Origin of the sequence: Pantoea sp. EKM101V, from assembly GCF_011800325.1 — a bacterium.
Taxonomy (GTDB): domain Bacteria; phylum Pseudomonadota; class Gammaproteobacteria; order Enterobacterales; family Enterobacteriaceae; genus Pantoea; species Pantoea anthophila.
In genome coordinates, this window is record NZ_JAALFP010000008.1 from 1 (window position 1) to 57,671 (window position 57,671).

Here is a 57,671-nt window from a genome sequence, read left to right on the forward strand (position 1 = left end):
CGGCGGCTCAGTCTCCTGAACCTTCAACCCGTTTCCCGTTGCCGGTGTGCCGTGTCGATGGAGGCGCATTATAGGGAGCGGTTCAGATAGCGCAAGTGCAAATTAAGACTTTTTTTCCGTTCGTCTGAAATTTGCACAAAAGCGCCCTTTTATGCCTGTTTAATGCGCGCTGGCAGTGCGGCCAGGCTATCGATGACCCAGTCAGCGGCGGCTTCCCCTTCCGCGGTCACCGGTTTACCGCTACGTACCAGGACTTTGGTACCGACACCGGCAGCCTGCCCTGCCAGCATATCCTCCAGCTTGTCGCCCACCATATAAGAAGCTGCCATATCAATATTCAGCTCTTGCTGAGCCATCACAAGCATACCCGGCTGAGGTTTACGGCAGTCGCAGGCCTGACGATACTCTGCAACGGCGGCGTCGGGGTGGTGCGGGCAGAAATAGATGCCGTCCAGATCAACGTCGCGATCGGCCAGCGACCAGTCCATCCATTCGGTGAGCTGCATAAAGGTGTCTTCAGTAAACATACCGCGCGCGATGCCAGACTGATTGGTCACGACCACCAGCGCATACCCCATCGCCTTCAGTTGCTGCAGCGCTTCAATGGTGCCGTCAATAAACTGAAAGTTATCGATCTCATGGACATAGCCATTATCGACATTAAGGGTGCCATCACGATCAAGAAAAATAGCGGGGACTTTATTCGCCACGTAGAAACTCCTGCTGTAAAAATTGCCGATCAGTATCGCATGATTGCTGTGAAAGGGAGAATGTCAGATTGAATCACTTCCATTGATTCAGACGTCTGGATGCCTTACCATCCATCCAGCTTTTACCCTTAATAAAAGCAACGAGGCTTCCCACACCACGGACAACGCAACACGATAATAAATAACCTAATGATTAAACTCGAAAATATCACCAAAGTGTTCCAGCAGGGTACGCGCACCATTTCGGCGTTGAAGGACGTCAGCCTGCACGTGCCTGCCGGACAGATTTATGGCGTTATCGGTGCTTCCGGTGCCGGTAAAAGTACGCTGATTCGGTGCGTTAACCTGCTGGAACGTCCGACATCAGGCCGTGTGCTGGTCGACGGTGCTGACCTGACCGCACTCAGCGAGCGTCAGCTGACTCAGGCCCGTCGTCAGATTGGCATGATCTTCCAGCACTTCAACCTGATGACCTCCCGGACCGTCGCGGGCAATGTCTCCCTGCCGCTGGAGCTGGGAAATCTCTCCCGTGAACAGATCAACGCTCGCGTGACGGAACTGCTGGAACTGGTGGGATTAGCCGATAAGCACGATGCCTGGCCTGCGAACCTGTCGGGTGGACAGAAGCAGCGCGTTGCGATTGCCCGTGCGCTGGCCAGCAATCCAAAAGTGCTGCTGTGTGATGAAGCCACCAGCGCTCTGGACCCGGCGACAACCCGTTCTATTCTGGAGCTGCTGAAGGACATTAACCGCCGGCTTGGCCTGACGATTCTGCTCATCACCCATGAAATGGATGTGGTGAAGCGCATCTGCGACCAGGTGGCTGTCATCAGTCAGGGTGAGCTGATTGAGAAAGATAGCGTCAGTGAGGTCTTCTCGCATCCTAAGACGCCGCTGGCTCAGCAGTTCATTCAGTCTACCCTGCATCTGGATATCCCGGATGATTATCAGCAGCGCCTGTCAGCCACTGCCGCTGAGAACAGCGTGCCCTTGCTGCGACTGGAATTTACCGGCAAATCGGTTGACGCGCCGCTGCTTTCCGAAGCCGCACGGCGTTATAACGTGAATAACAACATTATCAGTGCGCAGATGGATTACGCCGGCGGCGTGAAGTTCGGCATTATGCTGGCCGAAATGCACGGCACTGAAAGCGATACCCGCGAGGCGATAGCCTGGCTGCAGGAGAATCATGTGAAAGTAGAGGTGCTGGGTTATGTCTGAAGCGATGATGTGGTTGCTGGGACGGGGCGTGTGGGAAACGCTGATGATGACCTTTGTCTCCGGCTTTTTTGGTTTTGTACTGGGTCTGCCAGTCGGCGTTCTGCTTTATGTCACCCGTCCGGGACAGATTCTGCAGAATCAGGGGCTCTATCGCGTGCTCTCCGCGCTGGTGAATATCTTCCGCTCCATTCCGTTCATTATCTTACTGGTCTGGATGATTCCTTTTACCCGCGTGATCGTCGGCACCTCCATCGGACTGCAGGCGGCAATCGTCCCGCTGACCGTTGGCGCCGCCCCCTTTATCGCCCGTATGGTGGAAAATGCCCTGCTGGAACTGCCTACCGGCCTGATTGAAGCGTCACGTGCCATGGGTGCCACGCCGATGCAGATCGTTCGCAAGGTGCTGCTGCCGGAAGCGATGCCGGGTCTGGTGAACGCCGCGACGATCACCCTGATTACCCTGGTAGGTTACTCTGCCATGGGCGGCGCGGTCGGTGCCGGTGGTCTGGGTCAGATCGGTTATCAGTATGGTTATATCGGATATAACGCCACCGTGATGAATACGGTATTGGTGTTGTTAGTGGTTTTGGTGTATCTCATTCAGTTCTGTGGCGACCGCATCGTACGTGCTGTGTCCCATAAGTAAGCCAGCAATATCACATTATTAAGGAAAGGATATGTCTTTCAAATTCAAAAAAATTGCCGCTGTGGGTGCACTGATTGGCGCGATTGCGCTGGCAGGATGCGATCAAAAAGAGAAAGATGCGAACCACATCAAAGTGGGCGTGATTGTCGGCGCTGAACAGCAGGTTGCTGAAGCCGCGCAGAAAGTCGCGAAAGAGAAGTATGGTCTGGACGTTGAGCTGGTCACCTTCAACGATTACGTTCTGCCGAATGAGGCACTGAGCAAAGGCGATATCGACGTTAACGCCTTCCAGCACAAACCTTATCTGGATCAGCAGATCAAAGATCGTGGCTACAAACTGGTTTCCGTCGGCAACTCTTTCGTTTACCCGATTGCGGGCTACTCGAAAAAGATCAAATCGCTGGATGAGTTGCAGGATGGCGCTCAGATCGCGATTCCAAACGATCCGACTAACCTGGGACGTTCGCTGCTGCTGCTGCAGAAAGCCGGCCTGATTAAACTGAAAGAGGGCACAGGCCTGCTGCCAACCTCGCTGGATATCACTGAGAATCCAAAGCATCTGAAAATTGTTGAGCTGGAAGCGCCACAGCTGCCCCGCTCACTGGACGATCAGCAGATCGCCCTGGCGGTCATCAATACCACCTATGCCAGCCAGATCGGCCTGACCCCGACTAAAGATGGGATTTTCGTCGAAGATAAAGATTCACCTTATGTGAACCTGATTGTCGCGCGCGAAGATAACAAAGATGCGGAAAACGTGAAGAAGTTCGTTCAGGCTTACCAGTCTGACGAAGTTAACGAAGCCGCCAACAAAGTCTTTAACGGCGGTGCAGTTAAAGGCTGGTAAGTCAGCCGACATTCTCCCCAGGGGCGGCGCTATGCCGCCCTTTCTGTTACAGCCTGCCCTGCCCGACTTGTTATTTATTCCTGTCCTTGTTTCAATAACGCCACTTTTGGAAACCTGAGGATGTTGCCATGCGTTTTTTACCGCTCGGCTTGTTAGCATTGATGCTGACAGGGTGTGTTCATGAGTATCACCCGATAACCAGCGCACCGTCCAGGCCGCAGCACTCCACTGAACCGACCCGCAAACCCGCTGCCCGCCCCGCACCAGTTAAGCTCTACACGGATGCCGCCGATCTGGTCAGCAAACCGTTCCGCGATCTGGGTGAAGTCTCTGCTGAGGATTGCCAGATCAGCAATCAGAACTCGCCCGCTAACATCGCCACGGCCCGTAAACGTCTGCAGATCCGGGCGTCACAGATGAAAGCCAATGCGGTGCTGCTGCACAAGTGTGAAATTGTGACGGGTACGCCAGGGTGCTACCGTCAGGCAGTGTGTCAGGGCTCGGCATTGAAAGTCAGCAATCAATGAGTGAATTCACCTTTGCGCAGATTGGGGTCATCCGCTCGCCGTGGAAAGAGAAGTTTGCCGTGCCGCGTCAGCCAGGGCTGGTGCAGGATGGCGGCGGAGAACTGCACCTGCTGCCCCCGTACAATCAGCCGGAAGCGGTTCGCGGACTGGAAGCGTTCAGTCACCTCTGGCTGCTGTTTGTCTTTCATCAGACGATGGCAGGCGGCTGGCGTCCCACGGTTCGCCCTCCCCGACTGGGCGGCAATGCGCGCATGGGTGTCTTTGCAACCCGTTCAACGTTTCGTCCCAACCCGATTGGCATGTCGCTGGTCGAGCTGAAAGAGATCAGGCTTGAGAAGCAGCAGGTGATCCTGCAGCTTGGCAGTCTGGATCTGGTCGATGGCACCCCCATCGTGGATATCAAACCCTATCTGCCTTTTGCCGAAGCGCTGCCCGAAGCCCGGGCGGGATTTGCCCAGGCAGCACCGGCGGCCACGATGCCGGTGCGCTTCTCCGCGCTGGCGCAGGAGCAGCTGCAACAGCATGCCCGCTATCCCCATCTGGCGCGTTTTATCCGTGACGTGCTGGCGCAGGATCCCCGTCCCGCTTACCGTCAGGGCCAGGCAGAGGAGCGGGAATATGCGGCCTGGCTGATGGATTTTAATGTACGCTGGCGCATTGACGATGCCGGGACAGAAGTGATCGCTATCGACCCGCGTTAAAACCCGCTTTTGAGCCAGTGATCTCACTGGTACACTAGCCGCCAGCAAATTTCTGTCTGTGACTTTCCGATCAACTGGAACCGTAATCAATGCGTACTACTCAATATCTGCTCTCTACTCAGAAAGAGACGCCTTCCGACGCCGAAGTGATCAGCCACCAGCTGATGCTGCGCGCCGGTATGATCCGCAAACTGGCTTCTGGCTTGTACACCTGGTTGCCGACCGGGGTTCGCGTGCTGAAAAAAGTCGAAAATATCGTGCGCGAAGAGATGAACAACGCGGGTGCGGTTGAGATTTTAATGCCGGTCGTGCAGCCTGCCGACCTGTGGCAGGAGAGCGGTCGCTGGGAGGAGTATGGCCCGGAGCTGTTACGTATTGCCGACCGCCACGAACGTCCGTTTGTGCTGGGCCCGACGCATGAAGAGGTGGTCACCGACCTGATCCGTAATGAGCTGAGCTCTTATAAGCAGCTGCCACTGAACCTCTATCAGATCCAGACCAAATTCCGTGACGAAGTGCGTCCGCGCTTTGGCGTGATGCGTTCGCGCGAATTCACCATGAAAGATGCCTACTCTTTCCACGTGTCGCAGGAATCGCTGCAGGAAACCTATGATGCGATGTACCGCGCCTACAGCCAGATCTTCAGCCGTATGGGCCTGGATTTCCGTGCCGTACAGGCCGACACCGGCTCTATTGGTGGCAGTGCATCACACGAGTTCCAGGTGCTGGCCCAGAGCGGTGAAGACGATGTGATCTTCTCAACCGATTCTGATTACGCCGCCAACATCGAGCTGGCCGAAGCCGTCGCACCAGCCGGTGAACGCGCTGCGCCGTCGCAGGCGATGCAGCTGGTTGAGACGCCAGACGCAAAAACCATCGCGGAGCTGGTTGAGCAATTTGGTGTGCCGGTTGAGAAAACCGTGAAAACGCTGATTGTTAAAGGGGCGGAAGAGAGCGGTCATGCGCTGGTTGCCCTGCTGGTTCGTGGCGATCATCAGCTGAACGAAATCAAAGCAGAGAAGTCAGCTATCGTGGCGTCACCGCTGGTCTTCGCGACTGAAGAAGAGATTCGCGCGGCAGTGGGTGCAGGTCCGGGTTCAATCGGGCCGGTCGGCCTGCAGATGCCGATCATCGCAGACCGTACCGTCGCGAAGATGAGTGACTTCAGCGCCGGTGCTAACGTCGATGGTAAGCACTACTTCGGCATTAACTGGGAGCGCGATCTGCCGCTGGCCACCGTTGCGGATATCCGTAACGTGGTTGAAGGCGATCTGAGCCCGGATGGCAAAGGCACACTGCAGATTAAGCGCGGCATCGAAGTGGGTCACATTTTCCAGCTCGGCACGAAATATTCGGACGCGCTGAAAGCCTCTGTTCAGGGCGAAGATGGCCGCAACCAGATAATGAGCATGGGCTGCTACGGTATCGGCATCACCCGTGTTGTCGCTGCGGCGATCGAGCAGAACCATGACGAGCGCGGCATCATCTGGCCGGCGGCACTGGCTCCATTTGAGGTCGCGATTCTGCCCATGAATATGCAGAAATCCTTCCGGGTGAAAGAGCTGGCGGAAGAGCTGTATGCCACGCTGCGCGCGAAAGGCGTCGACGTGATTCTGGATGACCGTAAAGAGCGTCCGGGCGTGATGTTCGCTGATATGGAACTGATCGGTGTGCCACACACCATTGTCATTGGCGATCGCAATCTCGATAATCAGGAGATTGAGTACAAATCACGTCGTGCCGGTGAGAAGCAGATGATTAAGCAGGATGAGATCGTCGATTTCCTGCTGAAGGCGCTGAATAAGTAAGTTCTCAGCGCGGGCTGGAACTCTTCGCGGCCCGCCCCTGAAGCTATAAGCACTCAAACGCCCCGCCTGCGGGGCGTTTTTTATTGCACTCTGCCGCGCATCGCTTTGGTACTGCTGCGGCGCGCTTTTCCTTCCAGTCGTCGCTCTTTTGACGCGCGGGTCGGCCGCGTGGCGCGACGCACTTTTTCGACCGTGCTCAGTTCGCGGATCAGATTGAGCAGCCGTTGCAGCGCGGCTTCGCGATTCATCTCCTGACTGCGGTACTCCTGCGCCTTGATCACCACGACGCCTTCAGCAGTGATCAGATGATGGCTGGCGGTAAGCAGCCGCTCTTTATAGAAGGCAGGCAGTGAAGAGGCGGCAATGTCAAAACGCAGATGGATAGCCGTGCTGGCTTTATTGACATGTTGCCCACCCGCTCCCTGAGCGCGTATCGCCGTCAGCTCAATCTCACTGTCCGGGATCTCAACCGAACGGGACAGCATAATCATCGCTCTCCTCTCCCCTGCTTCATGACCTTTACCTCTGATAACCTGTTCATCAACTTAACCTTTTGTGCGATCCCGCGTTGCGCGGCAGCCAGCGGAATCTGTCACTTTAGCAGTGTTTTACGTGCTGTTCCTGCTTTACACAGGCTGATTTCCTGTAAATGGCTATGGTATAGTCGCCAGTTAATCAGAGTATCTACGCTCTGCCGAGGAGGATCATGTGCAAAATTATTGTGAGTTAGTTCGCCGCAAATATGCCGAAATCGGTAGCGGAGATTTAGGTTACATACCGGATGCGATTGGCTGCGCATTGAAGGCACTTGATGATATTGCCGCAAATAGTGAGCTAAACTCTTCTGTCAGGGAACAGGCGGCCTACGCCGCTGCTAACTTATTGGTGAGCGACTATGTTGATTAATGAAGCGTACCACCCCATCAATTGCGATGATTACGATAACCTGGAACTCGCCTGTCAGAAAAACTGGATGCTGTCACTGGACATGAAAGATGGCGAGCAGCTGAAGGCAAAGGCGAAAGAGATTTTTTCACGTAAGAACGTGGAATATCTGGCTATCGATCTCTCCGGTGAACATCGCGAGTTACGTCTCGACCACATCGCCAGCTTTACCCATCCCGAGCTGGGCACGGTGGTTGTCAGCGCAGAGTAATTCACTCCTTCCGGGCGGGACATCCCCGCCCCTGTCACACTCAGGGCTGCAGCGAACTGTAATACGCCGCCAGATCCGCCATATCGTCATCACTTAATCCCGCAACAAACGCCTTCATGACCTCAGCCTGACCCCCGCTGCGCTCGCCCTTTTTATAAGCCTGCAGCGCATGTTCAAGATACGGGGCGTGCTGCCCGGCCAGACTGGGATAAAGCGGCACGGTCGCCTTGCCTTCCGCGCCATGACAAGCCATACAGCTGCCCGCTTTCTCTGCGCCACGCTGCGCATCGCCGGCGGCCCAGGCCGGTAATACAGCGGCCATCAGGGCGCCGATCAGCCACGTTTTCATTGTTCAGCTCCTGTGCAGGCGGCCCTGTCCCAGACAATCTGCCAGCCCTGCTCATCGCATGCCGCACCCTCCCGGGTGATAAAAAGATCCGGAACACAGACCAGCGTCTGATTATAAAAAATTAGCGGCAGCCGCTCGCGCTGCCATGGAGGAATATGCAGTGCCTGCCAGAGCTTCTTCATCTCCCGTCCCCCTTCCCGCCCCATCAGATGCACCTGGCCCTGCGCGTGAAATCGCACGCTGACCTGCTCGTCGGGCTGCGGATGGCGCAACAGGCTCTGCATCTGGCTGGCACGCAGCGTGCCGAGGCTTTGCGGCAGCGTCAGCGGCTGGCAGCGATCGGGCCACGCCAGCACCGTGTCGCGTAGCGAACTGCGCACCGGCAGCCAGTAGAGCTGCTGCCGGTATCGCCGCAGTTCCGCCTGACCGAATCGCAGACGAGGCTGCGCATCCTCACGACTCGCCATCACCTCATTGCGGATGCGCTGCAGCGCGTCGCGGGAGGGCATCGCTCCGCCCTGTCCGGCGATCCAGCGACGCAGTAAGGCGTTAGCGCGCGGCTCACTCATCGTCATCAGCGGCGGAAAGTGCAGACTGCCATCCGGCTGGACGCGCTCAGCCAGCTCTCCGGCAAGAAGTTCATCCAGCAGCTGCTCCTGCTCACTGCACAGGGCTGCGCTTCGGGCGGTCGCCTCGGCAAAGTGGGGCCAGCGCTGAGAGAGTTCAGGCAGCAGCCGCTGACGCAGAAAGTTACGGTCGTAGCGCAGATCCTGATTACTCTCGTCTTCGATCCACACCAGCTGATGGGCATGAGCATAGGCTTCAAGCGACTGTCGTGACTGATTAAGCAGAGGACGTAACAGCCGATGGGAACCCAGCCTGCGCACTGCGGGCATGGCCGCCAGCCCGGCCGGACCGCTGCCGCGCTTCAGCGCCAGCATAAAGGTTTCACACTGATCGTCGAGATGCTGCGCCGTCAGTAGTTGTTCGCCCGGCTGCAGCGCCGCACCCAGCGCCTGATAACGGGCGGTGCGTGCCGCCGCCTCAATGCCCTTGTCACTGCCGTCAACGGTGACGTGCAGCACGCCACACGTCAGCTGCCACTGTTCGCATATCGCCTGGCAGTGGGCCGCCCAGCGGTCAGCATTCGGGCTGAGTCCGTGGTGAACATGCAGCGCCCGCAGGCGCGACTGAGGATGCTGCTGCTGCCAGTCGCGAAGCTGATGCAGCAGCACGGTGGAGTCAAGTCCGCCGCTGAACGCGACCACCAGGGCAGCGTCCGGTTGCAGCAGTAAGTCAAAAGCGGGCAAAGACATCGCAGAATCCAGAATATCGGGCCACTGAATGTCGCCCGCCGAGCGCGCTAGTTTACGCCTGATAGAGCTCCAGCGGCAAACCATCCGGGTCGGCAAAGAAAGTACAGGGTTTACCGGTGAGTTCATCAATGCGAATCGGCTCGCAGATCACACCTTTTTCAGCCAGCGTCGCCACCGCTGCGGCCACATCCGGCACGGTAAAGGCCAGATGGCGCAGGCCGCACGCCTCAGGGTGACTGACCCGAGCAGGGGGTTCAGGAAACGAGAAAAGCTCAATAGTATAGCGATCCCCTAACGCGAGATCGCCTTTCCAGGAGTCGCGCGCTTCGCGGTAAACTTCGCCCATCAGTCGAAAGCCCAGCACATCGCAATAGAAGGCTTTGCTGCGCGGATAGTCAGAGGCGATGATGGCGATGTGGTGAATAGCGTTTAACTGCAACATGTTGAATATCCTGATTCGGGCAGGATACCTGAGTCAGGCATCCTGCCGCTGATAAGATTTAAAAATTTATGCCGGGTCGTTTTTCAGCACGCGCACACGGTATTCGCCCTCTTCCGTCAGGCTGGCACCGTGAATGTCGGTTTCAAACCCCGGATAGTGCCGGCCAATGCTGCACAGCATCAGCAGGAAATCGAGCACCGCGCGACTCTTCTCTGTGATCATCTCTCCCGGCATCACCAGGGGAACGCCCGGCGGATAGGGCAGGATCATGTTGGCCGAAACCCGCCCGACCAGCTCACTGATATCCACCGTTTCGATGTTGCCCTTCACCTGCTGCTGAAACGCCTGATGCGGTGTCATCTTCATTTCAGGCAGCACGTCGAATGCCTGCAGCATCAGACGCGGCAGATCGTGATGGCGGATCAGCTGATGGATCCCCTGCGCCAGGGTCTGAATGCGCATGTTGCGATAGAAGTCGGGATCCTCTGCGTAGAGATCCGGCAGCATGTTTTTCACCCGCAGATTCAGATCGTAGGCGCGTTTAAATTCGGTCAGCCCGCGCAGCACGCTCATCGCCTTGGTTTTATCGATGCCGATACTGAACAGGAACAGCAGGTTATAGGGGCCGGTTTTCTCCACCACGATGCCGCGCTCATCCAGAAACTTCGCCACCAGCGCCGCCGGGATCCCCTCTTCCGCCATCTCCCCCAGTTCGCTCATGCCCGGCGTCAGGATTGTCACCTTGATCGGATCGAGATACATGTGATCGCGATCCGCCTGCGTGAATCCATGCCACGCTTCGTCGCCCGGCTGGATCGGCCAGCACTGCGCTTCGTCAACCTGTTCCGGCTGCCAGATGTCAAAGAACCAGCTGTCAGACTCTTCACGCAGCCGCTGGATCTCACGGCGGAAATGAAGCGCGCGTTCGACCGAGCGATTGATCAAACGCTTACCCGGATTGCCGCGCAGCATGGCGGCAGCGGTTTCAATAGAGGAGACGATAGCGTAGTTAGGCGAGGTGGTGGTGTGCATCATGTAGGCTTCGTTAAACGTCTGCTCGTCGTAGTCGCCTTTAATGTGGATCATGGATGCCTGAGAGAACGCCGCCAGCAGTTTATGGGTCGACTGCGTTTCATAGACCACCTTGCCCGGAATGCGGTCTCCGCTCATGCCGCTTTTGCCCGCGTAAATCGGGTGGAAATTGGTGTAAGGCACCCAGGCGGAGTCGAAATGAATCGACGGCACAGCCAGCGTCTCTTTGATGTACTGGGTATTGTAGAGCAGCCCATCATAGGTCGAGTTAGTAATGACCGCATGCACCGGCCAGGTGGCTCTGTCAGTCGATGCCACTTTATGCGCTATCGCGTCGCGGGTGAACTCCTGCTTCGGGATGCCGCCAAGGATCCCCAGCGCATTGCGGGTCGGCTTCAGCCAGATCGGGATCAGATCGCTCATCATCAGCAGATGGGTCAGCGATTTGTGGCAGTTGCGATCGATCAGCACGGTGCTGCCCGCCGGAGCGGCATACATCCCGACAATTTTATTCGAGGTCGAGGTGCCGTTGGTCACCATGTAACTCTGCTCAGCGCCGAAGGTGCGCGCGATATACTCTTCCGCTTCCAGGTGCGGCCCGGTGTGGTCAAGCAGCGAACCCAGCTCGGTTACCGAAATCGAGATGTCTGATTTCAGGGTGTTAGCCCCGAAGAAATCGTAGAACAGACAGCCGACCGGGCTCTTCTGAAACGCGGTGCCCGCCATATGGCCCGGCGTGCAGAAGGTGTACTTGCCCTCTTTCACATAGGTGAACAGCGCTTTGGTCAGCGGCGGCGTGATGTGGTCAAGATAGTCATCCGTGTATTGCCGGATGTGCAGCGCGATATCCTCGGCGGCATTCAGCGCATACTCAAAAAAGTGCAGCGGCATACGCATCTCATTGATGCTGATATCCATCTGCGAGTGGGTATTGATAAAGGCATACAGAGGCAGGTATTCGTTTAGCTGATTAATCTCTCCGCACAGTTCGGGGCTGTTGTGCGCATCCCAGTCGAAGATAACGCCGCTGATACGCGGGTTGTGTTCGATCAGTTTCAGCAGATCGTCACTGTTTTTCGGGTAAAGCAGCTGGAAGCCCTGCAGATTTAACGCCGCGTCGAGTTCGCGTAACGGTTCATCTTTGTAAAACACGCCGTGCGCGCCCATGATCGCCAGAATATTCAATGCCTGTCTCCCTGATTGTGGTGGAACCGGTCAAGCATAACCGCTAACCCCCATAAGGTGTAGCGAGGCGGTGCCAGGAGGAAACTGAAAGCGGCGAGTGAGCGTGTGGAGGGAAAGTGCAGGCATAAAAAAAGCGGACCGGAGTCCGCTTTTATGGAAGTGCACTTATCAGGCGTAGCCGTAGCTCATCAGGCGCTGATAACGACGGTCCAGCAGCTCTTCAGTGCTTAACCCATCGAGTTCGGCCAGATCGGCCAGCAACTGCTGCTTCAGAGACTGCGCCATGTCGACCGGACGGCGATGCGCGCCACCCAGCGGCTCCGGGATTACGGAGTCAATCAGCTTCAGCTCTTTCAGACGGTGAGCGGTAATGCCCATCGCTTCCGCAGCCAGCGGCGCTTTATCTGCACTTTTCCACAGAATAGAGGCACAGCCTTCCGGCGAGATAACGGAATAGGTGCTGTACTGCAGCATATTCACTTTATCGCCCACGCCGATGGCCAGTGCACCACCTGAACCGCCTTCACCGATGACCGTACAGATGACCGGTACTTTCAGGCCAGACATTTCACGCAGGTTGCGCGCAATCGCTTCAGACTGCCCGCGCTCTTCCGCGCCCACACCCGGATAAGCACCCGGGGTGTCGATGAAGGTGATGACAGGCATTTTGAAGCGCTCAGCCATCTCCATCAGGCGCAGCGCTTTGCGATAGCCTTCCGGTGCTGGCATGCCGAAGTTACGGCGAATTTTCTCTTTGGTTTCACGGCCTTTCTGGTGCCCGATGATCATCACCGGACGTCCATCCAGACGCGCAATACCGCCAACAATCGCTTTGTCATCCGCATAAGCACGGTCGCCCGCCAGCTCATCGAAATCGTCGAACGCGTTGCGGACGTAGTCAAAGGTATAAGGACGCAAAGGATGGCGCGCCAGTTGAGCGATCTGCCATGCGCCTAAATCGGCGAAGATTTTACGGGTCAGCTCAACGCTCTTCTCGCGCAGGCGCTGAACTTCTTCATCCAGATTAACGTGTTTATCATCCTGACGACCAATTGAAGTCAGCGAATCAATCTTCGCTTCGAGTTCTGCAATTGGCTGTTCAAAATCCAGGTAATTAAGACTCATAATGTTCCTGTTCTAGTCAAACTCCAGTTCCACCTGCTCCGATCCGATCAACGAGCGCAGATCGTTAAGTAAACGATCGCTGGGCGAAATTCGCCACGCTGCCCCAAAGCGCAGCTTCGCTCGCGCGTCGGCTCTCTGATAGTAGAGATGCACCGGAATCGTCCCTGATCGATGAGGTTCCAGGGACTGACGGAGTCGGTTTAATAGCTGGTCATCAATTTGCCTGTCCGTCAGCGAGATAGCAAGTCCGCGCGCGTATTTTTCGCGAGCTTCGTCGATGTCCATAACTTCACGAGCGGTCATTTTAAGGCCACCACTGAAGTCATCAAAGCTGACCTGTCCACTGACGATCAGGATTCGGTCTTTCTCCAGCAGCTGCTGGTATTTATCTAACGCATCGGTAAATAACATCACCTCAAGACGACCAGAACGATCGTCCAGAGTACAGATACCAATTCGGTTGCCGCGTTTGGTGACCATTACCCGTGCAGCGATCACCAGACCGGCCGCCACGGTAATTTTCCCCCGGTCGGTTGGATGCATATCTTTCAGCCGCACCCCGCCAACGTAACGCTCAATTTCTTTCAGATACTGATTAATCGGGTGCCCGGTCAGGTAGAGCCCCAGGGTTTCCCGTTCGCCATCCAGCTGCACCTGCTCCGGCCATCGCGTGACGCTGGCGTACGATTTCTCCACCTGCTCCGGCTCTTCCGCCAGCACGCCGAACATATCCGCCTGGCCAATCGCCTCCGCCTTCGCATGCTGATCGGCCGCTTTTAACGCGTCGCCGAGCGCACTCATCAGCGCGGCGCGATGCGGCCCCAGACGATCGAAGGCCCCGGACATGATCAGTTTTTCCATCACCCGACGGTTGATCTTTTTGGTGTCGGTTCGGGCGCAGAGGTCAAACAGCTCGCGGAAGTAACCGCCTTCGTTTCGCGCATCAATGATCGCTTCGATCGGGCCTTCACCGACCCCTTTTATCGCACCGATACCGTAAACAATTTCACCTGCGTCATTCACATGGAAGGGATAGAGGCCGGAGTTAATATCGGGCGGCAGCACCTTCAGTCCCATCCGCCAGCACTCATCGACCAGGCCTACCACCTTCTCGGTGTTATCCATATCGGCGGTCATTACCGCGGCCATAAACTCTGCCGGATAGTGCGCTTTCAGCCATAGCGTCTGGTAAGAGACCAGTGCATAAGCCGCAGAGTGTGACTTGTTAAAGCCATAGCCTGCAAATTTTTCTACCAGATCGAAGATCTTCATCGACAGTTCGCCGTCGATGCCCATGCTTTCTGCACCGTCACGGAAAACGGAACGCTGCTTGGCCATCTCTTCCGGTTTCTTTTTCCCCATGGCGCGACGCAGCATATCTGCGCCACCCAGGGTGTAACCGGAGAGGACCTGAGCGATCTGCATCACCTGTTCCTGATAGAGAATGATACCGTATGTCGGCTCCAGCACTGGTTTCAGGCTTTCATGCTGCCACTGGATATCGGGATAGGAGATCGCTTCACGACCATGCTTGCGGTCGATGAAGTTATCCACCATGCCGGACTGAAGCGGCCCCGGACGGAACAGCGCCACCAGTGCGATCATATCTTCAAAGCAGTCGGGCTTCAGACGTTTGATCAGATCCTTCATGCCGCGCGATTCAAGCTGGAATACCGCGGTCGTTTCCGAGCGCTGCAGCATATCGAAGCTTTTCTTGTCATCCAGCGGGATAGAGGCGATGTCGATCGGCTCCAGCCCCTGCTTTTCCCGGCGCGGGTTGATCATCTTCAGCGCCCAGTCGATGATGGTCAGCGTTCTCAGCCCCAGGAAGTCGAACTTCACCAGGCCGGCATATTCCACATCATTTTTATCGAACTGGGTCACCGGGAACTGGCCGTGCTCATCGCAGTAGAGCGGCGCAAAATCGGTGATCTTCGTTGGCGCGATGACCACGCCACCGGCATGTTTACCGGCGTTACGCGTGACCCCTTCCAGCTTACGCGCCATGTCGATCAGCGCTTTGACCTCTTCATCCGCCTCATACATGGCCGGCAGCTGCGGTTCAGCAACAAAGGCTTTTTCCAGCGTCATGCCGGGATCGGGCGGGATCAGTTTGGAAATGCGATCCACGAAACCATAAGGATGACCGAGCACGCGGCCAACGTCGCGGATAACCGCTTTCGCCGCCATGGTGCCGAAAGTGATGATCTGTGAAACCGCTTCGCGCCCGTACATGTCCGCGACGTGTTCAATCACCTGGTCACGCTTCTCCATGCAGAAATCGACGTCAAAGTCGGGCATTGAGACACGTTCCGGGTTCAGGAAACGTTCGAACAGCAGGTCAAACTCCAGCGGATCGATATCGGTAATTTTCAGCGCATAGGCCACCAGCGAGCCAGCACCGGAACCACGACCCGGCCCGACCGGCACGCCATTATCCTTGGACCACTGGATGAACTCCATCACGATCAGGAAGTAGCCCGGGAAGCCCATCTGGTTGATTACATTGAGTTCAACCTCCAGACGCTCATCATATTCCGGGCGTTTCTGCAGCCGCTCAGCTTCGTCCGGGAACAGGAACACCAGACGCTCTTCCAGCCCCTCGCGGGATTTCGCGACCAGATAATCTTCCGTGGTCATATCACCGGTCGGGAACTGCGGCAGGAAGTATTCGCCCAGCCGGACCGTGACGTTACAACGCTTAGCAATTTCTACGCTGTTTTCCAGCGCTTCCGGGATGTCCGAGAAAAGCTCGCACATCTCCGCTTCGCTGCGCATATATTGCTGAGGACTGTAGTTGCGCGGACGCTTGGGGTCATCCAGCGTATAGCCGTCATGGATGGCCACGCGGATTTCATGCGCGTCGAAATCCTCTTCATTGATGAAGCAGACTTCGTTGGTCGCGACCACCGGAATGCCTTCGGCAATCGCCAGCTCCACCGCCGCGTGCAGGTAGCTCTCTTCATCCGGCCGGCCGGTGCGAATCAGTTCCAGATAGTATCTGTCAGGGAAATGCTGCTGATAAAAAGAGAGGCACTGTGAAACCAGCGCGCTGTTTCCGCGCAGCAGGCTGCGGCCGACATCTCCGCGGCGTCCGCCTGACAGCAGGATTAACCCTTCCTGCAATTCCATCAGCCAGTCGCGATCGATAATCGGCCCGTCCACGCCATAGCCACGCTGATAGGCGCGGGAGATCAGCAGCGTCAGGTTCTGATAGCCGGTATTGTTCGCCGCCAGCACGGTCAGCTGCGTGAGTTCATCCCCCATCAGCTCGCTGGCAACCTTAAAATCGGCACCAATAACCGGTTTTATCCCTGCGCCGTGCGCCCCGCCGTAGAATTTCACCAGGCCACACAGGTTAGTGAAGTCGGTGATCGCGATCGCGGGCATGCCGAGCGCAGCCGCCTTTTTGATCAGCGGCCCGGTTTTCGCCAGGCCATCAACCATCGAATAGTCACTGTGGACGCGCAGATGTATAAAACGGGGTTCAGCCATATCAGTTTCCGGTTAAAACAGCGTCAGGCTATTAAAGCGTATGGGGCTGGCTGGCGGCCAGTACGTCCGCATCGATTAGCGCATTGCGGACAGGAGCAAAACTGCGACGGTGGTGCGGGGTCGCGCCATATTGCGTCAGTTTTTCCATGTGTAGCGCCGTCGGATAGCCTTTGTGCTGTGCAAAGCCATATTGCGGGAACAGCAGATCGAGTTCAGCCATTTCACGGTCGCGGGAGACCTTGGCAATGATAGAAGCGGCGCTGATCTCAGCGACCAGACTGTCCCCTTTGACTAGCGCCTGCGACGGCATCGGCAGCGCCGGGCAGCGATTACCGTCGATCAGCACATAGTCAGGCTGAATGCAGAGGCCAGCAACCGCACGCTGCATCGCCAGCATAGTCGCATGCAGGATATTCAGCTGGTCAATCTCTTCCGGTTCTGCCCGGCCCAGGCTCCACGCCAGCGCCTTCTCTTTAATTTCGTCAAACAGGGCCAGCCGGCGTTTTTCCGACAGCTTCTTCGAGTCCGCCAGCCCGCTAATCGGGTTGGCCGGATCGAGGATCACCGCCGCCGTAACGACCGCGCCAACCAGCGGGCCGCGCCCGACTTCGTCCACACCGGCAATCAGCGTGGCGGCAGGATAGATAAAATCAGGCATTCACCAGCTCCAGTACCGCATCCGCCGCCTGTTCATCAGCGTTCCAGCGGATCTGTTGATGTAATTCATTGAACGTCTGCAGCAGGGTTTCGCGCTCAGGCCCGGCATGCAGCAGCGGATCTAACGCCGCGGCCAGGGCTTCAGGCTGACACTCATCCTGCAGTAACTCTTTCACCAGTTCCCGCCCTGCCAGCAGGTTGGGCAGCGAAACATAGGGGGTCTTCACTAGCCGTTTCGCCAGCCAGAAGGTCGCCGGTTTCATACGATACCCCACCACCATCGGGCATTTTGCCAGCATGCACTCCAGCGCAGCAGTGCCCGACGCCAGAAGTGCGGCATCGCTCGCGATCATCGCCTCGCGTCCCTGACCATCCAGCAGATGCACAGGAAGGTCGGGAGCCGTTTCGGCTTTTATCTTCTCAAACTGTTCGCGTCGGCGGGCGTTAACCAGCGGAACGACGATTTCCAGCGCCGGATAGTGACGGCGCAGTAACCGGGCTGTTTTGAGAAAATCGGCGCTGAGCATGTCAACTTCTGCGCCACGACTGCCGGGCAGCAGGGCCAGACAGAGCGCATCATCGGCAATTCCCAGGTGACGACGCGCAGCCTGTTTGTCAGGGTGCAGCGGCATCGCATCCGCCATGGTGTGACCGATAAAACGGCAGGGAACATTAAAGCGATCGTAGAACGCTTTTTCAAACGGCAGGAAGGCCAGCACCAGATTGGTGTTACGACCAATCTTGAAGACGCGCTTCTGACGCCAGGCCCAGACAGAGGGACTGACGTAGTGAATGGTACGGATACCGGCGCGTTTCAGGTTACCTTCCAGCGTAATATTGAAGTCAGGCGCATCGATCCCGACAAACACATCGGGCTGGAGTTCGGTAAAGCGCCGGGTGAGATCGCGGCGGATCGTCAGCAGACGGCGCAGACGTCCCAGCACCTCCACAATGCCCATGACCGCCAGCTCTTCCATCTCATACCAGGCTTCACACCCTTCCGCCTGCATCAGCGGACCGGCTACGCCGACAAAACGCGCGTCGGGATGGCGCGCTTTCAGGGCTCGAATCAGACCTGCACCAAGAATATCGCCGGAGGTTTCTCCGGCGACCAGGGCAATCGTTAGAGGACGCGCTGACATGAATTAACGAATTAATCCACGGGTTGAACGGGCAAAGAAATCGTAGAAAGGCTGCACTTCGCTATGCTGCTGCGCAAGCGCTTCAATCTCCGGCTTCACTTCCTCCAGCGTTCTGCCGCTGCGATAGAGCAACTTGTAGGCGTTGCGGATCGCGTGCAACGACTCTTTGCTGAACCCACGGCGCTTGAGGCCTTCAATGTTGATCCCGAACGGCGTGGCATGGTTGCCCTGCGCAATAACGTAAGGCGGCACATCCTGCGCCACGCCGGAACAGCCACCCACCATCACGTGCGCACCAATAGTGCACCACTGATGCACTGCTGTCATGCCGCCAATAATGGCGAAATCATCGACCGTGACGTGACCACCCAGGGTCGCGTTGTTGGCGAAGATACAGCGGTTACCGATGACGCAGTCGTGCGCAATATGAACGTTGACCATCAGCAGATTATCGCTGCCCACCGTGGTGACATGGCCACCCTGAGTGGTGCCGCGATGAATCGTCACGCTTTCACGGATGCGGTTGCGATCGCCGATTTCAACCCGTGTTGGCTCACCGGCATATTTCAGATCCTGGTTCACTTCGCCGATAGAGGCGAACTGATAGATCTGGTTATCTTTACCGATACGCGTGTGGCCGTTCACCACAACGTGTGACTTCAGTACCGTTCCTTCACCGATCTCCACATTCGCGCCAATAAAGCAAAACGGGCCAATGTGAACGCGGGCGCCGATAACCGCGCCCTCTTCGATGACAGAACTGGGATGGATAGTGGCGGTTGGATCAATCACGAATTATGCCTCCCGGCTGCGGGCACACATCATGGTCGCTTCACAAACGATTTTACCGTCGACAGTCGCCACGCCTTTGAAGCGGGTCAGACCACGGCGGGTTTTCTCGAAAGTGACTTCCATGATCATCTGGTCGCCTGGTACCACAGGGCGCTTGAAGCGGGCGTTGTCGATACCGGCAAAATAATAGAGTTCACCTGGCTCCAGTTTACCTACGCTTTTAAACGCCAGAATACCGGTGGCCTGCGCCATCGCTTCCAGGATAAGAACGCCAGGAAAAATCGGTTTACCAGGGAAATGCCCCTGGAAAAACGGTTCGTTAACAGAAACGTTCTTCACTGCACGCAGGTATTTGTGCTCTTCAAATTCCAGCACGCGGTCTACCAGCAGAAACGGATAGCGGTGCGGCAGCAGCTCTAAAATCTCTTCAATTTTCAGAGTATGAGTTTCAGTAGTCAAAATACTCTTCCTGTCCTAAAAATCTGATGACATCAATAACACGGCCTGCACAGATCAAAATGATCTTCCGCAGGCCGCAAATAGGTTCTGTGGCGCCGGGCTTCCCTGCTTAACATTTTTATTATGAAAGCCGGTCAGTTTTGGGATGGCGGTCAGTCGTCTTTGCCGACCTTGCGCTCGATGGCTTTTAAGCGTTTGCTCATGTCATCGATGTTCATCACCAGCGCTGCAGTTTTGCGCCAGGTTTTGTTGGGTTGCAGCGGAATGCCTGAGGAATAGACGCCAGGCTCTGTGATAGGACGCATGACCATGCCCATACCGGTCACGGTGACTTTGTCACAGATTTCCATATGGCCGTTAATGACGCTGGCACCGCCAATCATACAGTAACGTCCAATTTTCAAACTACCCGCCATGATCACACCGCCTGCAACCGCAGTATTGTCGCCAATAACTACGTTGTGAGCGATCTGGCACTGGTTGTCTATGATAACACCATTGCCTATCAGAGTGTTATCCAGCGCACCGCGATCGATGGTAGTGCAGGCACCAATTTCCACCCGATCGCCGATAATTACCGCGCCTAACTGCGGGATTTTCACCCAGTTACCGCGATCGTTGGCATAGCCGAAGCCATCAGAACCGATGACGGTGCCTGACTGAATCAGACAATCCTGGCCGATCTGAATCTCATGATAAACGGAGACGTTGGCCCAGAGACGGGTGCCACGACCGATGCGGGTTTTTTTGCCCACAAAGCAGCCTGCGCCGATCACCACGTTGTCGCCCAGCTCCACATCCGCTTCGATGACGGCGTTAGCGCCAATCGCGACGTTGTTGCCGAGTCGGGCTGAAGGGTCGATCACCGCGCTGGGCGCGATATTCTGCGCGGGCTGGGGGGTGGTATCGAGTATCTGTGCCATACGCGCATAGGTCAGGTAGGGATTTTTCACCACCAGCGCTGCCGTATTGCACCACTCCAGATCCGCTTCCGTCAGCACCACGGCTGAAGCCTTTATCAGGGCGAGTTGCTCGCGGTAACGGCTGTTTGCAAGAAATGTGATTTGGCCAGTTGTGGCGGATTGCATAGAAGCAATGCCGGAGATGACGATATCGCCATCTCCGTGCAATTCTGCATCCAACTGCTGGGCTAAATCAGCCAGTCGAATAGATGCCATGAATTATTTAACCTGTTTCAGCACGTCAGCAGTAATGTCTTTTGCGTTTGATGCATAAGCCACCGCGTTCGCGTCGATCACGACATCGTAACCATCGCTGTCAGCGACTTTCTTCACGGCGTCCTGAATGCGGCTCAGCAGCTTGTTACGCTCTTCCATCTGACGACGGCGGTTATCCTGCTCAAAGGCCTGGGCTTTTGAAGAGAAAGCTTCACGCTGAGACATAACATCTTTTTCCATGCGGCTGCGTTCGCTGGCCTTCATGGTAGAGCCGTCACGCTGTAAACGCTGCATTTTAGTTTGCAGATCGCGTTCCTGGCTCTGCAGCTCAGTTGCACGGCCTTTGAACTCATTTTCCAGCTGTTTAGCAACAGTCGCACGTTGCGGTAACTGTTGGAAAATGCTGGACACGTTTACCACTGCAATTTTGTCAGCAGCCTGAACACCAGCGGAAACCGCTAAAGCAAGACCCAGACCTGCGGCACACAACAACTTTTTCACTATAAACTCCTTACCATCAACGTTTGTGTCAGCGACACAGTGTTTGCCCCGGAACAGCCTGCGCTGTCCGGCAGCAAGACTTCAGCTATGCATCCATGCTCAGAACATTACCAGGTTTTACCAATGTTAAACTGGAACTGCTCTGACTTGTCTCCATCCACTTTCTTTATCGGCTGGGCGTAAGAGAACACCAGCGGGCCGAGCGGTGACATCCACTGCAGCGCAACACCGCTTGAAACGCGGATATTGTTAGGATCGCTGTAGTCCGGAATGCCCGCCGCACGAGTTTCGGCCGTGTTTTCCCAGTGGGTATCCCATGCGGTACCGGTATCGACAAACACCGAGGTACGTACCGAGTTGGCATACTTCTCGCTCAGGAACGGCGTTGGCGTGATCAGCTCAAGGCTTGCAATCGCCATGGCGTTTCCGCCGACCGCATCGTCAGACTTACAGATGCCATCCGGATCGGCCAGGCGGCAATTCGACGAGTTGTTATTGTAGTAGGCAGCCTTCGGACCAATGGTATTGGACTGGAAGCCACGAACGGTACTGGAACCACCGGCGTAGAAGTTCTCATAGAACGGCATCTCTTTGCCGCCGAGACCATCGCCGTAACCCACACGCCCACGCCCCAGCAGCACCCAGGTGTGATCCTGGTTAATCGGCACATACTGCTGGGTGTCCAGCGTGGCCTTGTAGAAGCTGTTGTCTGAGCCAGGAATCGTCACCTTACCGTTCAGGTTGGTGCGGTTACCCGCCGTCGGGAAGAAGCCACGGTCCAGCGTGTTGTAGGTCCAGCCGTAGTTGAAGGTGAAGTCATCAGCAGAGAATTCGCCTTTATCATCCAGCTGCTGCGGCTTGCCGACTGAATCCAGATAACGCCACATCGCCACCTGCGGCTGCATGTTGGAGAGGTCGTTGTGGACATAGCCCAGACCGACACGCAGAGTGTTGTTTTCGTTAACCGGGAAGCCCAGTGTGCCATCCAGACCATAACTCTTGTTGGTATAGTCAGAGAGGTCTGCATTGTCCGCTTTAAAGTCGTTATAGAACAGACGACCACCCAGACTCACCCCATCCACGGTGAAGTAAGGGTCAGTCAGCGAGAACTCGGCATAGGTCTGGTAGTCATTTTTGGTGCCGCTGATGCCGACGGTATTACCGGTGCCCAGCCAGTTATCCTGCGTGACCCCGACCTGGAAGCTTACGCCACTCTCAGTGCCGTAACCGACGCCGAAGTTGAAGGTCCCGGTGTTGCGCTCTTTAACCTTGTAGACCACATCCACCTGATCCGGTGAACCTGGCACGCGCTGGGTATCCACATCGACGTTTTCAAAGTAACCGGTGCGGTTCAGACGCTCTTTGCCCTGCTCGACCAGGTCGCTGCCCAGCCAGGCCCCTTCCATCTGACGCATTTCACGACGCAGCACCGCATCTTTTGAGGTGTCGTTACCTTCAAAGCGAACATGACGCACGTAGTAGCGGTTACCGGCATCCACGTTGATGTGCAGTTTGACGGTCTTATCAGCATCGTTGATTTCAGGCTGTGTCACGACGCGCGGATAGGCGTAGCCGTAGCGGCCCAGCAGTTTCTTGATGTCATCTTCCATCTTCGTGACTTTGGCGCCGTTATAGAGCTCGCCTGCCGGAATTTTGGTCAGATGTTCAATCTCTGCTGAGTGGCCTGCCATGCTGCCATTCACGATCACGCCTGCGATTTTGTACTGATCGCCTTCAGTGATGTTGACCGTGATGTAGATGCCTTTTTTATCCGGCGTCAGGCTGACCTGGGTCGAATCGATATTAAAGCGGGCGTAGCCGCGATCCAGATAGAAGCTGCGCAGGGTTTCGAGGTCACCGGCCAGTTTCTGTTTCTGGTATTTACGGTCGCCGACCACGTTCCACCATGGCACTTCATCGCGCAGCTGGAAGCGGGAGATCAATTCATCAGAACTGAACGCCTTGTTACCGACGATGTTGATCTGCTGAATTTTGGCAGAGACACCCTCCGTAAAGACCAGCTTCAGATCGACACGGTTACGCGGCAGTGGCGTGACCACCGCTTTCACGTTGGCCGTATATTTACCGACGCTGTAGTAGAAATCCTCCAGGCCCTTTTCGATAGAAGAGAGCGTGGTGCGGTCAAGCGCTTCGCCGACACGCACACCGGAGGCTTCCAGATTCTGTTTCAGCTGATCCTCTTTCACCGCTTTGTTACCGGTGAAGGTAATGCTGGCAATGGTAGGACGTTCTTTGACCTGGACAATCAGCGTTGTACCGTCTCGCAGGACCTGAACATCCTCAAAGTTGCCAGTCGCGAACAGTGAGCGAATGGTGTTTCTGACATCATCGTCATTCACCGTATCGCCAACCCGAACTGGCATGCTCAGCAGAGCCGCGCCGACGGCGACTCGCTGCAGCCCTTCGAAATGAATATCCTTCACCACGAAATCGTCTGCACCGTAAACGGTGGCGCTGCTAAACAGCAGCGACGCTATGAGCAACTTTTTCATCGCCATCGTTATTATGCGTTTTCCTAACACATCCCCTGAATGTTCGCGTTCCAGCGGTTACAAACGGGAGAAATCATTGAAAAGTGCAAGCCCCATTAACAGCACCAGCAAAATCGAACCGATGCGATAACTAAAGTCCTGAACTCGCTCGGACACCGGTCCACCTTTGATCTTTTCGATCGCCAGGAAGAGCAGATGCCCACCATCTAAAACCGGCAATGGGAACAGGTTGATGATGCCCAGGTTGACGCTGATCAGCGCCAGGAACATCAGGTAGTAAATCAACCCATACTCTGCTGACAACCCTGCACCCTGCGCAATCGAGATTGGCCCGCTCAGGTTGTTCAGCTTCACATCACCCGTGATTAACTTGCCCAGCATAGAAACGGTAAGCTTCATCAGCTGCCAGGTTTTTACACTGGCCTCACCGATAGCCGCAAACGCGCCATACTGTCTTACCGTTCTGTACTCTTCCGGCAGCGGAACAATGCGCGGGATAACACCCGCAAATCCTTCGCCTTTGCTGCCCGTTCTGGCTTCTGGCGTCATGGTCAGCGTAATTGCATCACCGCCGCGATCCACCTCAAGCGCCATGCTTTTGCCCGGGTTATCCCGGACCTGCGTGACAAAAGTCTGCCACTGCGATAATGGCTGACCATCGACTTTAACGATCCTGTCGCCAGCTTGCAAACCGGCTTCACTGGCTGGCGAGTTCGCCTGCACTTCTGCCAGCGTGGTCTCAATCTGCGGACCACGTGGCCGGATGCCCAGCGCGACAACCGGATCCTGCTTGTCTGGCTCAAACTGCCAGTTACGCAAATCCAGCTGTTTCTCCTGGGTCGCGTCCTCGCCAAATCGTGCCACCGTCAGGGTTGTGCTGCTGTCACCGATTTTACCCACCAGCGCCATCCGCACAGCATCCCAGTCAGGCGTTTCGATACCGTCAACCGCCTTAAGTTCCATACCGGGTGCAATTTGCGCTTCCGCCGCGACCGAACCGTTTAAAATTTCACCGATTACCGGACGCACACCCGGCACGCCGTGAATAAACACAACCCAGTAGGCAAAGATGGCAAAGAGGAAGTTAGCGACAGGACCCGCCGCAATGATGGAAGCGCGCTGCCAGACGGCTTTGTTGTTGAAAGCCTGATGACGCAGTTCGGCGGGCACGCTCTCGACACGCTCGTCGAGCATTTTCACGTAGCCGCCAAGGGGAATCAGCGCGATGACAAACTCGGTGCCCTGGCGGTCACGACGCCGCCAGAGTGATTTACCGAAACCGATGGAAAAGCGTTCAACTTTGACGCCGCAGCGACGGGCGACCCAGAAATGGCCAAATTCATGGACGGTAATCAGCACGCCCAGCGCAACGATAAAGGCGACAAAACTCCAGATTATGCTCAACATCTTTGCCTGTCCTTAAAGGGTGCGAAACACCAGCAGCAATAAACAGGCAAACACCGGCACTGCCGCAGTCAGACTATCAATGCGATCCAGAATCCCGCCGTGACCGGGGATCAGATTACCGCTGTCTTTGATGCCCGCTTCGCGTTTGAACATACTTTCGGTGAGATCACCCAGCACCGACGCCAGCGTCGCAATCACCGCGCAGACCACCAGCGTGCCAGCTGACACCGTCAGAGGGGCCAGCGTTGCGAACAGCAGCGCAATCAGCGCGGAAGAGACCAGACCGCCCAGAAAACCTTCCCAGGTTTTACCCGGTGAGACCTTTGGCGCCAGCTTGTGTTTGCCGAACATCTTGCCAAACATGTAGGCCCCTGAATCCGCGCCCCACACCAGCAGCATGACAAACAGCAGCCACCAGGCCCCGGCAAAGTGATCGGTTTCATAGTGATACTGACGCAGCGCCATCATGCCCCAGAAAAAAGGCACCAGGGTTAAGAGACCAAACAGCAGGCGAAGCGGACGTGAATGACGCCAGAAGGCGGCCGAAGCGGGATAGGAGAGAACCAGCAGCAGCGCAACGACCCACCACACCAGCGACGCCCAGAGCGATGTCGCCACCTGCGGCAGATGCACATCATGCTGATAAGGAGGCAGGGTAAACTGCATCAGGGCCAGTAAGAGACCACAAAGAACCGCCAGCCAGACGCGCTGCTGACGGGATGCCATCCCTGCCAGCTGACCCCATTCCCAGGCGGCCAGCATACAGATAATGATGGTGGTAATTGCGAAACCCACAGGTGGTAACCAGAACAGTGCAGCTATTACCAGCGGAATTAAAATTAACGCGGTAATCAGACGAGACTTCAGCAAAGGTTACCCCCAGATTGCTCAGGCGCCGCCTGGTGCAGCGCCGCCAAAACGACGCTCCCGCAGAGAGAATGCATTCAGTGCACCTTCAAAAACGTGTTCATCGAAATCCGGCCAGAGCACATCGGTAAAATAGAATTCAGCATAGGCAATCTGCCACAGCAGGAAGTTGCTAATCCGATGCTCTCCCCCGGTCCTTATCACTAAATCCACTGGCGCCAGCTCCTGCATACAGAGCTGCGACGTCAGGCTCTCTTCGGTAATCTGGTCAGGACGCAGTAAGCCTTCCTGAACCTGTTCAGCCAGTTTTTTCACGCCTTCGATAATATCCCAACGGCCGCCATAGTTGGCAGCAATGTTGAGCGTCAGGCCACTATTATTTGCAGTCAGCGTCTCAGAACGGCGAATACGTTCCTGAATACGCGGGCTGAATCGGCTGGTATCGCCAATGACGCGTAACCGGACGTTGTGTTTGTGCAGGCTCTTCACTTCACTGTCGAGTGCCCAGACAAACAGTTCCATTAACGCGGTGACTTCCTGCGCCGGACGGCTCCAGTTTTCACTGCTGAAGGCGTAAAGCGTCAGGGCTTCGAGATTGTTGCTGACAGCAAAGCTGACGGCACGACGTACCGATTTGACGCCCGCTTTGTGGCCTGAAATGCGCAATTTTCCCTGATTTTTGGCCCAGCGACCGTTGCCATCCATGATGATAGCGACGTGGCGCGGACCGTTTCCCTGCTGGTCATCAGTGTTGTTGTGATTGTTAGACGACATAACGCTTAACCAATTCCTTTCATCAGAAATGCTGTGGTTTCTGAATACATTGCGCCCGATTCAAATCCCGACAGATTCTCAGTGTCGGGCCACACCGAATTCGGTGACAGACCGTGAAACGCGAGCCAGCGACTATACCATTTTCACCTGAAGCGAACAAATGGCCTCATATCGATCGGCGTCACGACGTGAAGCGCGACAACATTTCTGTTGCCCGCGCGCGCGCAGAGCGATCGATTTCAAGGACAGCGTCCACCGAATCCGGTTCCGCACACACCTGTGCCGCCAGCACCGCACTGTTCAGCGCAGCGATGTCGGTAAAGCGGATCTGGTGATTCAGGAAAGCCGCAACGGCAACCTCGTTGGCTGCATTGAGCGTGGTGGAGGCCGCCTGCCCTGCTTCGCAGGCATCAATGGCCAGCTTCAGACAGGGGTAGCGATTAAAGTCAGGTTCAGCAAACGTCAGCGCCGACATGCGGGTGAAATCCAGCGGCGTCACGCCTGCATTGATGCGCGAAGGCCAGGCCATGCTGTGAGCAATGGGCGTACGCATATCCGGTGAACCTAACTGAGCCAGCACGCTGCCATCGCAATATCGCACCATGGAGTGAATCACCGACTGCGGGTGGAGTATCACTTCCATCTGCGCTGCGCTGGCGTTGAACAACCAACGGGCTTCAATGTACTCAAGACCTTTATTCATCATGGTGGCCGAGTCGACAGAGATTTTTCTCCCCATCGACCAGTTCGGATGAGCACAGGCCTGATCGGGCGACATGGCGCTGAGATCGGCTAAATCTGTGTCACGAAAAGGACCACCTGATCCCGTAAGGATAATCGACTCAATGCCATTATCCCGCAGGTCAGCGTAACCTAACTGATGCTGGATGGTAGCCGGTAAACTCTGAAAAATGGCGTTATGCTCGCTGTCGACCGGTAGTAACTGTGCGTGATGATGACGCACGGCCTCCATAAACAAACGGCCGCAGGTGACAAGGGACTCTTTGTTCGCCAGCAGCACGGTTTTTCCGGCACGGATGGCTGCCAGCGTCGGCAGCAGGCCGGAGGCGCCAACAATCGCCGCCATCACCTGATCCACCTCATCCAGCGCGGCCAGCTCACAGGCTGCCTGAACGCCGGAGAGCACTTCAGTATTGACCCTGATTGCTCTCAGTCGCTCACGCAACGCAGCAGCGGAGGCTTCGTCTGCCATGCAGGCGTAGCGCGGGGTAAAGGCTGCACACTGTTCGGCCATCAGCGCCACGTTATGACCGGCCACCAGTGCTGTAATCTGATAGAGCGCCGGATTGGCGCGAACCACCGCCAGCGTGCTGGTGCCGATTGAGCCGGTTGATCCCAGCAGAGTTAATCGCTTCATGAAGCTATCCGTGTGAAGTCAGGGTGCACAGAGGCACAATGTAAAACGCCGCCAGATGTCGCATTCATACGAATACCTCTCTGTACGGCGTTTTTTCCGGCAGCGATGGGATTAGAAATCCATCAGCTCCGTCTCTTTTTCTGACAGTGCAGCATCCACTTTCTTGATGTAAGCATCCGTCATTTTCTGGATTTCATCCTGCGCACGACGTTCGTCGTCTTCGCTGATCTCTTTATCTTTCAGCAGCGCTTTGATTTTATCGTTGGCATCGCGACGGACGTTACGTACCGACACACGGCCCTGCTCGGCTTCGCCGCGCACGATTTTAATCAGATCTTTACGACGCTCTTCGGTCAGCGCAGGCAGCGGAACACGGATGTCGCTGCCGGCTGAACTTGGGTTCAGACCGAGATCGGACTTCATGATCGCTTTTTCAACTGCCGCACTCAGGGTGCGATCAAACACGTTGATTTTCAGCGTGCGTGAGTCTTCCACAGTGACGGAAGCCAGCTGACGCAGTGGCGTCGGCGTGCCGTAATATTCGACGACGATGCCGTCAAGCAGCGAAGGGGAAGCACGACCCGTGCGCACTTTGCTGATGGTGTTTTTGAATGCTTCAACGCATTTTTCCATGCGCGTGTCAGCATCTTTTTTGATGTCGTTAATCACGTTGAAACCCTTGGATTCGGTTTGACCTGGCCAGTTCCGGCCTGGCCGGAAGCGGGATCGATAATCATCGATAATCCTGACTGGTGCGCGATGCGTCATCATCGCGCTGACAGAATATACCTTATTTTATCTCGCCTCGGGTATTAATGCGTAATCAGGGTGCCTTCTTTTTCACCCATCACTACGCGACGCAGTGCGCCTGGCTTATTCATGTTGAAAACACGGATAGGCAGTTTGTGGTCACGCGCCAGGGTAAAGGCCGCAAGATCCATCACTTTCAGCTCCTGATCCAGCACTTCAGTATAGGTCAGTTGCTCATACAGGGTCGCATCCGGGTTTTTCACCGGATCGGCAGAATAGACGCCATCCACTTTGGTCGCTTTCAGGACCACATCCGCTTCGATCTCAATGCCGCGCAGGCAGGCCGCAGAATCGGTGGTGAAGAACGGATTGCCGGTACCGGCGGAGAAGATCACCACGCGGTTGTTACGCAGCAGGCTGATCGCCTCTGCCCAGCTGTAGTTATCGCAGACGCCATTCAGTGGAATCGCTGACATCAGGCGGGCATTCACATAGGCGCGGTGCAGCGCATCACGCATCGCCAGGCCGTTCATTACGGTAGCCAGCATACCCATGTGGTCACCCACAACGCGGTTCATCCCCGCCTGCGCCAGGCCCGCTCCGCGGAACAGGTTACCCCCGCCGATCACAACGCCAACCTGGATGCCCAGCTCAACCAGCTCTTTTACCTCTTGTGCCATACGGTCCAGCACACTCGCGTCGATACCAAAACCTTCAGCGCCTTGCAGGGCTTCGCCGCTGAGTTTAAGCAGGATACGTTGATAAACAGGTTTTGCGTTGGTCGCCATGGTCAGTTCTTCCTGGAAGATAGGGTGTAAAGGAGAAGTAAATTGTGATCGATCATCCGCTTACCGCAATGAAATTGCTATTGGGATGAAACTGAAAATGTGTCTGTTGCGGTTCACAGACAAAAAAGAACCGCCATCTGGCGGTTCTTTCAGAGCATTAAGACTGCTTGGACATGGCTGCAACTTCTGCAGCGAAGTCAGACTCAACTTTCTCGATGCCTTCGCCCACTTCGAAGCGGATGAAGTTGATGACGTCAGCGCCCTGCTCTTTCAGAGCCTGGCCAACGGTTTTGCTTGGGTCGATAACGAAAGCCTGACCAGTCAGAGAAACTTCGCCGGTGAATTTCTTCATGCGGCCTTCAACCATCTTCTCTGCGATCTCTTTTGGCTTGCCAGACTGCATCGCGATGTCCAGCTGAACCTGGTACTCTTTCTCAACCACGTCAGCAGAAACGTCTTCTGGCTTAACGAATTCAGGCTTGCTTGCCGCAACGTGCATAGCGATCTGTTTGATCAGATCTTCGTTAGCGCCTTTCGCTGAAACCAGTACGCCGATACGTGCGCCGTGCAGGTAGCTGCCCAGCTCTGCACCTTCCAGGATTGCGACGCGACGGATGTTGATGTTCTCACCGATTTTAGCAACCAGTGCAACGCGCTCTTCTTCGAACTGCGCTTTCAGAACTTCTACATCGGTTACGCGATCGGCTGCAGCCGCGTCCAGAACTTTGTCTGCGAATGCCTGGAAACCGCCATCTTTTGCGACGAAGTCAGTCTGGCAGTTTACTTCCAGAATCACGCCGTAGTCGCCAACGATCTTGGTTTTGATCACGCCATCAGCCGCAACGTTACCTGCTTTTTTCGCTGCTTTGATTGCGCCAGACTTACGCATGTTCTCAATCGCCAGCTCAATGTCGCCGTTCGCTTCGGTCAGCGCTTTTTTGCAGTCCATCATGCCAGCGCCAGTACGCTCGCGCAGTTCTTTTACCAATGCAGCGGTAATGTCAGCCATTCCAGAATCCTCGGTTCGTGCCTGAGTACATGTGCACCAGCAGACACTTATTTGCGGAAAATTTACTCTGTCCCGCCATCCGATAGGGGGCGTTACAGACTTAGATAAAATAAAGGGGCCAGTACAGGCCCCTTACAGATCACATCTGAATACTAAGGGCTCTTATGCAGAGCAAACCTTATTAAGCGTTTTCTAAAGACGCTTCTTCAGCTTGCTCAGCCAGATCCTGAGAACGGCCTTCGCGAACGGTGGTCGCAACGGCATTCAGGTACAGGCTTACAGCACGGATTGCGTCGTCGTTACCTGGGATAACGAAATCAACGCCATCTGGATCAGAGTTGGTATCAACGATAGCAAATACCGGGATACCCAGATTGTTTGCTTCTTTGATTGCGATGTGTTCGTGGTCAGCATCAACAACAAACAGCGCGTCTGGCAGACCGCCCATGTCTTTGATACCGCCCAGGCTGTTTTCCAGCTTGGCCAGCTCACGCGCACGCATCAGCGCTTCTTTTTTGGTCAGTTTGTCGAAAGTACCATCCTGAGACTGAGTCTCCAGATCTTTCAGACGCTTGATTGACTGACGCACGGTTTTCCAGTTAGTCAGCATGCCACCTAACCAGCGGTGGTTTACGAAGAACTGGTCGCAGCTCAGTGCAGACTCTTTTACCGCTTCAGCAGCAGCGCGCTTGGTACCTACGATCAGGATCTTACCTTTACGGGAAGCGATCTTGTTCAGTTCAGCCAGAGCTTCGTTGAACATAGGAACGGTTTTTTCCAGGTTGATGATGTGAACCTTGTTACGTGCACCAAAAATGAATGGCTTCATTTTTGGGTTCCAGTAACGGGTCTGGTGACCGAAGTGAACACCAGCCTGGAGCATGTCGCGCATGGAAACAGTTGCCATGATTACCTCTGAAATTTGATTTGGGGTTGGGCCTCCATGTATCCCATACGACCGACCTCTTTCAAGGCACCCCGGCGTATGTGTCGATACATGTGTGTTTTATTACACATAATGAGAGTTATGCGTTTCCTGCTGACCAAAACGGCCATACAGAGAATCGTCGGCGCGCTTTATACCACAAACCGCCGGGGGACGCCAATAAATGATCGCTGACGGAAGCCAGCGCGTTCTCTATTTGGCAGCCCATTTTCTGGCTGCTAACATGACAGCACAGAACTTATTATTGTCGAAAATTTCGACAAATGCGGATTAATTTAATGCCAATTTCAATCAAAACAGCTGAAGAAATCGAAAAAATGCGCGTCGCGGGCCGCCTGGCCGCCGAAGTGCTGGAGATGATCGAACCGCACGTTAAACCGGGTGTGACCACCGGTGAACTGGACCGCATCTGCCACGATCACATTACCCAAAAGCAGCAGGCTGTCTCTGCCTGCCTCGGCTATCACGGCTTTCCAAAGTCGGTCTGCATTTCGGTAAACGAAGTGGTGTGCCACGGTATCCCGAGCGACGATCGCCCGTTAAAGGATGGCGATATCGTCAACATTGACGTCACCGTGATCAAAGATGAGTACCACGGCGATACCTCGAAGATGTTTATTGTCGGCAAACCGACCATTCAGGGCGAGCGCCTCTGCCGCGTGACCCAGGAGAGCCTCTATCTTTCACTGCGTCTGATCAAGCCAGGTATCCGTCTGCGCGAGCTGGGCCGGGCTATCCAGAAGTATGTAGAAGCGAATGACTTCTCCGTGGTGCGTGAATATTGCGGTCACGGCATCGGTAAAGGGTTCCACGAAGAGCCGCAGGTGCTGCATTACGATGCGGATGACAGCGGCGTCGTGCTGCAGGCGGGCATGACCTTTACCGTTGAACCGATGGTCAATGCCGGCGATTACCGCATCCGCACCATGAAAGATGGCTGGACGGTAAAAACCAAAGATCGCAGCTTGTCCGCGCAGTATGAGCATACTATTGTGGTGACGGAAAACGGCTGCGAGATTTTAACCCTGCGCAAAGACGACACGCTGCCTGCTGTGCTCGTCGCCGAGGGGTAATTCCCCGGATAGAGATCAAGCCGGCCATGTGCCGGCTTTTTTTTGGCTAAAAAAGAGAAGAGCAGCATGAGCGTGAGCCTGTCGGAAGAGGTAAAAAACGGTCTGGTCGATTCACCGGCCGAATGGGGTGACGATCAGCTGACGCGCGAGCTGCTGAAGCCGCGGCTGGAGCAGTTCCAGCAGCATCTGGCTGCAGCGTTCGACGCCGGTGAAGCCGTGGAAGAGCTGATTGATGCCCGCACGCTGTTTATCGATCGGCTGCTGCGCCGCCTGTGGCGCTTCTTTGGCTTCGATGCGATGCCCGCCATCGCGCTGGTGGCCGTGGGCGGCTATGGGCGGGCCGAACTCCACCCGCTCTCTGACATCGATGTGCTGATCCTCAGCCGTCAGCCGCTGGATGAGCAGGCGGCGCAGCGCACCAGCGAACTGCTGACCCTGATGTGGGATCTCCGGCTGGAAGTGGGCCACAGCGTGCGCACGCTGGAGGAGTGTCTGCTGGAGGGGTTATCTGACCTCACCGTCGCCACCAATCTGATTGAGTCACGCATGCTGACCGGCGACGTGGCGCTGTTCCTGGAGTTGCAGAAGAACGTCTTTAGTGACGGCTTCTGGCCCTCATCCCGCTTTTTTGCCGCCAAAATTGAGGAGCAGCAGGAGCGCCACAAACGTTATCACGGCACCAGCTACAACCTTGAGCCGGATATCAAAAGCAGCCCCGGCGGCCTGCGTGACATTCATACGCTGCAATGGGTCGCCCGGCGCCATTTCGGTGCCACCACGCTGGATGAGATGGTCGGCTTTGGCTTTCTCACTGAGGCAGAACGCAGCGAACTCAACGAATGCCAGGCGTTTCTCTGGCGCATCCGCTTTGCGCTGCACCTCTCCCTGCCCCGCTACGATAACCGCCTGCTGTTTGATCGCCAGCTCAGCGTGGCGCAGCGCCTGAACTATCAGGGCGAAGGCAACGAGCCGGTCGAGCGGATGATGAAGGATTTCTACCGGGGTACGCGACGCATCGGTGAACTGAACCAGATGCTGTTACAGCTGTTTGATGAGGCGATTCTGGCGCTCTCCACCAATGAGAAGCCCAGACCTGTCGATGACGACTTTCAGTTGCGTGGCGACCTGATCGACCTGCGTGATGAAACGCTGTTCACCCGTGAGCCGCAGGCGATCCTGCGCATGTTCTACGTCATGGTGCGCAACGAGAACATCAAAGGCATCTACTCCACTACCCTGCGTCACCTGCGCCATGCCCGCCGCCATCTGAAACAGCCGCTGTGTCAGATCCCGGAGGCGCGCCGCACGTTTATGTCGATTCTGCGCCACCCTGGCGCGGTCAGCCGGGCGCTGGTGCCGATGCATCGCCACAGCGTGCTGTGGGCCTATACGCCGTTGTGGGGCCATATTGTCGGCCAGATGCAGTTTGATCTGTTCCACGCCTACACCGTGGATGAGCACACCATTCGCGTCCTGCAGAAGCTGGAGAGCTTCGCCAGCGAGTCTACCCGTCCGCAGCATCCGCTGTGCGTCGAGCTGTGGCCGCGCCTGCCTCAGCAGGAGCTGCTGCTGATGGCCGCGCTGCTGCATGACATCGCCAAGGGGCGCGGCGGTGACCACTCGATTCTCGGCGCACAGGACGCGCTCGACTTCGCGGAAATGCACGGCCTCAACTCGCGGGAAACTCAACTGGTGGCCTGGCTGGTGCGCCATCATCTGCTGATGTCGGTCACGGCTCAGCGGCGCGATATTCAGGATCCGACGGTCATCCAGCAGTTCGCGGAGGTGATGCAGAACGAAAACCGGCTGCGCTATCTGGTCTGCCTGACGGTGGCCGATATCTGCGCCACCAACGAGAGCCTCTGGAACAGCTGGAAGCAGAGCCTGCTGCGCGAACTCTTTTTCGCCACGGAGAAGCAGCTGCGTCGTGGCATGGAGAACAGTCCGGATCTGCGCGAGCGGGTGCGCCATCATCGTCTGCAGGCGCTGGCGCTGCTGCGGATGGACAATATAGATGAGGAGCGCCTGCATCAGATCTGGAACCGCTGCCGCGCTGACTACTTCCTGCGCCATACGCCAAATCAGATCGCCTGGCATGCCCGCCATCTGCTGGTGCATGACCTGAAGAAGCCGCTGGTGCTGGTCAGCCCGCAGGCCACGCGCGGCGGAACGGAGATTTTTATCTGGAGCCCCGATCGCCCCCACCTGTTTGCCGCTGTCGCCGGTGAACTGGACCGCCGCAATCTCAGCGTCCATGACGCCCAGATCTTCACCAGCCGCGACGGTATGGCCATGGATACCTTTATTGTGCTGGAACCCGATGGCAGTCCGCTCTCCCCGGATCGCCATCCGATGATTATTCAGGCGCTGGAGCAGGCGATAACCCAGTCGCAGTGGGTGCCGCCGCGCACCCGCCGACCGTCAGCCAAACTCCGGCACTTCAGTGTGGACACCGAGGTCAACTTCCTGCCGACCCACACCGACCGGCGCAGCTACCTGGAACTGGTGGCGCTGGACCAGCCGGGTCTGCTGGCCCGGGTTGGTGAAGTCTTTGCCGATCTCGGCGTTTCACTGCACGGCGCGCGCATCAGCACCATCGGCGAACGGGTCGAAGATCTCTTTATTCTGGCCAACAGTGAGCGGCAGGCGCTGGACGAAGAAATGCGCAAAGCATTGCAACAACGGTTGACAGAGGCCCTTAATCCAAACGATAAAGTGTGACCAGACACGATTTATCATCCTCTATTTTTATTTGTGCCGGGAGAGTGCCCGGCATTGCACATGACCGATCAGGAAAAAAATATGCAACAGTTACAGAGCGTTATCGAATCCGCCTTTGAACGTCGCGCGGACATCACCCCCGTCAGCGTTGACAGCGAAACCCGTGATGCCATCAACCAGGTGATCGCCCTGCTGGACAGCGGCGAACTGCGCGTTTCTGAAAAGATCGATGGCGAGTGGGTAACGCATCAGTGGCTGAAAAAAGCAGTGCTGCTCTCTTTCCGCATCAATGACAATCAGGTCATGGAAGGGGCAGAAACCCGTTTTTACGACAAAGTGCCGATGAAGTTTGCTGGCTGGGATGAGGCGCGTTTTAAAGCCGCCGGTTTCCGCGTGGTGCCGCCTGCAGCAGTGCGTAAGGGCGCGTTCATTGCCCGTAACACGGTGCTGATGCCCTCTTATGTCAACATCGGCGCTTTCGTGGATGAAGGCACCATGGTGGATACCTGGGCGACCGTCGGCTCCTGTGCGCAGATCGGCAAAAACGTTCACCTCTCAGGTGGCGTGGGAATCGGTGGCGTGCTGGAACCGCTGCAGGCAAACCCGACCATTATCGAAGACAACTGCTTCATTGGCGCACGCTCTGAAATCGTTGAAGGCGTGATTGTTGAAGAAGGCTCCGTGATCTCAATGGGCGTCTATATCGGTCAGAGCACCAAAATTTATGACCGCGAAACCGGCGAAGTCCATTACGGCCGCGTTCCTGCCGGTTCGGTCGTCGTTTCCGGTAACCTGCCGTCTAAAGATGGCAGCTACAGCCTCTACTGTGCGGTGATCGTGAAGAAAGTTGACGCGAAAACCCTGAGCAAAACCGGTATCAACGAACTGCTGCGCACCATCGACTGATGTCAGTGACGGGCTGGAAACCAGCCCGTCATCTTTTCTTTACAGCCATTCCAAATCAACCTGATTCGCGCCGCGAAGGAACGGGTGCGTTTAGATTTCATCCAGGTCATAATCCGCGCCAGTTAAATCCTGTCGCGCAATGTTCATCCCGCTGATTTATGTCTACAGTTGTCTGACGTCATGAACAAGACTGCGCGCTTCTCACTTTTATGGAAAAAACGCCATGTATGACAATCTGAAAAGCTTAGGAATCAGTAATCCGGACGACATCGATCGCTACAGCCTGCGTCAGGAAGCGAATAACGACATTCTTAAAATCTACTTCCGCAAAGATAAAGGTGAATTTTTCGCGAAAAGCGTCAAATTCAAATATCCGCGTCAGCGCAAAACCGTCGTGGCCGATCACGCGACCCAGGGCTATAAAGAAGTTCAGGAGATCAGTCCGAATCTGCGTTATGTCATCGACGAACTGGACCAGATTTGCCAGCGTGACCAGGTTGAAGTGGATCTGAAACGCAAAATTCTGGATGACCTGCGTCATCTGGAAAGCGTGGTTTCTCACAAAATCAGTGAGATTGAATCGGACCTGGAAAAATTAACCCGTAACGGTCGTTAATTCCCTGCCCGACCGGAAAGGCCAGCACTGCTGGCCTTTTTTATGCCCGCTGTTTGCGTGTTATCCCTGCTCATCCAGCTGCAGCGCCACATAGAGCAGCAGCCTGTCATCAAACTGCCCCAGGTTAAGCCCGGTCAGTTCAGAAATCCGGTTCAGCCGGTACTCCAGCGTGTTGCGATGGATAAACAGCGCGCGCGCAGTGGCGCCCGGCTGCACGTTGTGGGTGAACCAGGCCATCAGCGTACGACGCAGCAGGCCGTTGTTATCCATGCTTTTGAGCTTTGCCAGTGGCCGCGCCAGCTCATTCGCCTGCCAGCCGCCTCGCAGGCTGTCGAGCAGCACCGGCAGCACCAGATCCTGATAGAAGTAGCTGCGTAATCCCGGCATCCGCTGCTTGCCGACCATCATGGTGGTGCGGGCGGTGCGGTAGGAGCGCGCAATGCTGCCGGGCCCGGTAAAAACATTGCCGAGTGCAATACGCATCCGCAGATGCCCACGCTCTTTCATCCGCTGCAGCAACTGCTCGATGCGGCGGCGATGATCCTCCTGATCGTGGCGTCCATGTGCATTCAGGGCGGGTTTCAGCACCACCATTTCGGTCAGCGAAACAATGGCGATCAGATTATCGCGCTCCGGCGTGGTCAGCAGTGTCTGCAGTTGCTGCAACTCTGACATGGCGCTGTCCACACCGAGCTGGCCGCTGTCCACCTCGATGACAGCGGCAACGCGAGGCTGATTGAGGTCGATACCGAGCCGCTGCGCCCACTCGGTCAGCTGCGGCGACAGCGTGTCACTGCGGATCAGATTCAGCACCAGCTCTTCACGCAGACGGCTATCCTGGGCCAGCATGTGCAGCAGCCGCGCCTGCTCCAGCATCATCTCTGCCGCCATACAGACCAGCTCACCATAGTGCCGCAGCGCCAGCGGTTCGCCGGTCAGGCCAATCACGCCCGCTATATTGCCATCCAGGCGCAGCGGCAGGTTAATGCCTGGCCGCACGCCGTGCAGATGTTTAGCCACGGCGTCATCAATGTCCACCACGCGTCCCTGAGAGAGCACCAGCAGTGCGCCTTCGTGCAACTCGCCAACGCGTTCAGGGTCGCCGCTGCCAATGATGCGGCCCCGCGCGTCCATCACGTTGACATTGCTGTCGATAATTCTCATGGTGCGCGCCACGATATCCTGCGCCAGCCGGGCATCAAGGTGATAGGCAGCCATCCATTACTCCTGAAAAAATGGGGGAGCAACAGAATACGCAGGCGTCGCGTGCGGAGCATTGTGCAATTGCACAGAGGCGGGCGCTGATTTCCCGGATTTGCGGTCACTATCACACTCTGCCACGGCAGAGAGCGGGCATAAAAAAGGCGGACCGCAGTCCGCCTGAGAGGTTATTACGCGTCGCTTACTGCATCAGCAGATAGAGCGTATTGTCACCACGCTTCACGTTCAGCGCCAGAACCGACGGTTTGGTGTCGAGGACTTTACGCAGCTCGCCCAGGTTGGTCACCACCTGCTGGTTAACGCCCTGAATCACGTCGCCCTTCTTCAGGCCGATACGCGCCGCGGCACTGCCCGGTTTGACGTTATCCACCCGCACACCTTTGGTGCCCGTTTCGATATTGCTGAGGTCGGCACCTTCAATGCCGGTATAGATGGTTGCCGACTGAACTTTCGCCTGGCTGCTCTGCTGCAGCTGGACAGAGACGTCGAGCGGCTTGCCGTCACGCAGCAGGCCCAGCTTCAGGGTGGTGCCTACCGGCAGTGAGCCCACTTCCGCACGCAGCGAAGCAAAGCTGCTCAGCGGTTTACCGTTCATGGAGACGATTACGTCACCGGCTTTGATACCCGCTTTCGCAGCAGCCGAGCCCGGCAGCACCTGGCTGACAAAGGCACCGCGCTGCGCGTCCACCTTCATCGCTTTAGCCAGCTCGGAGTTCAGCTCTGTCCCCTGCACGCCCAGCTCACCCCGTTTCACCTGACCAAACTCCACCATCTGCGCCGTCAGGTTTTTCACCATGTTGCTGGGGATAGCAAAGCCGATACCGATGTTGCCGCCATCCGGTGCCAGAATCGCGGTGTTAATTCCGATCAGCTCACCGTTGAGGTTAACCAGCGCGCCGCCGGAGTTACCCCGGTTGATCGCCGCATCGGTCTGAATAAAGTTCTCATAATTTTCCACGTTCAGGCCGCTGCGTCCCAGCGCAGAGACGATACCTGACGTCACGGTTTCGCCCAGTCCGTAAGGGTTACCGATGGCCACGGTGTAGTCACCTACCCGCAGGCTGTCAGAGTCGGCGATCTTCACCGCGGTCAGGTTTTTAGCGTCCTGCAGCTGTACCAGCGCAATATCGGAGCTCGGATCTTTGCCAATGACTTTGGCGTCATAGCGACGGCCATCGCTCAGCTGCACCTGAATTTTGGTGGCGTTGTTCACTACATGGTTGTTGGTGACCACATAGCCTTTTTCGGCGTTAATGATGACGCCCGATCCCAGCGCGCGGAATTTCTCCTGCTGGGTATCCGGGCCTGGCGCTCCGCCGTTACCACCGTCCTGGCACATTGGTGAGCCCTGGAACGGAGAGCCGTCCTGGCAGAAAGGCGAATTGTCGCCAAAGAATTGCTGAAACTGTTGTGGCATGCGGGGAGTTTTAACCGTGGTGGTGCCCTCGACGCTGATACTGACCACAGACGGCATGACCTTCTCCAGCATTGGAGCCAGACTTGGCAGTTGCTGGCTATCTGAAGAGGCCGTTTGCGCAGCAGAAACAGTAACAGGGGCGAGCGCCATGCTCAGGCTTAACGCCAGCGCACTTAATACTAAGGTCTTTTTTTTCATTTTTCATTTCTCTGTAAGATTACTGTTCAGACCATTGCTGTGGTCGAAAGGTGAGATAAATGTTTTAGCGCGAAGTTCCTTAAAAAGTTTCAGGCAAAAGTAAAAATTTATTCGCGCTCTTTACAATTGGCGGCTTATTCTACGGCCATCAGCCGCCGGTACTCATCCCAGGCATAGAGATCGGTCATGCCGCTGATATAATCCTGAATAAGGCGGAAGCGATAATAACGCTCCCACAACAGCCGCTGATATTTATGCTCCACCACCAGGTTACGCATCTTATGTAAATACGCTTTGCGGTGTTTACCGGAGAGCTTATGAAAAAGCCGGGTTTCGATGGGATGCTGACGCAGGAAATCTTCATTTATCAGCGTGGTAAAGGCTTCGTAGTTGAGGCGCATCAGCGGCTGATAGATCTCCAGCAGGCCCCTGATGACCCGATAACCCTGCAGTTCCAGCTGTTCCACTTCAGAATGGTTAAAGACCTGCTGACGGGCGACGGTCTTAAACAGCTGCAGCAAACGCCCCTCTTCACCCTCATCTTCCAGCAGCGCATGGTTGAAACTGCCGTCGAATATGGCAGGCAGATTATCAACAAAACGCTTGACCGCATAGCTGACCAATACACTCTGAACATTTACGCGTAATGACATAAAAAATTGATCGCTGCGGCTGCGGCGTTTTTTATTACAGGCTTCACGCCAGGCTTCGCCAATCGTCCGGCTGAAAGCGTCATTATTTTTAACCGGCCCCCAAGCTTTATTGAGAAATTCATACAAACTCTCAACATTGAAGATATCTTTTTCTACAGCGTCGTCCAAATCGGCAATACAATAGGAGATATCATCCGCGGCTTCCATTATATAGGTGAGCGGAAAGCGGTGGTGCTCTTTCATATTAGTGGCAGCACGCAGCTCGGTAATATAATCCTGTTCAGAGAGATAAAAACCCGGTTTCTTCATCAATACGCTAAATTCGGCGGGTTTTTCACCCTGCCACCAGGCGGGGGCTGTATATTTCAGGATGCAGGCAACCTGAGAATAGCTGAGATTGAGTTGCAGCAGCGTATGCACCATGCGAATGGCCTGGGCGTTGCCTTCAAAATGGCAGAGATCCTGGCGGATGGTGGCGTTGAGCTGATCAAAAGCCTGACGCTGCGCCTCCCCTTCCACACCGGCCACCAGCGGATCAACCAGTTCGGCAGGCAGATTTTCTTCAAACCAGTCGTTGATCGCCGCCTCGCCAAAGTGGCCAAACGGCGGATTGCCGACGTCGTGCAGCAGACACGCCATCTCTATCAGGCTTTCAAACGCTCCCTCTAACTCATCCAGACCATACTGCGCCAGCCCGCCCTGCATCTTCAGCGTCTGCAGGATCTCTTTGGTGATGTAGCGGCCGGTCTGCTGAACCTCCAGCGAGTGCGTCAAGCGGGAGCGGACGGCGGCGTTGCGCTCCAGCGGGAACACCTGGGTTTTCTGCTGCAGGCGACGGATAGCGGCGGAGTTGATAATCCGCCCGCGGTCGCTCTCAAAATGGCGGGTAATGTAATATTCGCCTTCCGGATCTTTTCGACTGGTATAAGGGCGCGAGAAGCTGATCTTCTTCCTGAAATTGATCGCCGACATGGATTACCCCTTATTTTTTCGTGAATTAATCCCCTGAATGCCATGCTAAACTATGCCCTAATTTTTCATTTTTTACATTAGCGGGACTCACTATGAAAGCAGGCATTATTGGCGCGATGGAGCAGGAAGTCACACTGCTGCGCGACAAAATTGAAAACCGTCAAACGCTGTCGCTGGCGGGTTGTGAAATTTATACCGGCACCCTGCAGGGCGTTGAGGTGGCACTGCTGAAATCGGGCATTGGTAAAACCTCTGCCGCGCTGGGTACCACGCTGCTGCTGCAACTCTGCAAGCCTGACGTCGTGATCAACACCGGCTCTGCGGGTGGATTAGCGCCGTCGCTCAGCGTGGGCGATATCGTGGTCTCTGAAGAAGTGCGTTATCACGATGCGGACGTCACGGCCTTTGGCTACGAGCCGGGTCAGATGGCGGGGTGTCCGGCCGCGTTCGTGGCAGACAGCACCCTCATCGCCGCAGCGGAAGCCTGCATTAAACAGCTTGATCTGAATGCTGTGCGCGGCCTGGTGGTCAGCGGAGATGCCTTTATCAACGGCGCCGAACCGCTGGCGCGCATTCGCAGTCAGTTCCCGCAGGCGATTGCGGTTGAGATGGAAGCGACCGCCATCGGTCACGTCTGCCATCAGTTCCAGGTGCCATTTGTGGTGGTGCGTGCCATCTCTGACGTGGCCGACAAAGCGTCGCACCTCAGTTTTGATGAGTTCCTCAGCGTGGCAGCAAAGCAATCTTCACTGATGGTGGAGAACCTGCTGGCGCATCTGGCGCGTGGCTAAAACCCTGCTCTTCTGCTGGCTGCTGCTGTTGAGCGGCAGCCTGCTGGCTTCCCCACCTCGCGTTATTACCCTTGCTCCCCATCTCACCGAACTCGCCTTTGCCGCCGGGATCACCCCGATTGCGGTCAGCGCCTGGTCCGACTATCCGCCACAGGCAAAACAGATTGAACAGGTTGCCGACTGGCAGGGCATCAGAACAGAACGGATCCTGCAGCTTAAACCCGATCTGGTTCTGGCCTGGCGGGGCGGCAATCCGCAGCGGCAGATCGCCCAGTTACAGCAGCTCGGTGTACCGGTTAAGTGGATCGATCCGCGGACGCTGGATGAGATGATCGCGGCGCTGGCCGATCTGGGTCACTGGAGCCCCAGGCCGGAGCAGGCGGCCCGCGCGGCCCGGCAGTTACATCAGCAGGCGGCGGCGCTGCGCCAGCGCTATACTCACCTGGCTGCGGTTCCGCTTTTTTTGCAGTTTGGCCAGCAGCCGCTGTTCACCGCCGCCAGAGAAACGATGCAGAATGAGATGGTTACCCTCTGCGGGGGCAGGAATATCTTTGCTGACAGCCGCGTCAGCTGGCCGCAGGTGAGCCGCGAGCAGGTTCTGATGCGCCATCCTGAGGCGATAGTAACGGGCGGCGATGCGCAGCAGGCGGAGAATATCCGGACATTCTGGCAGCCGCAGCTCAGGGTGCCGGTGATCGCCATCAACGAGGACTGGCTTAGCCGCCCTGGCCCGCGACTGCTGCTGGCGGCGCAGCAACTCTGTGCGGCCCTGCATCCCGATCGATAAATCAGCGAATTGATTAAAGCCGCCGCACTTTTTGCCGTTAATCAATAACAGAGACGGGCGAGCCACGTATGCTCGCCCTCCTTTTAGCGCCCCGGCGCCTTTTAAACACCAGGAACTTCATATGACCAGAGCACTGCTGCTGGCCATAGGGCTGACGATCGCCGGATCTGCCTGTGCGGGATCGATCACTGGCTCTATAGGCGCCAGGCTTGTCATCTATTCACGCTGTGAAATTAACACGGCACGTGGTCAGCCCGCACCGCAGGTTGACTGTGGCAGACAGGCCAGTGCGCAGCCGCGCATTACAGAGAGCCAGAGCCGGACAGAGGGAAGTCAGAAGCAGGGAATCAGTCTGGTAACGGTAGAGTGGTAAACGAGGCCGTCAGATTGACGGCCTGCATCATCAGATACTGAAAGAGGAGCCACAGCCACAGGTGGTTTTCGCATTCGGGTTGGTCACGATGAAGCGCGATCCTTCCAGCCCTTCGGTGTAATCCACCGATCCACCCACCAGATACTGCAGGCTCATCGGGTCAACCACCAGCGAGACGCCCTGTTTTTCAATCGTCATGTCGCCATCGTTCAGCTGGTCATCAAAGGTGAAGCCATACTGGAAACCGCTGCAACCGCCACCGGTAATATAGACACGCAGTTTCAGCGCCGGGTTCTCTTCATCGGCAATGAGGTTCTTGACCTTGTTGGCTGCGGCATCGGTAAACTGCAACGGCAGTGCTACTACTTCATCACTCATGTTTTACTCCGCTAAACGTCCAGGTCAGAAAACGACCTTAATTACGCTATTATCAGTCAGCACCTCAGCGCAATCAAGCTCTGCCCTTCGCACTCTGTGCCGCTTTCCCCTCTGTAAGGGGCGCTGCGGGTGAAACCACCTTTCGCCGGCTGCCCCTCTTCCGTAGAATGGCACCCTATTTTTCTGAACCGCTGGAGCCGAAAATGAGTAAGTCCGAACAACTGTTTGCCGAGGCACAACGCCTGATCCCGGGTGGCGTAAACTCGCCAGTACGCGCATTTACCGGTGTGGGCGGCGTTCCGCTGTTTATTGATCACGCTGACGGGGCCTGTCTCTATGACGCCGATGGCAAAGCCTACATCGATTATGTCGGCTCATGGGGCCCGATGGTACTGGGTCACAATAACGCGGCGATCCGCGATGCGGTGATCGAAGCGGCCGGGCGTGGCCTGAGCTTTGGCGCACCGACCGGCATGGAAGTGACCATGGCGCAGCTGGTGTGCGATCTGGTGCCGAGCATGGAGATGGTGCGGATGGTGAACTCCGGCACCGAAGCGACCATGAGCGCGATTCGTCTGGCGCGTGGCTTTACCGGCCGCGACAAAATCATCAAGTTTGAAGGCTGCTATCACGGCCACGCCGATCATCTGCTGGTGAAAGCGGGTTCCGGTGCCCTGACCCTCGGTCAGCCAAACTCGCCGGGTGTCCCGGCCGATTTCGCCAAACATACCCTGACCTGCACCTTTAACGACCTCGACTCGGTGCGCAGCGCGTTTGAGCAATACCCTGAGGCGATTGCCGCCATTATCGTTGAGCCGGTCGCGGGCAACATGAACTGCATTCCGCCACAGCCTGAGTTTCTGCCGGGCCTGCGCGCCCTGTGCGACGAGTTTGGTGCGCTGCTGATTATTGACGAAGTGATGACCGGTTTCCGCGTTGCGCTGGGCGGCGCGCAGGCTCACTACAATGTCCGTCCCGATCTTACCTGCCTGGGTAAAATCATCGGTGGCGGTATGCCGGTGGGCGCATTCGGTGGCCGTCGCGAAGTGATGGCGGCGCTGGCCCCGACCGGTCCGGTTTATCAGGCGGGTACGCTCTCCGGTAACCCGATCGCGATGGCGGCGGGCTACGCCTGTCTGACTCAGCTTGCACAGCCGGGCACCCATGAGAAACTGGATGCGCTGACCCGTCAGCTGGCTGAAGGTCTGCGTGACGCGGCGAAAGAGCAGAATATCCCGCTGGTGGTGAACCACGTTGGCGGCATGTTCGGCCTCTTCTTCACCGACGCTGACAGCGTGACCTGTTACGCGGACGTGACCCGTTGCGATGTGGAGCGCTTTAAAACCTTCTTCCACCTGATGCTGGAGGAAGGCGTTTACTTTGCTCCATCGGCTTATGAAGCGGGCTTTATGTCGCTGGCACACAGCGAAGTGGATATTCAGCACACCATCGATGCCGCGCGTCGTTGTTTCGCGAAGCTGTGATTTCGGCAGCGTTAATGACAAAGACCGGCCTCTGCCGGTCTTTTGTTAATAACGTCTGTCCGGGTTAGCGATAAGATCGAGCCTGCCCAGAAAACAGGGTCAGATCGGAAAGTCGCTTAAGCCAATCCCTGGCCGCTCGGCCCGCGCCTTCCCTGGCGCGGGACGCTTTCCTCCTCTGACCCTGCTCTCTGCGCGTCAGGCTAATCGATGACTGCCAGAATCACCTTATTCTGGATGTGTGCGCCGGTCTTATTAAACTGAGCGCCGCAACAGCCAGATAAAGTAAGGTGCGCCTAAAAACGTCGCCATCAGCCCGGCTGGGATCTGATCCGGAAAGGCCAGCATCCGCCCGCACCAGTCCGCCAGCACCATTAACCCCGCTCCCAGCAATCCTGACAGCACCATCTGCGGCAGAGCCCGCCGGAAGCCCAGCATCCGCGCCATATGCGGAGCCATCAGCCCGACAAAGCTCAGCGGACCGATAGTCAGCGTCGCGCTGGCGGTCAGCGCGGCCGCCAGCAGCAGCAGACTCAGCCGCACCGGTGTTAATGCGATGCCGGCCGAGCGCGCGGTGACACTGCCGAGCGGCAGCAGGGTCAGCCAGCGGCTGGCGAGCGGCGCCAGCGCGACCAGCACCAGCGCGCAGAGCGCGCTCTGCATCGCCTGACGGCCGCTGATGTTATAGGTCGAGCCGGAGATCCAGCTCAGCAGGTCGCCCATGCGCGGATCGCCACTGGCCAGCAGCAGCATCAGCAGCGTGACAAAGGCGCTGTTCAGCGCCATACCTGCCAGCAGCATCCGCTCCGGCGAGAATCCCCCCCGGCTGGCGACCAGCATAATCACCAGCAGCGTCAGCGCCGCCCCCAGCGCACCGGCAGGCAGCAGCCACGCCAGTGCATCCCCCGGCACGAGAAACATCATAACGACCACACCACAGGCGGCACCGGAACTGATGCCCAGCACTTCCGGGCTGGCCATCGGGTTGCCGGTCAGCCGCTGGATCAGGCTGCCCGCCACGCCCAGCATCAGGCCGGTCACCAGCGCAGCCAGCACCCGCGGCGCACGCCACGGCAGCAGTGAATGCAGCATCTCACCCGCTGACCAGCTCCAGCCCTGCGCATCCCGTCCCCCGGCCAGGCCTACCCAGGCCAGCAGAGCCAGCACGGCGATGCCGATCAGCGCCCAGCGCAGCAGGTTCTGCCGCTCGGCGGGCACGTTGTCACCCTGATTCAGGGCGGGCGGCACGGAGCCGGTTCGCAGACGCGGCAGCAGCCACAGCAGGAGGGGCACGCCCAGCAGCGCGGTGGCTGTACCGGTCGGAATATCACGCCAGTGCGTGCTGAGCCACAGCACGCCGCTGTCCGCCAGCCAGAGCAGCAGCGCGCCCGTCAGGGGGGCCAGCACCATCCGGGTGATTAGCCGTCGTCCCCCCAGCAGCTTCGCCAGCAGAGGAGCGAACAGCCCGATAAAACCGATGACCCCGGCCACATTCACCAGCTGGGCGCTGAGCAGGATGGCCAGCGCAAGGCCGCCAATGCGCGCCACAGAGAGCGCCAGGCCCAGATTCTTCGCCACACTATCATCCAGCCCCATCAGCGTCAGCGGACGCAGCAGCGCCAGGGCCAGCACAAAGGCCAGCAGCAGGCGCGGCCAGAGTTGCTGCACATTGTCCCAGCTCATCTGATTCAGTGCGCCGGTGCTCCACAGAAACATGTTCTGCAGCTGATCGTGATTGAAGATAGCGAAGATTTGATTGACCGAGCCGCTGTAGAGACTCAGCACCAGGCCGGCCAGAATCAGCGTGACCGGCGACAGACGCTTGCCCCAGGCCACACCCAGCACCAGCGCCCCCACCAGCACCGCGCCGCTGAGCGCGGCAAACTGCTGGGTCAGCGCGCCGCCGGGCAGATGCCAGAGCGTCGCTACGGTGATCCCAAGCTGCGCCCCGGACGAGACGCCCAGCGTGGTCGGCTCCGCCAGCGGATTGCGCAGGATCTGCTGAAACAGCAGACCGGCCAGCCCCAGTCCGGCACCGAGCAGCAGCGCCAGTACGGTGCGCGGCAGCAGGCTGTAGTGAAACACCATCTGCGACAGGTTATCGACAGCCGGTGACCAGAGCGCCTGCATCCAGTCGGCGGGCGGCAGGGCCTGTTGCAGATTGACCAGCGTCAGGCTGAGCGCCAGCAGAAACAACAGGCTAAGCAGCAGGAGAGGAAACAGGGCATGGCGCATCATTGCGTCTCCAGCGCGCGTTCCAGCACGCGAACAAAGTGCAGCGCGGAGAGCGTCGCACCGTAATACCAGACCGCCGGAACGCGCTGAAAACGTCCGGCGCGTACAAACGGCAGCGACTGCCACAGCGGACTGCGCATCAGCTGTGCCATATCGGCATCGTTGTCGTGATCGAAGCAGATTGCCTGCACATCCCCGGCCTGCGCCAGCTGTTCGATGCCAACCACCGCACTGCCCCAGAAGTTGGTTTCGCCCTGCCAGCCATTTTTCAGGCCCAGCAGCGTCATCACTTCCAGAAACAGACTGTTTTTGCCGAAGGTAATGGCATGACGGCTGTCGAGCAGCGACATCAGCAGGAGGGTGCGTCCGGCATAGGGTGCCAGACGCTGCCGCGCTGCCGCCAGCTGAGCGTCGACCTCGCGCAGATGCTGCTCCGCCCGCTCGCTGACCCCAAGCCGTGCAGCCAGCTGGCGCAGCGATGCCCGGGCGGCGGTCAGGGGTTTGCCGTCGCCGCTTTGCAGGTCAAAGCCCATGATCGGCGCGATGCGCATCAGTTTTTCTTTCGAAGGGCCGTAGCCGTTGGAGCAGAGGATCAGCGACGGCTGCATCTGTACCATCAGCTCAAGATTGGGTTCCGTGCGCAGACCGACATCCGTTACGCCCGCCGGCAGCGGCGGCTCCCCGACCCAGATGTTGTAGTTATGCAGATCGGCCACGCCGTAAGGTGTGATACCCAGCGCCATCAGCAATTCGGTGGGTAACCACTCCAGCGCGATAATCCGGCTAAGGTTCGGCGTCGCGGCACGCAGGGGAAGCGCACAAAAGAGTGGCGAGGCCGCCAGTGCCAGCATCAGGCGGCGGCGAGAAAGATCGGGCATCATCCTTTCCTTAACAGACAAAACTGACCGGTGCGCCACCCTGCGGGTGCGGTAAAATCCCCATCGGGATGCCATAAATCGCACCCAGCACCTCAGCCTGCATAATGGCCTCTGCGTCACCTTCGGCAATCATTGTTCCCTGACGCAGCGCCACCAGATGATCGCAATAGCGTGCTGCCATATTGATATCATGCAGCACCGCAATCACGGTCAAGCCGCGCTGCTCACTGAGATTTTTGATCAGCGCCAGCACCTCAACCTGATGAGCAATATCCAGCGCCGAGGTGGGTTCATCGAGCAGCAGGCAGCGGCTGTTCTGCGCCACCATCATGGCCAGCCAGGCGCGCTGGCGTTCACCGCCCGACAGGCTGTCCACCAGCCGACCGGCAAAGGGTTTAAGCCCCACCTGCGTAATCGCATCCTCCACCCGGTCGCGATCTTCCTGACCAAAGCGGCCCAGCGCGCCGTGCCAGGGATAGCGGCCAATCGCCACCAGCTCACGAACCGTCATGCCTTCGGCTGCCGGTAGCTGCTGCGGCAGATAGGCGACCTGACGGGCGAAGGCTTTACTGTTCCAGCGCCCGACCGGCTGCTGATTCAGACGAACCTCGCCGTGGCTGGCACCATGATGACGACCCAGCATTTTCAACAGCGTCGACTTACCTGAACCGTTGTGACCAATCAGCGCAGTCATTTTGCCTGGTGGAAAAGTCAGTGAAAGTGGCTGGAGGAGGGTTCGGCCCGGGACCTCAAAGCTGGCGTTATCCAGCGTAAAGGTGGCCTCTTCTGCGTGCGGATACGGCATGATAATCCCTGTGAACGGGCGCCGCAGCGCCCGGTTAAATCAGAATCTGAAGGTGGCGGTACCGACAATCTGGCGCTCTGCACCCCAGTAGCAGGCGTATTCACGGTAGCAACTGGCGACATACTCGCGGTTGAACAGGTTGTTGACGTTAACGCCCACCGACGAGCCTGGCAATCCGAAACGGCCCAGATCATATTTCAGCGCCGCATCCACCGTGGTGTAACCGGCAACCTTAAAGTTCTGGTTCTGCTCAGCGCCGCTGCTGTAAAGCCCCTGACTTTCGCCCACATACCGTACCCCAGCGCCGAGCGTCACACCTGACAGCGCGGTTTCGTGGAAGGTGTAGTCGCTCCAGAGTGAGGCCATATGCTTCGGCACCTGCACCGGCGTTTTGCCTTTCAGCAGGGTGTCTTCGGTATATTCCGCATCGGTGTAGGTATAAGAGGCGGTCAGGTTGACGTTGGCATTCAGCGCCGCTTTGGCTTCCAGCTCAACGCCGCGCGAACGGATCTCACCGCTCTGTACGCTGGCATTGGGATGATTTTTCGTGTCCGGATCGGCGGTCAGGTTTTTAGTTTTGGTCAGCTGATACAGCGCGGCGGTGAGCACTACCGGACGATCTTTCGGCACATACTTCACGCCCGCTTCATACTGCTTCGCACGTGACGGATCAAAAGCCTGACCGTCATAGGTCCCACCCGCATTCGGAATAAAGGCTTCGCTGTAGCTGAAGTAAGGCGCGATACCGTTATCAAACACATAGTTCAGACCGCCCCGCCAGGTGAAGGCCTGGTCGTTCTGGCGATCAACGCTATTCTTCACCCGATCGTAAACCGAGGTCATGGCGTAGTCGTAGCGGCCACCCAGCGTCAGCACCCAGCGGTTCCACTCCATTTGATCCTGCGTATAAAGGCCAGTCTGACGCTGCTTATTAAGGTGCTGATAAGGGCCGTAGGATATCACACTGTCATTGCCATACTGCGGATTGACGGCATCCAGGCTGGATGCAGCACCATACTGTGCGTCGATATCGTTGCGGGTACGCTGGAAGTCCACGCCCAGCAACAGCGTATGATCCACCCGCCCGGTAGCAAATTTTGCCTGCGCCTGGTTATCCACCGCGAACTGGTTCAGCTTCTCATGGGAAAGCGCAGAGCCACGGGAAATTATCTGCGTCCCCGGGATAAGGCCATTGCCATAAATACTGCGGTAGTCGGTACGCAGATCGGCGTAGCGCAGGTTCTGACGCAGCGTCCAGGTGTCGTCGACGCTGTGCTCGGCGCTGTAGCCCACCATTTTGGTGGTGCGGGAGATCTTGTTGCTTTGCTCGCCTTCATCGAAGTTGGTCGGCAGCTTATATTCACGGCCATCCGCGCGGGTGATCGGCACGATCGTGCCCTGCCGCGGCAGCCAGCCGTAATAGCCGGTTTCCGGCTCGTTCTGGAAATAGGTCAGCAGGTCAATGCGGGTCCGCTCATCGGGACGCCAGCTGAATGCGGGCGCGATGGTGTAGCGCTTCTCTTTGTTCATCGCCTGCTGCGCATCCTGACTGCGCGCCTGCCCGGTCAGTCGATAGCTGTATACACCGTCATCATCCAGCGCGCCGCCGAAATCAAAGCCGGTTGAGAAGAGGTTATCGTTACCCATCTGGAACTGGACTTCACGCAGGGTCTCCTGCGTCGGGCGCTTACTCACCAGCGCGACTACGCCGCCGGGATTGCTTTTGCCGTAGAGCACCGAAACCGGACCGCGCAGCAGTTCGGCGCGCTCCAGGAAGTAAGGGTCGAGGGCAAACTCGGAGAAGCTATCCCCCTGCAGTTTCAGGCCATCCAGATACTGGTTGGTGTTGGTTTCGCTGAAGCCGCGGATCGACAACGCATCGATCACGTCTGAGCTGCCCCGGTTGCCGGTCAGCACGCCAGGCGTGTAGTTAAACGCCCCTTTGACGCTGGTCACGTTGCGCATCTCCATCTCTTCGCGGGTCACCACGGAGACGGACTGCGGATTTTTTTCGATTGGGGTATCGGTTTTGGTGCCGGTAGCGCTGCGCTTCGCGGCGATCGTCGGCGCCGGGCCCCAGGGGCTTTCGGCTTCGACCCCACTGCCGCCTTCTGCCGAGACGACCATCGTCTCCGTCTGCGCGGCATACAGCGAGGTGCTCAGGCTGAGCGAGATCATGACGCCCAGAAGCGGTCGGGAAAATGTTTTTTTGGTGTTGTCGGCAAAACGCGTTCGCGCATTCATAAAAGTGTCTCTTAAAATAGGCTCAGGCGAGCGAATCGAAACGATAATGATTATTATAACGGATTAGATAATATGCGAACTGCAGCGGGCACTGCAAGAACAAATCCCAGCGTTGACGCCGTTTGCGGGGCGATTGAAGAGTAATAAAAGACCACAAAAAAAGGGCGCCGAAGCGCCCTTTTTAACCCATCTGGCCGATTTATTTGCCAAACATATCTTTTATCCACCCTGCTACGCCGTCGCTCTCTTTCTGCTCCTGCGGTTGCTGGGTCGGCTGCTGCTGTTGCTGCTGTTGCTGCTGCTGATCGAACAGCTGTTGCTGCTGCTGAACCTGTTGCTGCTGTTGCTGACACAGCGCATTCGGATCCAGCGCCCAGACCGGCAGCGCGCGCCAGGTACTGCTGCCCGTGCCGCAGACAAAGTTACCGGCAGAGTCGATGTTCATCAGCGAGACATCTTCCGGCGGCGTCAGTTGCAGCGGCATCGGCGCCTGATTATCGAGGTAGCGACGGTAGATCTGCATCGCACCGCTGGCACCGTAGAGTTTGGTCGGCTGGTTGTTGTCGCGTCCCACCCAGGTGATCGCCACTTCTTTGCCATCAATACCGGCAAACCAGCTGTCGATCAGATCGTTGGTGGTCCCGGTTTTCCCGGCCAGATGCGCATTCGGGAAACGCGCGCCCAGCGCACGGGCGGTGCCATGATCGGCGACCTGCTGCAGGGTATAGAGCGTCAGATAGGCGGCCTGAGCCGGTTCCACGCGCTGCGCCTGCGGATAGCTCTGATAGAGCACGCTGCCATCTTCGGCGATCACCGACCGCACCGCCGAGAGCTCAGCGCGGTTACCGCCGCTGGCAATCGACTGGAACGCCTGCGCCACTTCAACCGGCGTCAGGTTCAGTGCACCCAGCAGCATGGCAGGCACCGGATTGAGCTGATCCTTCGCCACGCCCAGCTTCGTCCAGGTGTCCACCACCGCATCCAGCCCCAGCGTCATACCGAGGTTCACCGTCGGCACGTTCATGGAGTTGGTGAGCGCATCCACCAGCATCACTTTGCCGCTGAAGCGACGATCGTCGTTCATCGGTTTCCAGAGGCTGCCGTTGGGCTGCTTCAGCGCAATCGGCTCATCGGCGATCCAGCTGTTGAGACGGTAGCTATTAGGCTGACTCAGCGCGGTCAGATAGGTCGCCGGCTTCGCCAGTGAGCCAATCGAACGGCGCGCCTGCAGCGCACGGTTGTACCCGGCGTACTGCGGATCGGCACCGCCGACCATGGCGCGCACTTCGCCACTGAAGCGGTCAACCACCACCATCGCCGTTTCCAGATCCTTCAGGCCGCGCTGTTTTTTCAGCGTCGGAATCCCGTCAACCACCGCTTTTTCCGCCGCATCCTGCGACACCGGGTCCAGCGTGGTGAAGATTTTCACCCCGGAGAGATCTTTGATCTTATCACCCAGTTTCGCCTGCAGTTCGTTACGCACCATCTGCATAAAGGCAGGCTGCGGCGTGATCACGCCGCCTTTTGGCTGCACGCCCAGCGGACGCGCCGACAACATGTCATACAGCTCCTGATCGATCACCTTCTGCTGCTGCAGCAGGCGCAGCACCAGGTTGCGTCGCTCCAGCGCCAGTTTCGGGTTGCGCCATGGGTTGTAGAGCGAGGCACCTTTTACCATGCCGACCAGCATCGCCTGCTGATCCAGACTCAGCTCATCGACCGGACGGCCAAAGTAGTAGAGGCTCGCCAGCGGGAAACCGCGGATCTGATCGCTGCCCGCCTGGCCGAGATAGACCTCGTTCAGGTAGAGCTCCAGGATGCGATCTTTGCTGTAGCGCGCATCCATGATCACCGCCATGTAGGCTTCACGCGCTTTTCGCCACAGCGAACGCTCGTTGGTGAGGAACAGGTTCTTCACCAGCTGCTGCGTCAGCGTACTGCCGCCCTGCACCGCTTTGCCGGCGGTGATGTTCGCCAGGAAGGCACGGCCAATCGAGTAAGGGCTGATGCCGTCATGCTCATAGAAATGGCGATCTTCGGTGGCAATCAGCGTATCGACCAGCAGATCCGGGAAACCGGCGCGGGGCACGAAGAGTCGCTGTTCGCCATTAGGCGACTGCAGCATGGTGATCAGCCGGGGATCGAGGCGGAAGAAGCCAAAATCGCGACCGGTTTCGAGGTTTTTAATCTCGCTCAGCTCATCCTTGCTGAAGCTCATGCGTGCATGGATCTGCCCCTCTTTACTGTCGGGGAAATCAAACGGACGACGCAGCAGCTCAATCGTGTTGCCCTTCACCGAGAACTCGCCGGGACGGGTAATGCGCGACACTTCGCGATACTGGGTGCCTTCCAGCAGGGCGACCATTTCACTTTTGTTGTAGGCCATGCCCGGTTCGAGGCTGACCATGCGGCCATAGACGGTGGCGGGCAGTTGCCACACTTTACCGTCGATACGGCTGCGAATTTCCGAGTCGAGGTAGATGCCCCACGCGGCCATAACCACCACAAACACCAGGAACAGTTTAATTACCCATCCCAGCCAACGGCGTTTGCCGCGCGGCGGTTTTCCACCTTTACCTTTACGTGGCACCGGCGCTTCCTCCTCGTCATCATTAAAATCGTCCTGGTCGATATCCTGTTCGATATCCCTGCGTCGTCCCCGCCCCGCACTGCTGCGCGGCGGCAACGCTTTACCTTTGCGCCCTATTGGTTCGCGATCGTTCCCAGACATTACTTTTCTTCTCCAGGCAGTGCTTACGGCAGCGCCGCTACTCTAACTGCTTTCTCGCATAACGCATGGCAGAACCCTCTGAATTCGATCCAGTGGACTCAACCCTGCGGGGACATTTTTTTGGTTCGCCTTGTTGGCAAGGCGGTAGCCGGATCGTCGGGCCAGAGGTGTTTCGGATACCGTCCCTTCATCTCTTTCCTGACCTCCGGCCAGGCACCGCGCCAGAACGCCGCCAGATCGCGGGTAATCTGCAACGGCCGCTGGGCGGGCGATAACAGCTCCAGCACCAGCGGGATGCGGCCTTCCGCTACGGTGGGGTTCTGCGCTTCGCCAAACATCTCCTGAATCCGTACCGCCAGCGCGGGCGGCTTCTCCGCATCGTAGCGAATCGGCAGCCGGCTTCCGGTCGGCACAGTGTAATGAGTTGGCAGCGCACTATCCAGCCGCTGACGTTGTGACCATGTGAGTAAATGTAAGAGTGCGGAGGTCAGGTTTACCGCCTGCAGGCTGCGGAGATCGCGCACCGTGGTCATCTGCGGCAGCAGCCACTCCGGCAGACGTTCAAGCAGTGCCGCATCATCGACACCAGGCCAGCCCTCTTCCGGCAGCCACTGCGCCGCACACTGGATACGCACCCGCAGCTGCTCTGCCTCTGACGTCCAGCCGAGCACGGATAGCCCCTTTTCCGCAATCCAGCGCAGCATCGCCGCGTGCAGCACCGCCGGTTCCGGCTTTGCCATCGGCTGCGTCCGGAGTATCAGTGCGCCAATCTGCTCACGCTTCAGGGCGCGCAGCGTGCCCTTCTCTTCATCCCACTCAACCTCGGTGCGGCGCTCAACCAGGGCGGGCCGCTGCTGGCACAGCGCCTCAATGTCGACCGGCAGAGCCAGCAGCATCCGGGCATCCGGCGCGGCGCTGCTCTGTAACAGGGCAGGCGCGATCAGCCATTCATGACGCGTCAGGCCATCCTGCTCATCCAGCCTGGCTCCCAGCCCGTTGGCGAGCTGATAGCGGCCGCTCTGGTCGCGTCGCCGCGCCAGCCGATCGCCAAACCCCACCGCCAGCAAGCCAGCGAAACGATCCTCATCGACCCGTCCGCCTCGCACCTTCAGTCGCTGCTGCCACTGCTGCGCCCGCCGCTGCCAGTGTGCCTGAGGCCGGTGCAGCGCATCGCGCAGATCGGCGCTGCCGCTGCGGGGTGGCTCTTCCAGAATCGCCACCAGCAGTGCGGCGCTGGCGACCGCATCCGCCTCGTCGCCCGCCGCACAGAGCATCGCCGCCAGGCGCGGATCGCTGCCCAGCTGTGCCATGCGTCGCCCCAGGGTATTCAGCAGGCCATGGTCATCCAGTGCCCCCAGACGGGTTAACTGCTGCCGGGCCGCCGCCAGGTTTTTCACCGGTGGCTGATCCAGCCACTGCAGCTGTTGCGGCTGGGTGCAGCCCCACTGCAGCAGATCCAGCCACAGCGAGGAGAGATCGCTGTTCATGATCTCCGGCTCGATCTGCGCGGCCGCGCGGGCGGCCTGCTCCTGCGGCAGTAAATGCAGGCAGATCCCCGGCATCAGGCGCCCGGCGCGGCCCGCACGCTGGATCATCGACGCCTGGCTGATGCGCTGGGTCTGCAGACGCGTCACGCCACTGCGGGCATCGAACAGGGCGCTGCGTTCCAGTGCGCTGTCGACCACCAGCCGGATCCCCTCAATGGTCAGACTGGTTTCGGCAATATTGGTGGCGAGCACCACTTTGCGGCGTCCGGCCGGGGCGGGCTGAATTGCCCGGCGCTGTGCCGCCAGCGGCAGCGCACCGTAGAGCGGCGTCAGATCCACGTCGTCGCTGATGCGCGCTTCCAGTTCGCGCTTCACCCGTTCGATCTCCGCCACGCCCGGCAGAAACAGCAGCAGCGAACCGCTCTCCTCCCGCAGCAGCTGGGCAACTTCACGCGCTACCGCCTCTTCGAAACGCACCGTCTGGTTCAGCGACGCATAGCGCCGCTCCACCGGAAAGCTGCGTCCTTCTGAGACGATCAGCGGGGCGTCGGGCAGCAGCGCCGCCAGCCGGGAATTGTCCAGCGTGGCGGACATCAGCAGGATTCTGAGGTCGTCGCGCAGCCCCTGCTGCACATCAAGCAGCAGCGCCAGCGCCAGATCGGCCTGCAGGCTGCGCTCGTGAAACTCATCCAGGATCACCAGCGACACACCCTCCAGCATCGGGTCGTGCTGAAGCATGCGCGTCAGCATGCCTTCGGTCACCACTTCCAGTCGCGTCTCTGGTCCGACGCAGCTTTCGCCGCGCATCCTGAATCCTACCGTCGCCCCCGGCTGCTCGCCGAGCTGCTCCGCCAGCCGTTGCGCTACGTTGCGCGCCGCCAGCCGCCGTGGTTCCAGCATAATGATTCGCCCCGGCAGCGCCGCCTGCTGTAATAGCTGCAGCGGCAGCCAGGTCGATTTGCCCGCCCCCGTCGGTGCGGCCAGCAGGATTTGAGGGGCGTGGCTCAGCGCCGCCAGAATGTCAGGCAGCACCGCGCTGACCGGTAAATCGCTCACAGCAAACTCCGCTTCTGCCTGTGCTAAGATGGCGCGCATTGTAGCATCCATCCGTGATATTTGCCGGAGAGCGCCATGGCGACACAACGCTTATTTTTTGCCATCAGCCTGCCTGACGCGATGCAGCAACAGCTGGTGCGCTGGCGGGCCGACACCTTCCCTGCGGAGGCGGGCCAGCCGGTGGCCGCCGCCAGCCTGCATCTGACGCTGGCGTTTCTCGGCGAGGTCGCGCCGGAGACCTCCCGGCGCCTGCAGACGCTGGCATCGCGCATTGATCAGCCCGGCTTCGATCTCGAGCTGGATGATGCCGGACACTGGCCGCGCCCCGGTGTGGTCTGGCTCGGCTGCCAGCGCGCCCCACGCGGTCTGTTACAGCTCGCCAGCCTGCTGCGGGCCCAGGCTGCCCGGCACGGCTGCCACCAGAGCCCGCAGCCGTTTCATCCGCACATCACGCTGTTACGCCAGGCGACACAGCCCGTGGCGCTGCCGCCGCGCGGCTTTCACTGGCGTTTTCATGTCCCGGCGTTTTCGCTGTTTGCCTCGGAGTACAGCCGGGGCCGTACCCGTTATCGCACCCTGGCCAGCTGGCCGTTACGCTCTCAGGATCCCCATGCACTTCTCTCCTCCTCTTAAACCCGCCCGCCTGATCGCCCGCTACAAGCGCTTCCTGGCCGATGTCGTGACGCCCGAGGGCGAGCAGCTGACGATTCACTGCGCCAACACTGGCGCCATGACCGGCTGCGCCACCCCAGGCGATCGGGTCTGGTACTCCACCTCCGGCAGCCTGACGCGGAAATACCCGCACAGCTGGGAGCTGACCGAGACGCAGGCGGGAGAGTGGATCTGCGTCAATACGCTGCGTGCGAATCAACTGGTAGCCGAAGCGCTGGACCAGAACCGGATAGCGGAACTGACCGGTTATGCCCA

At 57.6% G+C, this 57,671-nt stretch carries 51 protein-coding genes (1 of these 51 running past the window's edge); 18 read left to right on the top strand and 33 right to left on the bottom strand.

Annotation, left to right across the window (positions count from 1 at the left end; translation table 11 throughout):
- Positions 1–149: 149 nt before the first annotated feature.
- Positions 150–710 (bottom strand): D-glycero-beta-D-manno-heptose 1,7-bisphosphate 7-phosphatase, encoded by a 561-nt coding sequence (gmhB, locus tag HFD92_RS13695; RefSeq protein WP_009091953.1) that lies wholly within the window; start codon positions 708–710, stop codon positions 150–152.
- Positions 711–899: 189 nt separating this feature from the next.
- On the opposite strand from gmhB, the gene metN reads away from it, so the two are divergent.
- The 6 genes from metN to proS all read left to right on the top strand — a co-directional run bounded on the left by metN (position 900) and on the right by proS (position 6,460).
- The gene (gene metN, locus HFD92_RS13700; RefSeq protein WP_111208494.1) at positions 900–1,931 is read left to right on the top strand and encodes a methionine ABC transporter ATP-binding protein MetN; all 1,032 of its coding nucleotides are present in this window, start codon (positions 900–902) and stop codon (positions 1,929–1,931) included.
- The gene (locus HFD92_RS13705; RefSeq protein ID WP_009091958.1) at positions 1,924–2,577 is read left to right on the top strand and encodes a methionine ABC transporter permease MetI; all 654 of its coding nucleotides are present in this window, start codon (positions 1,924–1,926) and stop codon (positions 2,575–2,577) included. Before metN ends, HFD92_RS13705 begins: the two co-directional genes overlap by 8 nt.
- Before the next feature lie 31 nt (positions 2,578–2,608).
- Complete coding sequence (locus tag HFD92_RS13710) at positions 2,609–3,424, top strand: MetQ/NlpA family lipoprotein (RefSeq protein ID WP_009091959.1); 816 nt, start codon at positions 2,609–2,611, stop codon at positions 3,422–3,424.
- Between the two features lie 128 nt (positions 3,425–3,552).
- On the top strand, positions 3,553–3,951 hold the full coding sequence (gene rcsF, locus HFD92_RS13715) for an Rcs stress response system protein RcsF (protein WP_009091960.1): 399 nt from the start codon (positions 3,553–3,555) through the stop codon (positions 3,949–3,951).
- A complete protein-coding gene (gene tsaA, locus HFD92_RS13720; protein ID WP_111208495.1) occupies positions 3,948–4,652 on the top strand; it encodes a tRNA (N6-threonylcarbamoyladenosine(37)-N6)-methyltransferase TrmO in 705 nt (234 codons plus the stop codon). The genes rcsF and tsaA overlap by 4 nt, the downstream gene beginning before the upstream one ends.
- An 89-nt stretch (positions 4,653–4,741) precedes the next feature.
- Positions 4,742–6,460 carry a proline--tRNA ligase gene (proS, locus tag HFD92_RS13725; protein ID WP_167429110.1) on the top strand — a complete coding sequence of 573 codons (1,719 nt, stop codon included), beginning with the start codon at positions 4,742–4,744 and terminating at the stop codon, positions 6,458–6,460.
- An 80-nt stretch (positions 6,461–6,540) separates the two neighbouring features.
- Here proS and arfB read toward each other — a convergent pair whose 3' ends face one another.
- Entirely contained in the window at positions 6,541–6,951 is a 411-nt protein-coding gene (gene arfB, locus HFD92_RS13730; protein ID WP_009091963.1) for an alternative ribosome rescue aminoacyl-tRNA hydrolase ArfB, read from the bottom strand.
- Between the two features lie 217 nt (positions 6,952–7,168).
- On the opposite strand from arfB, the gene HFD92_RS13735 reads away from it, so the two are divergent.
- On the top strand, positions 7,169–7,366 hold the full coding sequence (locus HFD92_RS13735; protein ID WP_009091964.1) for a YaeP family protein: 198 nt from the start codon (positions 7,169–7,171) through the stop codon (positions 7,364–7,366).
- Entirely contained in the window at positions 7,356–7,616 is a 261-nt protein-coding gene (rof, locus tag HFD92_RS13740) for a Rho-binding antiterminator (RefSeq protein ID WP_009091965.1), read from the top strand. The genes HFD92_RS13735 and rof overlap by 11 nt, the downstream gene beginning before the upstream one ends.
- A gap of 40 nt (positions 7,617–7,656) precedes the next feature.
- On the opposite strand, the gene HFD92_RS13745 is transcribed toward rof, so the two are convergent.
- The 21 genes from HFD92_RS13745 to rpsB all read right to left on the bottom strand — a co-directional run bounded on the left by HFD92_RS13745 (position 7,657) and on the right by rpsB (position 31,682).
- Positions 7,657–7,965 carry a cytochrome c gene (locus tag HFD92_RS13745; RefSeq protein ID WP_046101267.1) on the bottom strand — a complete coding sequence of 103 codons (309 nt, stop codon included), beginning with the start codon at positions 7,963–7,965 and terminating at the stop codon, positions 7,657–7,659.
- Positions 7,962–9,281 carry a tRNA lysidine(34) synthetase TilS gene (tilS, locus tag HFD92_RS13750; RefSeq protein WP_167429111.1) on the bottom strand — a complete coding sequence of 440 codons (1,320 nt, stop codon included), beginning with the start codon at positions 9,279–9,281 and terminating at the stop codon, positions 7,962–7,964. The genes HFD92_RS13745 and tilS overlap by 4 nt, the downstream gene beginning before the upstream one ends.
- A gap of 52 nt (positions 9,282–9,333) precedes the next feature.
- Positions 9,334–9,723 (bottom strand): VOC family protein, encoded by a 390-nt coding sequence (locus HFD92_RS13755; protein WP_167429112.1) that lies wholly within the window; start codon positions 9,721–9,723, stop codon positions 9,334–9,336.
- Between the two features lie 66 nt (positions 9,724–9,789).
- Entirely contained in the window at positions 9,790–11,940 is a 2,151-nt protein-coding gene (locus tag HFD92_RS13760; protein ID WP_046101264.1) for a lysine decarboxylase LdcC, read from the bottom strand.
- Between the two features lie 168 nt (positions 11,941–12,108).
- A complete protein-coding gene (gene accA, locus HFD92_RS13765; RefSeq protein ID WP_009091971.1) occupies positions 12,109–13,065 on the bottom strand; it encodes an acetyl-CoA carboxylase carboxyl transferase subunit alpha in 957 nt (318 codons plus the stop codon).
- A 12-nt stretch (positions 13,066–13,077) separates the two neighbouring features.
- A complete protein-coding gene (dnaE, locus tag HFD92_RS13770) occupies positions 13,078–16,560 on the bottom strand; it encodes a DNA polymerase III subunit alpha (protein WP_167429113.1) in 3,483 nt (1,160 codons plus the stop codon).
- A 31-nt stretch (positions 16,561–16,591) separates the two neighbouring features.
- The gene (gene rnhB / locus HFD92_RS13775) at positions 16,592–17,218 is read right to left on the bottom strand and encodes a ribonuclease HII (protein WP_167429114.1); all 627 of its coding nucleotides are present in this window, start codon (positions 17,216–17,218) and stop codon (positions 16,592–16,594) included.
- A complete protein-coding gene (gene lpxB / locus HFD92_RS13780) occupies positions 17,211–18,359 on the bottom strand; it encodes a lipid-A-disaccharide synthase (RefSeq protein WP_046101262.1) in 1,149 nt (382 codons plus the stop codon). The genes rnhB and lpxB overlap by 8 nt, the downstream gene beginning before the upstream one ends.
- Before the next feature lie 3 nt (positions 18,360–18,362).
- On the bottom strand, positions 18,363–19,151 hold the full coding sequence (gene lpxA, locus HFD92_RS13785) for an acyl-ACP--UDP-N-acetylglucosamine O-acyltransferase (RefSeq protein WP_009091978.1): 789 nt from the start codon (positions 19,149–19,151) through the stop codon (positions 18,363–18,365).
- A gap of 3 nt (positions 19,152–19,154) precedes the next feature.
- Positions 19,155–19,610 (bottom strand): 3-hydroxyacyl-ACP dehydratase FabZ, encoded by a 456-nt coding sequence (gene fabZ, locus HFD92_RS13790; RefSeq protein ID WP_009091980.1) that lies wholly within the window; start codon positions 19,608–19,610, stop codon positions 19,155–19,157.
- 152 nt (positions 19,611–19,762) lie between these two features.
- Positions 19,763–20,788: a UDP-3-O-(3-hydroxymyristoyl)glucosamine N-acyltransferase gene (gene lpxD, locus HFD92_RS13795; RefSeq protein ID WP_058958057.1), complete on the bottom strand. Its 1,026-nt coding sequence runs from the start codon at positions 20,786–20,788 to the stop codon at positions 19,763–19,765.
- A 3-nt stretch (positions 20,789–20,791) separates the two neighbouring features.
- On the bottom strand, positions 20,792–21,289 hold the full coding sequence (skp, locus tag HFD92_RS13800) for a molecular chaperone Skp (RefSeq protein WP_003852644.1): 498 nt from the start codon (positions 21,287–21,289) through the stop codon (positions 20,792–20,794).
- A gap of 107 nt (positions 21,290–21,396) precedes the next feature.
- Positions 21,397–23,808: an outer membrane protein assembly factor BamA gene (bamA, locus tag HFD92_RS13805; RefSeq protein WP_009091984.1), complete on the bottom strand. Its 2,412-nt coding sequence runs from the start codon at positions 23,806–23,808 to the stop codon at positions 21,397–21,399.
- Positions 23,809–23,859: 51 nt separating this feature from the next.
- Complete coding sequence (rseP, locus tag HFD92_RS13810) at positions 23,860–25,209, bottom strand: sigma E protease regulator RseP (RefSeq protein ID WP_167429115.1); 1,350 nt, start codon at positions 25,207–25,209, stop codon at positions 23,860–23,862.
- Between the two features lie 12 nt (positions 25,210–25,221).
- A complete protein-coding gene (gene cdsA / locus HFD92_RS13815) occupies positions 25,222–26,079 on the bottom strand; it encodes a phosphatidate cytidylyltransferase (RefSeq protein WP_009091988.1) in 858 nt (285 codons plus the stop codon).
- 18 nt (positions 26,080–26,097) lie between these two features.
- On the bottom strand, positions 26,098–26,850 hold the full coding sequence (gene ispU, locus HFD92_RS13820) for a (2E,6E)-farnesyl-diphosphate-specific ditrans,polycis-undecaprenyl-diphosphate synthase (RefSeq protein WP_009091989.1): 753 nt from the start codon (positions 26,848–26,850) through the stop codon (positions 26,098–26,100).
- Positions 26,851–27,031: 181 nt separating this feature from the next.
- A complete protein-coding gene (ispC, locus tag HFD92_RS13825) occupies positions 27,032–28,228 on the bottom strand; it encodes a 1-deoxy-D-xylulose-5-phosphate reductoisomerase (protein ID WP_167429116.1) in 1,197 nt (398 codons plus the stop codon).
- A gap of 111 nt (positions 28,229–28,339) precedes the next feature.
- Positions 28,340–28,897: a ribosome recycling factor gene (gene frr / locus HFD92_RS13830; protein WP_009091992.1), complete on the bottom strand. Its 558-nt coding sequence runs from the start codon at positions 28,895–28,897 to the stop codon at positions 28,340–28,342.
- A 143-nt stretch (positions 28,898–29,040) separates the two neighbouring features.
- On the bottom strand, positions 29,041–29,766 hold the full coding sequence (gene pyrH, locus HFD92_RS13835) for a UMP kinase (protein WP_009091994.1): 726 nt from the start codon (positions 29,764–29,766) through the stop codon (positions 29,041–29,043).
- Between the two features lie 157 nt (positions 29,767–29,923).
- Positions 29,924–30,775 (bottom strand): translation elongation factor Ts, encoded by an 852-nt coding sequence (gene tsf, locus HFD92_RS13840; RefSeq protein WP_009091996.1) that lies wholly within the window; start codon positions 30,773–30,775, stop codon positions 29,924–29,926.
- Between the two features lie 181 nt (positions 30,776–30,956).
- Positions 30,957–31,682 (bottom strand): 30S ribosomal protein S2, encoded by a 726-nt coding sequence (gene rpsB / locus HFD92_RS13845; protein ID WP_009091997.1) that lies wholly within the window; start codon positions 31,680–31,682, stop codon positions 30,957–30,959.
- 317 nt (positions 31,683–31,999) lie between these two features.
- Here rpsB and map point away from each other — a divergent pair, with 317 nt between their 5' ends.
- The 4 genes from map to HFD92_RS13865 all read left to right on the top strand — a co-directional run bounded on the left by map (position 32,000) and on the right by HFD92_RS13865 (position 37,037).
- On the top strand, positions 32,000–32,794 hold the full coding sequence (gene map / locus HFD92_RS13850; protein WP_009091999.1) for a type I methionyl aminopeptidase: 795 nt from the start codon (positions 32,000–32,002) through the stop codon (positions 32,792–32,794).
- Positions 32,795–32,860: 66 nt separating this feature from the next.
- Positions 32,861–35,515, top strand: a complete 2,655-nt coding sequence (gene glnD / locus HFD92_RS13855; RefSeq protein WP_167429117.1) for a bifunctional uridylyltransferase/uridylyl-removing protein GlnD — start codon at positions 32,861–32,863, stop codon at positions 35,513–35,515.
- 81 nt (positions 35,516–35,596) lie between these two features.
- Positions 35,597–36,421, top strand: a complete 825-nt coding sequence (gene dapD, locus HFD92_RS13860) for a 2,3,4,5-tetrahydropyridine-2,6-dicarboxylate N-succinyltransferase (RefSeq protein WP_167429118.1) — start codon at positions 35,597–35,599, stop codon at positions 36,419–36,421.
- A gap of 223 nt (positions 36,422–36,644) precedes the next feature.
- Positions 36,645–37,037 (top strand): DUF3461 family protein, encoded by a 393-nt coding sequence (locus HFD92_RS13865; protein ID WP_009092005.1) that lies wholly within the window; start codon positions 36,645–36,647, stop codon positions 37,035–37,037.
- A 60-nt stretch (positions 37,038–37,097) separates the two neighbouring features.
- On the opposite strand, the gene HFD92_RS13870 is transcribed toward HFD92_RS13865, so the two are convergent.
- The 3 genes from HFD92_RS13870 to dgt form a co-directional block, all read right to left on the bottom strand.
- Complete coding sequence (locus HFD92_RS13870; protein ID WP_167429119.1) at positions 37,098–38,255, bottom strand: CdaR family transcriptional regulator; 1,158 nt, start codon at positions 38,253–38,255, stop codon at positions 37,098–37,100.
- A gap of 184 nt (positions 38,256–38,439) precedes the next feature.
- Positions 38,440–39,873 carry a serine endoprotease DegP gene (gene degP / locus HFD92_RS13875; RefSeq protein WP_111208502.1) on the bottom strand — a complete coding sequence of 478 codons (1,434 nt, stop codon included), beginning with the start codon at positions 39,871–39,873 and terminating at the stop codon, positions 38,440–38,442.
- Positions 39,874–40,007: 134 nt separating this feature from the next.
- Entirely contained in the window at positions 40,008–41,498 is a 1,491-nt protein-coding gene (gene dgt, locus HFD92_RS13880) for a dGTPase (protein WP_009092011.1), read from the bottom strand.
- 92 nt (positions 41,499–41,590) lie between these two features.
- Here dgt and mtnN point away from each other — a divergent pair, with 92 nt between their 5' ends.
- From mtnN to HFD92_RS13895, 3 genes are all read left to right on the top strand, one after another.
- Positions 41,591–42,289 (top strand): 5'-methylthioadenosine/S-adenosylhomocysteine nucleosidase, encoded by a 699-nt coding sequence (gene mtnN, locus HFD92_RS13885; protein WP_046101257.1) that lies wholly within the window; start codon positions 41,591–41,593, stop codon positions 42,287–42,289.
- A complete protein-coding gene (gene btuF, locus HFD92_RS13890) occupies positions 42,282–43,076 on the top strand; it encodes a vitamin B12 ABC transporter substrate-binding protein BtuF (RefSeq protein ID WP_167429120.1) in 795 nt (264 codons plus the stop codon). Before mtnN ends, btuF begins: the two co-directional genes overlap by 8 nt.
- A 121-nt stretch (positions 43,077–43,197) precedes the next feature.
- Positions 43,198–43,449 carry a hypothetical protein gene (locus tag HFD92_RS13895; protein WP_167429121.1) on the top strand — a complete coding sequence of 84 codons (252 nt, stop codon included), beginning with the start codon at positions 43,198–43,200 and terminating at the stop codon, positions 43,447–43,449.
- Positions 43,450–43,479: 30 nt separating this feature from the next.
- Here HFD92_RS13895 and erpA read toward each other — a convergent pair whose 3' ends face one another.
- Positions 43,480–43,827, bottom strand: coding sequence for an iron-sulfur cluster insertion protein ErpA (gene erpA, locus HFD92_RS13900; RefSeq protein WP_009092018.1), 348 nt, complete (start codon positions 43,825–43,827; stop codon positions 43,480–43,482).
- Positions 43,828–44,030: 203 nt separating this feature from the next.
- Here erpA and hemL point away from each other — a divergent pair, with 203 nt between their 5' ends.
- Entirely contained in the window at positions 44,031–45,311 is a 1,281-nt protein-coding gene (hemL, locus tag HFD92_RS13905; RefSeq protein WP_167429122.1) for a glutamate-1-semialdehyde 2,1-aminomutase, read from the top strand.
- Between the two features lie 252 nt (positions 45,312–45,563).
- Here hemL and fhuB read toward each other — a convergent pair whose 3' ends face one another.
- The 6 genes from fhuB to hrpB form a co-directional block, all read right to left on the bottom strand.
- Positions 45,564–47,543 (bottom strand): Fe(3+)-hydroxamate ABC transporter permease FhuB, encoded by a 1,980-nt coding sequence (gene fhuB, locus HFD92_RS13910; protein ID WP_167429168.1) that lies wholly within the window; start codon positions 47,541–47,543, stop codon positions 45,564–45,566.
- Positions 47,543–48,421: a Fe(3+)-hydroxamate ABC transporter substrate-binding protein FhuD gene (gene fhuD / locus HFD92_RS13915; protein ID WP_009092023.1), complete on the bottom strand. Its 879-nt coding sequence runs from the start codon at positions 48,419–48,421 to the stop codon at positions 47,543–47,545. Before fhuD ends, fhuB begins: the two co-directional genes overlap by 1 nt.
- A 10-nt stretch (positions 48,422–48,431) precedes the next feature.
- Positions 48,432–49,226, bottom strand: coding sequence for a Fe3+-hydroxamate ABC transporter ATP-binding protein FhuC (fhuC, locus tag HFD92_RS13920; protein WP_111208505.1), 795 nt, complete (start codon positions 49,224–49,226; stop codon positions 48,432–48,434).
- 39 nt (positions 49,227–49,265) lie between these two features.
- Entirely contained in the window at positions 49,266–51,470 is a 2,205-nt protein-coding gene (fhuA, locus tag HFD92_RS13925; RefSeq protein WP_167429123.1) for a ferrichrome porin FhuA, read from the bottom strand.
- A 199-nt stretch (positions 51,471–51,669) separates the two neighbouring features.
- Positions 51,670–54,201, bottom strand: a complete 2,532-nt coding sequence (gene mrcB, locus HFD92_RS13930) for a bifunctional glycosyl transferase/transpeptidase (RefSeq protein ID WP_009092030.1) — start codon at positions 54,199–54,201, stop codon at positions 51,670–51,672.
- Between the two features lie 98 nt (positions 54,202–54,299).
- Positions 54,300–56,783, bottom strand: coding sequence for an ATP-dependent helicase HrpB (gene hrpB / locus HFD92_RS13935; protein ID WP_167429124.1), 2,484 nt, complete (start codon positions 56,781–56,783; stop codon positions 54,300–54,302).
- Between the two features lie 36 nt (positions 56,784–56,819).
- Here hrpB and thpR point away from each other — a divergent pair, with 36 nt between their 5' ends.
- A complete protein-coding gene (gene thpR, locus HFD92_RS13940) occupies positions 56,820–57,377 on the top strand; it encodes an RNA 2',3'-cyclic phosphodiesterase (protein ID WP_111208509.1) in 558 nt (185 codons plus the stop codon).
- On the top strand, positions 57,355–57,671 hold the 5' portion of the coding sequence (gene sfsA, locus HFD92_RS13945; RefSeq protein ID WP_058957914.1) for a DNA/RNA nuclease SfsA. It continues 388 nt past the right edge of the window; the window shows 317 of its 705 coding nt (coding positions 1–317); its start codon is at positions 57,355–57,357; its stop codon lies beyond the right edge, outside the window. Before thpR ends, sfsA begins: the two co-directional genes overlap by 23 nt.

Bases quoted from the DNA above. Each gene is read 5' to 3' on its own strand.
- rcsF (WP_009091960.1), top strand. From the start codon at position 3,553: ATGCGTTTTTTACCGCTCGGCTTGTTAGCATTGATGCTGACAGGGTGT.
- thpR (WP_111208509.1), top strand. From the start codon at position 56,820: ATGGCGACACAACGCTTATTTTTTGCCATCAGCCTGCCTGACGCGATG.
- HFD92_RS13870 (WP_167429119.1), bottom strand. From the start codon at position 38,255: ATGGCTGCCTATCACCTTGATGCCCGGCTGGCGCAGGATATCGTGGCG.
- rof (WP_009091965.1), top strand. From the start codon at position 7,356: ATGTTGATTAATGAAGCGTACCACCCCATCAATTGCGATGATTACGAT.
- dnaE (WP_167429113.1), bottom strand. From the start codon at position 16,560: ATGGCTGAACCCCGTTTTATACATCTGCGCGTCCACAGTGACTATTCG.
- dgt (WP_009092011.1), bottom strand. From the start codon at position 41,498: ATGTCGGCGATCAATTTCAGGAAGAAGATCAGCTTCTCGCGCCCTTAT.
- ispC (WP_167429116.1), bottom strand. From the start codon at position 28,228: ATGAAGCGATTAACTCTGCTGGGATCAACCGGCTCAATCGGCACCAGC.
- dapD (WP_167429118.1), top strand. From the start codon at position 35,597: ATGCAACAGTTACAGAGCGTTATCGAATCCGCCTTTGAACGTCGCGCG.
- rpsB (WP_009091997.1), bottom strand. From the start codon at position 31,682: ATGGCAACTGTTTCCATGCGCGACATGCTCCAGGCTGGTGTTCACTTC.
- HFD92_RS13710 (WP_009091959.1), top strand. From the start codon at position 2,609: ATGTCTTTCAAATTCAAAAAAATTGCCGCTGTGGGTGCACTGATTGGC.
- fhuD (WP_009092023.1), bottom strand. From the start codon at position 48,421: ATGCCCGATCTTTCTCGCCGCCGCCTGATGCTGGCACTGGCGGCCTCG.
- metN (WP_111208494.1), top strand. From the start codon at position 900: ATGATTAAACTCGAAAATATCACCAAAGTGTTCCAGCAGGGTACGCGC.
- fhuB (WP_167429168.1), bottom strand. From the start codon at position 47,543: ATGCGCCATGCCCTGTTTCCTCTCCTGCTGCTTAGCCTGTTGTTTCTG.
- lpxB (WP_046101262.1), bottom strand. From the start codon at position 18,359: ATGTCAGCGCGTCCTCTAACGATTGCCCTGGTCGCCGGAGAAACCTCC.
- tilS (WP_167429111.1), bottom strand. From the start codon at position 9,281: ATGTCTTTGCCCGCTTTTGACTTACTGCTGCAACCGGACGCTGCCCTG.
- pyrH (WP_009091994.1), bottom strand. From the start codon at position 29,766: ATGGCGACCAACGCAAAACCTGTTTATCAACGTATCCTGCTTAAACTC.
- arfB (WP_009091963.1), bottom strand. From the start codon at position 6,951: ATGATTATGCTGTCCCGTTCGGTTGAGATCCCGGACAGTGAGATTGAG.
- map (WP_009091999.1), top strand. From the start codon at position 32,000: ATGCCAATTTCAATCAAAACAGCTGAAGAAATCGAAAAAATGCGCGTC.
- proS (WP_167429110.1), top strand. From the start codon at position 4,742: ATGCGTACTACTCAATATCTGCTCTCTACTCAGAAAGAGACGCCTTCC.
- fhuC (WP_111208505.1), bottom strand. From the start codon at position 49,226: ATGCCGTATCCGCACGCAGAAGAGGCCACCTTTACGCTGGATAACGCC.
- tsf (WP_009091996.1), bottom strand. From the start codon at position 30,775: ATGGCTGACATTACCGCTGCATTGGTAAAAGAACTGCGCGAGCGTACT.
- glnD (WP_167429117.1), top strand. From the start codon at position 32,861: ATGAGCGTGAGCCTGTCGGAAGAGGTAAAAAACGGTCTGGTCGATTCA.
- rseP (WP_167429115.1), bottom strand. From the start codon at position 25,209: ATGTTGAGCATAATCTGGAGTTTTGTCGCCTTTATCGTTGCGCTGGGC.
- rnhB (WP_167429114.1), bottom strand. From the start codon at position 17,218: ATGCCTGATTTTATCTATCCTGCCGCCACGCTGATTGCCGGTGTGGAC.
- HFD92_RS13895 (WP_167429121.1), top strand. From the start codon at position 43,198: ATGACCAGAGCACTGCTGCTGGCCATAGGGCTGACGATCGCCGGATCT.
- mrcB (WP_009092030.1), bottom strand. From the start codon at position 54,201: ATGTCTGGGAACGATCGCGAACCAATAGGGCGCAAAGGTAAAGCGTTG.
- HFD92_RS13865 (WP_009092005.1), top strand. From the start codon at position 36,645: ATGTATGACAATCTGAAAAGCTTAGGAATCAGTAATCCGGACGACATC.
- degP (WP_111208502.1), bottom strand. From the start codon at position 39,873: ATGAAAAAAAAGACCTTAGTATTAAGTGCGCTGGCGTTAAGCCTGAGC.
- tsaA (WP_111208495.1), top strand. From the start codon at position 3,948: ATGAGTGAATTCACCTTTGCGCAGATTGGGGTCATCCGCTCGCCGTGG.
- mtnN (WP_046101257.1), top strand. From the start codon at position 41,591: ATGAAAGCAGGCATTATTGGCGCGATGGAGCAGGAAGTCACACTGCTG.
- lpxD (WP_058958057.1), bottom strand. From the start codon at position 20,788: ATGGCATCTATTCGACTGGCTGATTTAGCCCAGCAGTTGGATGCAGAA.
- HFD92_RS13705 (WP_009091958.1), top strand. From the start codon at position 1,924: ATGTCTGAAGCGATGATGTGGTTGCTGGGACGGGGCGTGTGGGAAACG.
- bamA (WP_009091984.1), bottom strand. From the start codon at position 23,808: ATGGCGATGAAAAAGTTGCTCATAGCGTCGCTGCTGTTTAGCAGCGCC.
- fhuA (WP_167429123.1), bottom strand. From the start codon at position 51,470: ATGAATGCGCGAACGCGTTTTGCCGACAACACCAAAAAAACATTTTCC.
- hrpB (WP_167429124.1), bottom strand. From the start codon at position 56,783: ATGCGCGCCATCTTAGCACAGGCAGAAGCGGAGTTTGCTGTGAGCGAT.
- HFD92_RS13745 (WP_046101267.1), bottom strand. From the start codon at position 7,965: ATGAAAACGTGGCTGATCGGCGCCCTGATGGCCGCTGTATTACCGGCC.
- ispU (WP_009091989.1), bottom strand. From the start codon at position 26,850: ATGTCGTCTAACAATCACAACAACACTGATGACCAGCAGGGAAACGGT.
- HFD92_RS13755 (WP_167429112.1), bottom strand. From the start codon at position 9,723: ATGTTGCAGTTAAACGCTATTCACCACATCGCCATCATCGCCTCTGAC.
- hemL (WP_167429122.1), top strand. From the start codon at position 44,031: ATGAGTAAGTCCGAACAACTGTTTGCCGAGGCACAACGCCTGATCCCG.
- erpA (WP_009092018.1), bottom strand. From the start codon at position 43,827: ATGAGTGATGAAGTAGTAGCACTGCCGTTGCAGTTTACCGATGCCGCA.
- accA (WP_009091971.1), bottom strand. From the start codon at position 13,065: ATGAGTCTTAATTACCTGGATTTTGAACAGCCAATTGCAGAACTCGAA.